Annotated in this window: 55 protein-coding genes (1 of these 55 running past the window's edge); 32 read left to right on the forward strand and 23 right to left on the reverse strand. The window is 70.8% G+C overall.

What is annotated here, in order from left to right; genetic code table 11:
- The first annotated feature begins 156 nt into the window (after positions 1-156).
- Positions 157-1185: an ATP-binding cassette domain-containing protein gene (locus FGD71_RS26830; protein ID WP_119103101.1), complete on the forward strand. Its 1029-nt coding sequence runs from the start codon at positions 157-159 to the stop codon at positions 1183-1185.
- Positions 1182-2015 (forward strand): ABC transporter permease, encoded by an 834-nt coding sequence (locus FGD71_RS26835; RefSeq protein ID WP_119103102.1) that lies wholly within the window; start codon positions 1182-1184, stop codon positions 2013-2015. The genes FGD71_RS26830 and FGD71_RS26835 overlap by 4 nt, the downstream gene beginning before the upstream one ends.
- Before the next feature lie 19 nt (positions 2016-2034).
- Here FGD71_RS26835 and FGD71_RS26840 read toward each other — a convergent pair whose 3' ends face one another.
- Entirely contained in the window at positions 2035-5604 is a 3570-nt protein-coding gene (locus FGD71_RS26840) for an AfsR/SARP family transcriptional regulator (protein ID WP_119103103.1), read from the reverse strand.
- 188 nt (positions 5605-5792) lie between these two features.
- Between FGD71_RS26840 and FGD71_RS26845 the strand changes: the two genes are divergently transcribed.
- Positions 5793-6593: a site-2 protease family protein gene (locus tag FGD71_RS26845; protein ID WP_119103104.1), complete on the forward strand. Its 801-nt coding sequence runs from the start codon at positions 5793-5795 to the stop codon at positions 6591-6593.
- On the opposite strand, the gene FGD71_RS26850 is transcribed toward FGD71_RS26845, so the two are convergent.
- The 3 genes from FGD71_RS26850 to FGD71_RS26860 all read right to left on the reverse strand — a co-directional run bounded on the left by FGD71_RS26850 (position 6583) and on the right by FGD71_RS26860 (position 8723).
- On the reverse strand, positions 6583-6777 hold the full coding sequence (locus tag FGD71_RS26850) for a hypothetical protein (RefSeq protein WP_119103105.1): 195 nt from the start codon (positions 6775-6777) through the stop codon (positions 6583-6585). The genes FGD71_RS26845 and FGD71_RS26850 overlap by 11 nt on opposite strands.
- A gap of 106 nt (positions 6778-6883) precedes the next feature.
- Positions 6884-7606: an NADPH-dependent F420 reductase gene (gene npdG / locus FGD71_RS26855; protein WP_119103106.1), complete on the reverse strand. Its 723-nt coding sequence runs from the start codon at positions 7604-7606 to the stop codon at positions 6884-6886.
- A gap of 34 nt (positions 7607-7640) precedes the next feature.
- A complete protein-coding gene (locus tag FGD71_RS26860; protein ID WP_119103107.1) occupies positions 7641-8723 on the reverse strand; it encodes a sialidase family protein in 1083 nt (360 codons plus the stop codon).
- A 169-nt stretch (positions 8724-8892) separates the two neighbouring features.
- On the opposite strand from FGD71_RS26860, the gene FGD71_RS26865 reads away from it, so the two are divergent.
- Entirely contained in the window at positions 8893-10209 is a 1317-nt protein-coding gene (locus FGD71_RS26865; RefSeq protein ID WP_119103108.1) for an MFS transporter, read from the forward strand.
- 129 nt (positions 10210-10338) lie between these two features.
- Here the strand turns inward: FGD71_RS26865 and FGD71_RS26870 are convergent, their stop codons facing one another.
- Positions 10339-10569 (reverse strand): hypothetical protein, encoded by a 231-nt coding sequence (locus tag FGD71_RS26870; protein WP_119103109.1) that lies wholly within the window; start codon positions 10567-10569, stop codon positions 10339-10341.
- 60 nt (positions 10570-10629) lie between these two features.
- On the opposite strand from FGD71_RS26870, the gene map reads away from it, so the two are divergent.
- Entirely contained in the window at positions 10630-11487 is an 858-nt protein-coding gene (map, locus tag FGD71_RS26875) for a type I methionyl aminopeptidase (protein WP_119103110.1), read from the forward strand.
- Between the two features lie 259 nt (positions 11488-11746).
- Positions 11747-12406: a biliverdin-producing heme oxygenase gene (locus FGD71_RS26880; RefSeq protein ID WP_119103111.1), complete on the forward strand. Its 660-nt coding sequence runs from the start codon at positions 11747-11749 to the stop codon at positions 12404-12406.
- Positions 12407-12412: 6 nt separating this feature from the next.
- Here the strand turns inward: FGD71_RS26880 and FGD71_RS26885 are convergent, their stop codons facing one another.
- Entirely contained in the window at positions 12413-13057 is a 645-nt protein-coding gene (locus tag FGD71_RS26885) for a PhzF family phenazine biosynthesis protein (protein ID WP_119103112.1), read from the reverse strand.
- Positions 13058-13368: 311 nt separating this feature from the next.
- On the opposite strand from FGD71_RS26885, the gene efeO reads away from it, so the two are divergent.
- From efeO to FGD71_RS26905, 4 genes are all read left to right on the forward strand, one after another.
- Positions 13369-14526, forward strand: a complete 1158-nt coding sequence (gene efeO, locus FGD71_RS26890) for an iron uptake system protein EfeO (RefSeq protein WP_119103113.1) — start codon at positions 13369-13371, stop codon at positions 14524-14526.
- Between the two features lie 11 nt (positions 14527-14537).
- On the forward strand, positions 14538-15893 hold the full coding sequence (efeB, locus tag FGD71_RS26895) for an iron uptake transporter deferrochelatase/peroxidase subunit (RefSeq protein ID WP_420878352.1): 1356 nt from the start codon (positions 14538-14540) through the stop codon (positions 15891-15893).
- A 3-nt stretch (positions 15894-15896) separates the two neighbouring features.
- On the forward strand, positions 15897-16748 hold the full coding sequence (gene efeU, locus FGD71_RS26900) for an iron uptake transporter permease EfeU (protein WP_119103114.1): 852 nt from the start codon (positions 15897-15899) through the stop codon (positions 16746-16748).
- Between the two features lie 183 nt (positions 16749-16931).
- Positions 16932-17927, forward strand: coding sequence for an SCO2278 family lipoprotein (locus tag FGD71_RS26905; RefSeq protein WP_119103115.1), 996 nt, complete (start codon positions 16932-16934; stop codon positions 17925-17927).
- A 59-nt stretch (positions 17928-17986) separates the two neighbouring features.
- Here FGD71_RS26905 and FGD71_RS26910 read toward each other — a convergent pair whose 3' ends face one another.
- Positions 17987-18715, reverse strand: a complete 729-nt coding sequence (locus FGD71_RS26910) for a bifunctional DNA primase/polymerase (RefSeq protein WP_119103116.1) — start codon at positions 18713-18715, stop codon at positions 17987-17989.
- Between the two features lie 167 nt (positions 18716-18882).
- On the opposite strand from FGD71_RS26910, the gene FGD71_RS26915 reads away from it, so the two are divergent.
- The gene (locus FGD71_RS26915) at positions 18883-19974 is read left to right on the forward strand and encodes a glycerophosphodiester phosphodiesterase (protein ID WP_338120083.1); all 1092 of its coding nucleotides are present in this window, start codon (positions 18883-18885) and stop codon (positions 19972-19974) included.
- Between the two features lie 72 nt (positions 19975-20046).
- Here the strand turns inward: FGD71_RS26915 and FGD71_RS26920 are convergent, their stop codons facing one another.
- Positions 20047-20673 (reverse strand): TetR/AcrR family transcriptional regulator, encoded by a 627-nt coding sequence (locus FGD71_RS26920; RefSeq protein WP_119103117.1) that lies wholly within the window; start codon positions 20671-20673, stop codon positions 20047-20049.
- Positions 20674-20783: 110 nt separating this feature from the next.
- Here FGD71_RS26920 and FGD71_RS26925 point away from each other — a divergent pair, with 110 nt between their 5' ends.
- Complete coding sequence (locus FGD71_RS26925; RefSeq protein WP_119103118.1) at positions 20784-20981, forward strand: DUF6243 family protein; 198 nt, start codon at positions 20784-20786, stop codon at positions 20979-20981.
- Positions 20982-21123: 142 nt separating this feature from the next.
- Here the strand turns inward: FGD71_RS26925 and FGD71_RS26930 are convergent, their stop codons facing one another.
- The 4 genes from FGD71_RS26930 to FGD71_RS26945 all read right to left on the reverse strand — a co-directional run bounded on the left by FGD71_RS26930 (position 21124) and on the right by FGD71_RS26945 (position 25328).
- Positions 21124-21465, reverse strand: a complete 342-nt coding sequence (locus tag FGD71_RS26930; protein ID WP_119103119.1) for a hypothetical protein — start codon at positions 21463-21465, stop codon at positions 21124-21126.
- A gap of 228 nt (positions 21466-21693) precedes the next feature.
- A complete protein-coding gene (locus FGD71_RS26935) occupies positions 21694-22686 on the reverse strand; it encodes a small ribosomal subunit Rsm22 family protein (protein ID WP_119103120.1) in 993 nt (330 codons plus the stop codon).
- 105 nt (positions 22687-22791) lie between these two features.
- Positions 22792-23970 carry a serine hydrolase domain-containing protein gene (locus FGD71_RS26940; RefSeq protein ID WP_119103121.1) on the reverse strand — a complete coding sequence of 393 codons (1179 nt, stop codon included), beginning with the start codon at positions 23968-23970 and terminating at the stop codon, positions 22792-22794.
- Positions 23922-25328, reverse strand: coding sequence for a Bcr/CflA family multidrug efflux MFS transporter (locus tag FGD71_RS26945; RefSeq protein WP_119103122.1), 1407 nt, complete (start codon positions 25326-25328; stop codon positions 23922-23924). Before FGD71_RS26945 ends, FGD71_RS26940 begins: the two co-directional genes overlap by 49 nt.
- A gap of 96 nt (positions 25329-25424) precedes the next feature.
- On the opposite strand from FGD71_RS26945, the gene FGD71_RS26950 reads away from it, so the two are divergent.
- Positions 25425-26531 carry a Gfo/Idh/MocA family protein gene (locus FGD71_RS26950; RefSeq protein WP_240436786.1) on the forward strand — a complete coding sequence of 369 codons (1107 nt, stop codon included), beginning with the start codon at positions 25425-25427 and terminating at the stop codon, positions 26529-26531.
- Here FGD71_RS26950 and FGD71_RS26955 read toward each other — a convergent pair.
- Complete coding sequence (locus FGD71_RS26955; RefSeq protein ID WP_119103123.1) at positions 26518-28227, reverse strand: alkaline phosphatase D family protein; 1710 nt, start codon at positions 28225-28227, stop codon at positions 26518-26520. The genes FGD71_RS26950 and FGD71_RS26955 overlap by 14 nt on opposite strands.
- Positions 28228-28360: 133 nt before the next feature.
- On the opposite strand from FGD71_RS26955, the gene FGD71_RS26960 reads away from it, so the two are divergent.
- A complete protein-coding gene (locus tag FGD71_RS26960; protein ID WP_119103175.1) occupies positions 28361-29119 on the forward strand; it encodes an SDR family oxidoreductase in 759 nt (252 codons plus the stop codon).
- 235 nt (positions 29120-29354) lie between these two features.
- Here the strand turns inward: FGD71_RS26960 and FGD71_RS26965 are convergent, their stop codons facing one another.
- Positions 29355-30347, reverse strand: a complete 993-nt coding sequence (locus FGD71_RS26965; RefSeq protein WP_119103124.1) for an aldo/keto reductase — start codon at positions 30345-30347, stop codon at positions 29355-29357.
- A gap of 204 nt (positions 30348-30551) precedes the next feature.
- On the opposite strand from FGD71_RS26965, the gene FGD71_RS26970 reads away from it, so the two are divergent.
- Both FGD71_RS26970 and FGD71_RS26975 read left to right on the forward strand, forming a co-directional pair.
- Entirely contained in the window at positions 30552-31121 is a 570-nt protein-coding gene (locus FGD71_RS26970; RefSeq protein WP_119103125.1) for a DoxX family protein, read from the forward strand.
- A gap of 62 nt (positions 31122-31183) precedes the next feature.
- Entirely contained in the window at positions 31184-31570 is a 387-nt protein-coding gene (locus FGD71_RS26975) for a MazG-like family protein (protein WP_119103126.1), read from the forward strand.
- Position 31571: 1 nt separating this feature from the next.
- Here the strand turns inward: FGD71_RS26975 and lpdA are convergent, their stop codons facing one another.
- The 4 genes from lpdA to FGD71_RS26995 all read right to left on the reverse strand — a co-directional run bounded on the left by lpdA (position 31572) and on the right by FGD71_RS26995 (position 35782).
- Positions 31572-32996, reverse strand: coding sequence for a dihydrolipoyl dehydrogenase (gene lpdA, locus FGD71_RS26980; protein WP_119103127.1), 1425 nt, complete (start codon positions 32994-32996; stop codon positions 31572-31574).
- A gap of 286 nt (positions 32997-33282) precedes the next feature.
- Positions 33283-33582 carry a hypothetical protein gene (locus FGD71_RS26985; protein ID WP_119103128.1) on the reverse strand — a complete coding sequence of 100 codons (300 nt, stop codon included), beginning with the start codon at positions 33580-33582 and terminating at the stop codon, positions 33283-33285.
- Positions 33579-34223, reverse strand: coding sequence for a SigE family RNA polymerase sigma factor (locus tag FGD71_RS26990; RefSeq protein ID WP_119103129.1), 645 nt, complete (start codon positions 34221-34223; stop codon positions 33579-33581). The genes FGD71_RS26985 and FGD71_RS26990 overlap by 4 nt, the downstream gene beginning before the upstream one ends.
- Positions 34220-35782, reverse strand: a complete 1563-nt coding sequence (locus FGD71_RS26995) for a sodium:solute symporter family protein (RefSeq protein WP_119103130.1) — start codon at positions 35780-35782, stop codon at positions 34220-34222. The genes FGD71_RS26990 and FGD71_RS26995 overlap by 4 nt, the downstream gene beginning before the upstream one ends.
- Before the next feature lie 177 nt (positions 35783-35959).
- Here FGD71_RS26995 and FGD71_RS27000 point away from each other — a divergent pair, with 177 nt between their 5' ends.
- The 4 genes from FGD71_RS27000 (at position 35960) to FGD71_RS27015 (ending at position 39834) form a co-directional block, all read left to right on the forward strand.
- On the forward strand, positions 35960-36181 hold the full coding sequence (locus FGD71_RS27000) for a DUF3311 domain-containing protein (RefSeq protein ID WP_119103131.1): 222 nt from the start codon (positions 35960-35962) through the stop codon (positions 36179-36181).
- A gap of 105 nt (positions 36182-36286) precedes the next feature.
- The gene (locus FGD71_RS27005; protein ID WP_119103132.1) at positions 36287-38455 is read left to right on the forward strand and encodes a carbon starvation CstA family protein; all 2169 of its coding nucleotides are present in this window, start codon (positions 36287-36289) and stop codon (positions 38453-38455) included.
- Positions 38452-38667, forward strand: coding sequence for a YbdD/YjiX family protein (locus tag FGD71_RS27010; protein WP_240436787.1), 216 nt, complete (start codon positions 38452-38454; stop codon positions 38665-38667). The genes FGD71_RS27005 and FGD71_RS27010 overlap by 4 nt, the downstream gene beginning before the upstream one ends.
- 213 nt (positions 38668-38880) lie before the next feature.
- Complete coding sequence (locus FGD71_RS27015) at positions 38881-39834, forward strand: hypothetical protein (protein ID WP_119103133.1); 954 nt, start codon at positions 38881-38883, stop codon at positions 39832-39834.
- On the opposite strand, the gene FGD71_RS27020 is transcribed toward FGD71_RS27015, so the two are convergent.
- A complete protein-coding gene (locus FGD71_RS27020; protein WP_119103134.1) occupies positions 39822-40751 on the reverse strand; it encodes an AraC family transcriptional regulator in 930 nt (309 codons plus the stop codon). The genes FGD71_RS27015 and FGD71_RS27020 overlap by 13 nt on opposite strands.
- 100 nt (positions 40752-40851) lie before the next feature.
- Between FGD71_RS27020 and FGD71_RS27025 the strand changes: the two genes are divergently transcribed.
- A complete protein-coding gene (locus tag FGD71_RS27025) occupies positions 40852-41820 on the forward strand; it encodes an MBL fold metallo-hydrolase (protein WP_119103135.1) in 969 nt (322 codons plus the stop codon).
- 3 nt (positions 41821-41823) lie between these two features.
- On the opposite strand, the gene FGD71_RS27030 is transcribed toward FGD71_RS27025, so the two are convergent.
- From FGD71_RS27030 to FGD71_RS27045, 4 genes are read right to left on the reverse strand one after another with little or no spacing between them, the layout of a single operon-like run.
- Positions 41824-42138 (reverse strand): hypothetical protein, encoded by a 315-nt coding sequence (locus tag FGD71_RS27030; RefSeq protein ID WP_119103136.1) that lies wholly within the window; start codon positions 42136-42138, stop codon positions 41824-41826.
- Entirely contained in the window at positions 42135-43460 is a 1326-nt protein-coding gene (locus FGD71_RS48015; RefSeq protein ID WP_119103137.1) for a dihydrolipoamide acetyltransferase family protein, read from the reverse strand. Before FGD71_RS48015 ends, FGD71_RS27030 begins: the two co-directional genes overlap by 4 nt.
- Positions 43461-43474: 14 nt before the next feature.
- On the reverse strand, positions 43475-44494 hold the full coding sequence (locus FGD71_RS27040) for an alpha-ketoacid dehydrogenase subunit beta (protein WP_119103138.1): 1020 nt from the start codon (positions 44492-44494) through the stop codon (positions 43475-43477).
- On the reverse strand, positions 44491-45489 hold the full coding sequence (locus FGD71_RS27045) for a thiamine pyrophosphate-dependent dehydrogenase E1 component subunit alpha (protein ID WP_181359282.1): 999 nt from the start codon (positions 45487-45489) through the stop codon (positions 44491-44493). Before FGD71_RS27045 ends, FGD71_RS27040 begins: the two co-directional genes overlap by 4 nt.
- Positions 45490-45716: 227 nt before the next feature.
- Here FGD71_RS27045 and FGD71_RS27050 point away from each other — a divergent pair, with 227 nt between their 5' ends.
- The 11 genes from FGD71_RS27050 to deoD all read left to right on the forward strand — a co-directional run.
- Complete coding sequence (locus FGD71_RS27050) at positions 45717-46667, forward strand: sugar-binding transcriptional regulator (protein WP_119103140.1); 951 nt, start codon at positions 45717-45719, stop codon at positions 46665-46667.
- Between the two features lie 504 nt (positions 46668-47171).
- Positions 47172-47837, forward strand: a complete 666-nt coding sequence (gene srlA / locus FGD71_RS27055; RefSeq protein WP_119103141.1) for a PTS glucitol/sorbitol transporter subunit IIC — start codon at positions 47172-47174, stop codon at positions 47835-47837.
- The gene (srlE, locus tag FGD71_RS27060; RefSeq protein WP_119103142.1) at positions 47834-48892 is read left to right on the forward strand and encodes a PTS glucitol/sorbitol transporter subunit IIB; all 1059 of its coding nucleotides are present in this window, start codon (positions 47834-47836) and stop codon (positions 48890-48892) included. Before srlA ends, srlE begins: the two co-directional genes overlap by 4 nt.
- Entirely contained in the window at positions 48892-49263 is a 372-nt protein-coding gene (locus FGD71_RS27065; protein WP_119103143.1) for a PTS glucitol/sorbitol transporter subunit IIA, read from the forward strand. The genes srlE and FGD71_RS27065 overlap by 1 nt, the downstream gene beginning before the upstream one ends.
- Positions 49264-49302: 39 nt before the next feature.
- Positions 49303-49593, forward strand: coding sequence for a hypothetical protein (locus FGD71_RS27070; protein WP_119103144.1), 291 nt, complete (start codon positions 49303-49305; stop codon positions 49591-49593).
- A 13-nt stretch (positions 49594-49606) separates the two neighbouring features.
- A complete protein-coding gene (locus FGD71_RS27075; protein WP_119103145.1) occupies positions 49607-50062 on the forward strand; it encodes a transcriptional regulator GutM in 456 nt (151 codons plus the stop codon).
- Positions 50063-50144: 82 nt separating this feature from the next.
- Complete coding sequence (locus FGD71_RS27080) at positions 50145-51524, forward strand: NAD(P)H-dependent oxidoreductase (protein WP_119103146.1); 1380 nt, start codon at positions 50145-50147, stop codon at positions 51522-51524.
- Positions 51525-51602: 78 nt separating this feature from the next.
- On the forward strand, positions 51603-53000 hold the full coding sequence (locus tag FGD71_RS27085; protein ID WP_119103147.1) for an amidohydrolase: 1398 nt from the start codon (positions 51603-51605) through the stop codon (positions 52998-53000).
- Positions 52990-54033, forward strand: coding sequence for a LacI family DNA-binding transcriptional regulator (locus tag FGD71_RS27090; RefSeq protein WP_119103148.1), 1044 nt, complete (start codon positions 52990-52992; stop codon positions 54031-54033). Before FGD71_RS27085 ends, FGD71_RS27090 begins: the two co-directional genes overlap by 11 nt.
- A gap of 115 nt (positions 54034-54148) precedes the next feature.
- Entirely contained in the window at positions 54149-54898 is a 750-nt protein-coding gene (locus FGD71_RS27095) for a glutamine amidotransferase (RefSeq protein ID WP_119103149.1), read from the forward strand.
- A 23-nt stretch (positions 54899-54921) separates the two neighbouring features.
- On the forward strand, positions 54922-55304 hold the 5' portion of the coding sequence (deoD, locus tag FGD71_RS27100) for a purine-nucleoside phosphorylase (protein ID WP_119103177.1). Its footprint extends 358 nt past the window's final position; the window shows 383 of its 741 coding nt (coding positions 1-383); it begins with the start codon at positions 54922-54924; the stop codon falls past the right edge of the window.

Below are 55304 nucleotides of genomic sequence, written 5' to 3' on the forward strand. Positions count from 1 at the left end.
ACGAGGCCGTTCAGGCCGATAGCGGGGGTCTGGGGGCGCAGCCCCCAGGAACGGGATGGGACGGGTAGGGGCGGCGGGGGCGAGGAAACCCGGCTGTCGGTGGCGTGTCGGTGGGCTGTAGGTGGTTTGTCGGTGGGGGCTGACACCTTGGTCGGCATGACGCGAATCAACAACAACCCCAGCGACCGCGCAGGAAGCGCGGTCACCGTGCGGGGGCTGGTCAAGCACTACGGCGAGACCAAGGCACTGGACGGCGTGGACCTGGACGTACGCGAGGGCACCGTCCGAGGCGTGCTCGGTCCGAACGGCGCCGGCAAGACCACCCTCGTACGCATCCTGTCGACCCTCCTCTCCCCCGACGCCGGCCAGGCGACCGTCGCCGGCTACGACGTCCTGCGCCAGCCCCGCCAACTCCGAAGAGTCATAGGCCTCACGGGCCAGTACGCCTCCGTCGACGAGAAGCTCCCCGGCTGGGAGAACCTCTATCTCATCGGCCGTCTTCTGGACCTGTCCCGCAAGGACGCCCGCGCCCGCGCCGACGAACTCCTCGAGCGCTTCTCCCTCACGGAAGCCGCCAAGCGGCCCGCGAGCACGTACTCCGGCGGCATGCGGCGGCGGCTCGACCTGGCCGCGTCGATGATCGGGCGGCCTGCGGTGCTCTACCTCGACGAGCCCACCACCGGGCTCGACCCGCGCACCCGCAACGAGGTGTGGGACGAGGTCAAGCGCATGGTCGGGGACGGGGTGACGGTCCTGCTGACCACCCAGTACATGGAGGAGGCCGAGCAGCTCGCCTCCGAAGTGACCGTGGTCGACCGCGGCAAGGTCATCGCGAACGGCGCCATCGACGAGCTGAAGGCCAAGGTGGGCGGGCGCACGCTGCGCGTCCGGCCGGCCGACCCGATGCAACTGCGCCCACTTGCCCGCGTGCTCGACGAGCTGGGCATCACCGGTCTGGCCACCACGACCGTGGACACCGACAGCGGGACGTTGCTCGTGCCGATCCTGAGCGACGAGCAGCTGACCGCCGTGGTCGGCGCGGTCAGCGCGCGCGGCATCACGATCGCCTCGATCAGCACCGAACTGCCCAGCCTGGACGAGGTGTTCCTGTCCTTCACCGGCCACCGCGCCAGTGCCCCGCAGGACGCCCGTCCCGCCGACACCCGCGAGGAGGTCGCCGTATGAGTGCGAGTGCCACCGCTGTCACCGCCACCACCGATGTCGGCAAGTCCGACGCCCGTATCCCGCTGCGCGCCCATCTCCGCCACACCGGCGCCCTGATCCGCCGCAACCTGCTGTGGATCCGCCAGGACCCGGAGTCGATGTTCGACGCGCTGCTGATGCCGATCGTCTTCACCCTGCTGTTCGTGTACGTCTTCGGCGGCTCCATCGGGCAGGCCCTCGGCGGCGGGCAGGACGGGTACGTGCAGTACGTCATCCCCGGCATGATCGCGATGATGAGCATGACGCTGTCCCAGGGCGTCGGCACCGGCTTCAGCCAGGACTTCAACAGCGGGGTCATGGACCGCTTCCGGTCCATGCCGATCGGGCGCGGCTCGGTGCTGTTCGCGAAGATCTCGGTGGAGCTGGCGCGGATGCTGTTCGCGACGACCGTGCTGATGATCGTCGCGGTCCTGGTCGGTTTCGACATCAACAACTGGCCTGGTCTGTTCGCGGCGGTGGGCCTGTCCGCGGTGTTCGCCTCGTCGATCATGTGGGTGTTCCTCACCCTGGGCGTGATCCTGAAGAACGCGCAGTCCGTGCAGGCGATGGGCTTCATGGTGCTGTTCCCACTGCAGTTCGGCTCGTCGATCTTCGCGCCGACACAGTCGATGCCGGGGTGGCTCCAGGCCTTCACCGACTACAACCCGCTGTCCACGCTGGCGGACGCCGCGCGCGGACTGATGGTGGGCGGTCCGGTCGCGCACGACCTGTGGGTGACCCTGGGCTGGTCGGTGGCCATCACCGCGGTGATGGGGCCGGTCGCGATCCACAAGTTCCGCACCAAGAGCTGACGTTCGCTCGGGAATCGCGTCAGACGAGGGCGGCGGCCTCCTCGAACGAGAGGCCGCCGCCCTCCGCGTACGCGGCCTCGTACGCCGCGTCGTCGAGGACGGCGCGTACCGCCGTCTCCGCCTGCGCCCGTGTCTCGCGCTCCGCCCCGGTCAGGTGGTGGGCGGGCGGCCGCAGCTTGTCGGCGGCGCCGAGGCAGCGGGCGGCGTCCCGGGCCTGGCGTCCGCCGCCGAGGCCGGCCAGGGCGAGGGCGGCGACGGTCAGCTGGATGGAGGGCATGTACGGCGCGATCATGCGGGAGATGTGGTCGTCCGCCTGCCTCAGGGCCCCCCGCGCCTTCACCACCGCCTCCTCGTGGCGCCCCTCGATGGAGTACAGCCACGACTCGACACCGAGGATGAACCCGTCGAAGACCACGAAGTGGACGGCGCCGAATTCGGCCCGCAGCCGGTCCATCTGCTCGCGTGCCTCCACGGTCCGGCCGCTGCGGCCCAGCCACATGGCGAGGAAGAGCCGGGCCGCGGGCATGGCTTCGTTGACCGTGCCGTGGCCCTGCTCGAGGACGCCGCGCAGCAGTTGTTCGCCCCGCTCCGCCTGGCCGTCCTCGATGAACACGGTGCCGAGACGGGTGCTGAGCACCGCCGTCTGGGAGCGCGCGCCCAGCCGTTCGGCGTGGGTGATGGCCTCGGTGTAGTCCTGGGCGGCGAGCACGTACTCGCCCTTGCGTTCGTGGGCCTCGCCGCGGGCGGAGAGTGCTTCGGCGGCGCCCCAGGCGTCTTCGATCCGGGTGAAGATCTCCAGCGCCTCGTCGGCGTCGCGGGTGGCGTCGCCCGCCCAGTCGGCGCGGTTGGCGAGGATGTTGGCGCGCATCTGCAGGGACACGGCCAGCTCCCAGGTGTATCCGAGCTCACGGCACGTGGTGACGGTCGCGTCGATGTTCGTGCGCAGCCGGTCCATGTCACCGGTGAGCATCACGGCGTAGAACCAGAGGTAGCCGGGGCCGCGGCAGGTCTGAGGGAGCCCGGGCCGGTAGACCTCGGTGATGGTGCGCAGCTTCGCCTCGGCCTGTGGGGTCTGCCAGGACTCCAAGTCCAGGTCCATGCAGGCGAGATGGATGAGGTGCGCCCCGCGCCGGGCCTCGGCGAGGACCTCCGGGCGCATCGGTGGCGGCTCGGCGATGCAGGGTTCGTACAGCGGGGCGGCTGGTTCCGCGGGCGCCCGGAAGGGGTCGGGGCCCAGGGACATGACCTCGCGGGACCAGTTGCGGGTGGCGAGGCGCAGGTCGCGGATCTGCCAGTACCAGAACAGGGAGTGGATGAGACAAAGCGCCTCCTGCTCGTCGCGTACGGCGACGGCGTGCTGGAGTGCGGCGCGCAGGTTCTCGCCCTCCAACTCGAGACGTTCGATCGCAGCGCGCTGTCCGGGGCCGCGCAGTTCGGGGTCGGTGGTGCGGGCGAGTTCGCGGTAGTACGTGAGGTGGGCGCGCTCGGCGTCGGGGCGGCCGCCCGCCTCGTCGAGCCGTTCGCCGGCGTATTCGGCGACGGTCTCCAGGAGCCGGTAGCGCATCTCGCCGTCCGCCGAAGGGACCGCCACGACAAGGGACTTGTCGACGAGCGAGCCGAGCGCCTCGAGCGCGGGCGGGCCGCAGACCGCCTCCGCGGCGGCGAGGTCACAGCCGCCCGCGAAGACGGACAGCCGTCGCAGGACGTCCCGTTCCTCCTCGTCGAGGAGGTCCCAGGACCAGTCGACGACGGCCCTGAGTGTCTGCTGGCGCGGCAGTACGGTGCGGCTTCCGGAGGTGAGGAGCCGGAAGCGGTCGTCGAGGCGGTCGGCGATCTGCCGGGGCGTGAGCATCCTCAGCCGGGCGGCGGCGAGTTCTATGGCGAGCGGGAGCCCGTCGAGGCGGCGGCAGATCTCGGCCGCCGCTTCCGGATCGTCGTCGATTCGGAAACCGGGCCGGGCGGCGGCGCCCCGGTCGGCGAGCAGCCGCAGCGCGGACGGTTCGGGCAGCGGTTCCACCGGGCGCAGCAACTCCCCCGGTACGCCCAGGGGTTCGCGGCTCGTGGCCAGCACCGTCAGTCCCGGGCAGCGCTCCAGCAGCGCCTCGACGAGATGGGCGGCCGCCTCGACGACGTGCTCGCAGTTGTCGAGGATGAGCAGCATGCGGCGCTTGGCGCAGTGCTCGGCGAGCCGCACGAGGGGGTCGTCGTGCCGTTCGGCGACGACCCGCATCTCCTCGGCCCCGGCACCGCGCAGCACGGTCTCGCGGGCGCCGACCGCGGTGAGTACGGCCTCGGGGACGGTGGCCGGGTCGTCGACGGGCGCCAGTTCGGCCAGCCACACCCCGTGGGGAACGGACTGCGCCACGCTCTCCCCCGCCTCCTGTGACAGCCGGGTCTTGCCGGCCCCGCCGGGCCCGAGCAGCGTGACGAGCCGCGCCGCGGCGAGGTCCTTCCGGATGGTCTCGAGGTCGCTGTGGCGGCCGACGAAGGAGGTGAGCCGGGCGCGGAGGTTACCCGGGGGCGAGGGCTGGGGCGGGGGCTGGGGCTGGGGCGAAAGTGCGCCGGGTCCGGCGGGAGTTCCGGTTCCGCGGAGGCCGTCCGGCCGCTCACCCTGCCGCCCGGCATCCGCGGACTCCCGCCCGGAACGGGCGAGTTCGGGGAAGCCACCGGGCCCGCGCAGCCCGACGCCCGGATCCCGCACACCAACTCCCGGGTCCCGCGAGCCGATGCCCGGGCCGGGCACCTCGAAGTCGCTGCCGCGTACGCCGGGCCGGGAACCGCCCCCGCCCTGGCCCTCATCCGTCCGTCCCTCATCCGTCCGTCCCTCGTCCGCGCGGCCCCCGTCCCCGCGTCCCTCGTCCCCCTGCCGCAGCAACTCCGCGTGCAGCGCCCGCAGTTCCGGCCCCGGGTCCGCCCCGAGACGGTCGGCCAGGAGCTGTCGTACGTCCTCGTAGGCGGCCAGCGCCTCCGCCGTCCGGCCGGCCTCGCGCAGGGAACGCAGACGCAGGAGCTGGAGGGCCTCGTCCAGGGGGTGGGCGTCGCAGAGGGCGGTGAGGTCGGGCAGGACTTGTTCGGCCTGGCCGAGGGCGAGGGCCGCGCCGAAGCGGGCACGGCGTGCGTCGAGGCGGCGGGTCTCCCAACGGGCCGGTTCGGCGGTGTGGTCCGGGAGGTCGGCGAGGGCGGGGCCGTGCCAGAGGGCGAGGGCGTCGTCGAGGATCACGGCGGCCTTGGCGGGGTCGCCGTCGCCCAGGGCGCGCGTGCCCTCCCCGGCGAGCCTTTCGAAGCGGTGCAGGTCGACGTCGTCGGCCGCCGCGCGCAGCCGGTAGCCGCCCTCCGTGGAGCCGATCGCGTCCGCGCCGAGCACCCTGCGCAGTCGGCCCACCAGTGCCTGCAGGGCCCCCGTGGCGTCGGCCGGCGGATCGGCGCCCCACACCTCGTCGACCAGGAGCGCCGCGGGCAGGGCACGGCCCGGCCGCAGGGCGAGCACGGTCAGCAGGGCACGCAGCCGCGCCCCGCCGACGGTGAGAGGGGTGCCGTCGCCGCGGAATGCCTGGGTGGTGCCGAGAATGCGATAGCGCACGGGGTCCATTGTCTCCGGTGTCGTCAGCGCCGGTCGCGGGGTTCCGGCGGTGTGGCGCCGGATGTCTCACGACGCCGTGTCCCCACCCTCTCCGGAACTCACAGCCGACCGCGAGACGTTTTCGGCATACGCCCAGGTACTGTCGGGCACGCCCTTCGCATGAACTCCGTCGCCCGTACCCCAGGGAGCCCGCCCCCATGACCACCGCCACCACCCGCCGAAGTGACCGGCGGATCAGCCCCGTTTTCGTCGGGATCGTGGCCGTCATGGCGGTCACCGGCTGGGCCACCTGGACCGGCTTCGCCGAGCAACCCGGCCTGGCCGTCTTCCTGTTCGTGACGGCGGCGTGGATCGTCTCGCTCTGTCTGCACGAGTACGCGCACGCGCGCACGGCCCTGCACAGCGGCGACATCTCCATAGGCGCGAAGGGCTATCTGACCCTCAACCCGCTGAAGTACACGCACGCGCTGCTGAGCATCGTCCTGCCGGTGCTCTTCGTGATCATGGGCGGAATCGGTCTGCCGGGCGGCGCGGTGTTCATCGAGCACGGCCGGATCAAGGGCCGCTGGAAGCACAGCCTGATCTCGGCGGCCGGACCGCTGACCAACGTCCTGTTCGCCGTGGTGTGTACGGCGCCGTTCTGGCTGGACGCACTGGACGGGGTGCCGGCGGAGTTCCAGTTCGCCCTCGCCTTCCTGGCCCTGCTCCAGGTCACGGCGGCCATTTTGAACTTCCTGCCCGTCCCGGGCCTGGACGGCTACGGCGTGATCGAACCCTGGCTGTCGCACAAGATCCGCCGCCAGGTGGAGCCGTTCGCGCCCTTCGGCCTGCTCGCCGTGTTCGGACTCCTGTGGATCCCGGAGGTGAACGGCGTGTTCTTCGACGCGGTCGACGCGATGCTGCGCGGCCTGGGCATCGACGAGATCCGGACGTACTGCGGCCAGAACCTCTACCGCTTCTGGACGGAGACCGACCAGTTCTGCTCCGTCAGCCAGTGACCGAGCCCGCGTCCGGGGCGCGCCGCGCCTTGTTGCGGCGCGCGTAGTACCAGGTCATGTTCGACGACAGCCCGGCCAGCAGCACCCATACGATCCCCAGCCAGCTGCCCCGGGCGAAGGAGACGACGGCCGCGGCCACGGACAGGACGCACACGGCGAGGGCGTAGAGGGCGAGGCGGGGCATCAGGTCGGCTCCTGTCGGGGGGGACACGTCTTTTGTCGGGGGGACACTGCTTTTCCAACAGTGTCCCCCACCCGGGGAGCGCCCCTGCACGTCCCCGGTACGTCGGTTACAGGTCGGTCAGGCGCAGGCCGGCATGGGCCTTGTAACGGCGGTTCACGGAGATCAGGTTCGCGACGAGCGACTCGACCTGGTGGGCATTGCGCAGCCGCCCGGAGAAAATGCCGCGCATCCCGGGGATGCGCCCGGCCAGCGCCTGCACGATCTCGACGTCCGCCCGGACCTCGCCGAGCACCATCACATCGGTGTCGATCTCCTCGATCTCCGGGTCCTGCAGCAGTACCGCCGACAGATGGTGGAACGCCGCGGTCACCCGCGAGTCCGGAAGCAGGGCCGCGGCCTGCTCGGCGGCGCTGCCCTCCTCCGGCTTCAGCGCGTAGGCGCCCTTCTTGTCGAAGCCGAGCGGATTGACGCAGTCGACGACGAGCTTCCCGCTCAGCTCCTCCCGCAACGACTCCAGGGTCTTGCCGTGCCCGTCCCACGGCACCGCCACGATCACGATGTCGCTGCGCCGTGCGCACTCGGCGTTGTCGGCGCCCTCGACGCCGTACCCGAGTTCGTCCGCGGCGGACTGGGCCCGCTCCGCGGCCCGCGACCCGATGATCACCTTCTGGCCGGCCCGGGCCAGCCGGTAGGCGAGGCCTTTGCCCTGCGGCCCGGTGCCGCCGAGCACGCCCACGACGAGCCCGGACACGTCGGGCAGGTCCCAGGGGTCCTTGGCCGGGGCCTTGGCGGGGGCGGCGGCCTGCTGTGCGTTGTCGGAAGAGGTCATGGGCCGACTTTACGTCCGGGCGGAGCCGCGGGTCTCAGGTGAGGTCCGTCACGGGCACCCTGCGGAAGGTGATCGTCTCGTAGGCGCTGAAGTCACCCGTTTCGTAGAGGAGCCCGACGGTCGACTCGTCGACGCGTACGAGATCGGAGTACGCGGCGGGCAGCCCGTCCACCGTGTGCGCGGGCCGCCAGGTGATGCCGTCGTCCGTGCTGGCGCGGATCGTCATCAGGGCCCGGAAGCCTGGGTCGGCAGGGCCCGAGAAGAGCAGGACGTCGGGGTCGCGGAGCTGGAGCAGACTGCCCTCGACGACGGGGGCGGTCAGGCCCGCCTGCGGCCGGAAGGGCTTGAGCAGGCTGTGGCCGCCGTCCTCGGAGCAGGCGTCGGCGCGCGTGCCGGGGGCGGGAGAGTCGTTGCGCGTGTTGAAGTAGAGGCGGCCGTCGGGGAGTTCGGCGGCGGTCGTCTCGTTCACGTTGATGTAGCCGTCGGTGTTGTCGTCGACGTACCCGATGCGCCAGGTCTCGCCCCGATCGTCGCTCAGCAGGCAGTGCCCGCCGTTGTACTTCCCCTCGGTGCCGTTGTCGCTGCCCGTCTGCGGGAGGGAGTGGTTGGCGGGAACGACCACACGGCCGGTGGTGAGCTGGACGGCATGGCCGGGCGTGGTGGCGTACCACCGCCAACTCGCCTTCTTCGTCTGCCCGGTGATGTCGCGCGGGTTCGACCAGGTCGCCCCGTCGTCGTCGCTGTGCTGGATCCAGACGCGACGCCCGTCGGCTGCGCTCACCTTGCCGCGGCGGATGGCGTCCTCGGTGGCGAGCGCCGCGTTGCGTACGTGGACGAGGAGGATGCGGCCGGTGTCGAGGACGACGGGGGCGGGGTTGCCCGCGAGGTGGTCGCCGTTCTTGGCGGCGACCTGGAGCGGGCCCCAGGTGCGGCCGCCGTCCGTGGACCGCTTCAGCACGATGTCGATGTTCCCGAAGTCGTCATGGGAGCCGACCCGTCCCTCGCAGAAGGCGAGCAGGGTCCGGCCGTCAAGGGTGCTGACGACGGCCGGGATGCGGAAGCTCGCGTAACCCTCCTGTCCCGCCCGGAACGGCACGGACGCCTCAATGCTCACCATGTAACCCTCCGTCGGCCGTCATTCCATCCCTTCCGTCTGGTCCGTCCATTTCGTCGATCAGGCCCCCCTTGCCCACCTCGGGCGAACATGCGGTGAACTTCCCCTGACAAGTGGCCGGTCGCGGAAATTCGTTTGTCTCGCGGGGAGCGGCATCGGAACATGTCCGGTCGTGACGACCCCCGAGGAAGCCCCCTCTCCCCCTCCCCCCGGGCGCTTACGCGCGCTGTTGCCGGACCTGGCCCCCTGGCGCACCTCGGCCGATTTCCGACGTCTCTGGGTGGCCGGAATCGTCACCAACTTCGGCAGCTTCCTGACCTTCGTGGCGCTCCCGGTGCAGATGAAGGAGCTCACGGGGTCCGCGGTGGCCGTGGGGGCGATCGGCGCCGCGGAACTCGTACCGCTGATCGTCTTCGGGCTGTACGGCGGTGCTCTGGCCGACGCCCTGGACAAACGGAAGCTGATCCTCTGGACGGAGGCGGGCCAGGGGCTGCTCTGCGCCGGCCTGCTGGTCAACGCGTCGCTGCCGCATCCGGTGGTGTGGCCGCTGTACGCCGTGGCAGCGCTGTCCGCCGCGCTCGGCGCGGTCCAGCGACCCGCGCTGGACGCGCTCGTGCCGCGCATCGTCGCGCATGAGCACCTGCCGGCGGCCGCCGCGCTCAACTCCCTGCGCTGGACGGTCGGCGGCGTAGCGGGCCCGGCCGTCGCGGGCCTGGTCGTGGCGTACGCGGGGCTCGGCTGGGCCTACGCCGTGGACCTGGTCACCTTCGCGATCTCGGTCGTCCTGGGCCTCGGCCTCGCCGCGTCACCGGCCGCGCACGAGGCGGCCCGGCCCTCTCTGCGGTCCATCGCGGAGGGCGCGCGCTACGCATGGAGCCGCAAGGAGCTCCTGGGCACGTACACGATCGACCTCGCCGCCATGTTCCTCGCCTTCCCCCTCGCCGTCCTCCCCTTCCTCGCGGACGACCTGGACGCCGAGTGGTCGCTCGGCCTCATGTACGCGTCCGTACCGGCCGGTGCGCTCCTGGTGAGCCTCACCAGCGGCTGGACCTCCCGGATCCACCGCCACGGCCGGATGGTGGTCCTGGCGGCAGCCTGCTGGGGCCTGGCCATGGTGGCCGCGGGCGCGGCCCACAACGTCTGGCTGATCCTCGTCTTCCTCACCCTGGCCGGCGGCTGCGACATGGTCAGCGGAATCTTCCGCGCGGCGATGTGGAACCAGACGATCCCGGACGAGCTGCGCGGACGGCTCGCGGGGATCGAGCTGCTGTCCTACTCGGTCGGCCCCCAGCTGGGCCAGGTCCGGGCCGGCACCATGGCCGCGTGGACGACCGTACGGACCTCCATCTGGTCCGGCGGCGTACTGTGCGTGGCCGCGGTGGGCGCCCTGGCCCTGTGCCTCCCGAAACTCATGTCCTACGACGTACGCACAAACGAGCACGCAAATAGGCTGAGGGAATCCAGAGAGGCAGCCGCGACACCGGGTTGAGTTCCCCGCGCCCCTTAGGGGCGCGGGGAACTGCGCGACCAGCCACAAACAGCCCGCAGCCTTCGCACACCCGCACACCCCACAGCGCACACCCCACAGCGCACTTGGCGAGCGCCCCCAGCGCGGAGCTCAGTCGTCCTCCGAGCCCCGCGCAGCGGAGTCGTGCCAGCGGGGGTCGTTCTCCCACTCCACGTTCCGCTCGCGGGCGATCTCCAGCGCGTGTTCCGCCTCACCCCGGGACGCGTACGGGCCGAAGCGGTCCTTCGCTGGGCACTCGGGGCCTTCCTCGACCTTCTTGTGCTCCAGGCAGTAGTACCACTCGCCCGGCTTCCCGACCGTCCGCTTCTTGAACAGCGCCATGGCTCAGGCTCCTTTCGCCAGGGACATCGTCCCCCACACCCGCTGGTTAAACTCGCTGGCATGTCTGGCCAGTCGCTGCTCGTACCAGGGGAGCTCTCTCCCGCCCGTTCCGTACCCGGAAGCATCCGGCGTCCCGAGTACGTGGGCAAGCCCGCTCCCACGCCCTACACCGGACCGGAGGTCCAGACCCCGGAGACGATCGAGGCCATGCGGGTCGCGGGGCGGATCGCCGCGCGGGCGTTGGCCGAGGCCGCGAAGCTGATCGCGCCCGGCGTCACGACGGACGAGCTGGACCGGGTCGCCCACGAGTACATGTGCGACCACGGGGCCTATCCCTCCACCCTCGGCTACCGCGGCTTCCCCAAGTCCCTGTGCACCTCCTTGAACGAGGTCATCTGCCACGGCATCCCGGACTCGACGGTCCTGCGGGACGGCGACATCATCAACCTCGACGTGACGGCGTACATCGGCGGGGTGCACGGCGACAACAACGCGACGTATCTCGTCGGGGACGTCGACGAAGAGAGCAAGCTGCTCGTCGAGCGCACCCGGGAAGCCCTCAACCGCGCCGTCAAGGCCGTCAAGCCCGGTCGGCAGATCAATGTCATCGGGCGGGTCATCGAGTCGTACGCGAAGAGGTTCGGGTACGGGGTGGTGCGGGACTTCACGGGACACGGGATCAACTCGTCGTTCCACTCCGGGCTGATCATTCCGCACTACGACAGCCCGCAGGCGACCACCGTCATCCAGCCCGGGATGACCTTCACCATCGAGCCGATGCTCACGCTCGGCACGCACGAGTACGACATGTGGGACGACGGCTGGACGGTCGTGACGAAGGACCGCAAGCGCACCGCGCAGTTCGAGCACACCCTGGTCGTCACGGACAGCGGGACCGAGGTCCTCACACTGCCGTAGCCCCTCCACAGCAGCCGCCCACCGCAGCAGCCGCCCACCGCAGCAGCCGCTCACCGCAGTGGCCGCTCACCGCGGCAGCCGTTCGCCACAGCCGCGCCTTTCAGCCGCCCCTTCTCGAACAGAGGGGGCGGCTGTTCCATGTGAACGTGATCGCGATTCGGGGTACGGTTTTACCGACAGGACGTCGGGAACTCATTGACTTAGGTAAGCCTAACCAAAGAAGATGGCTCCCGTCTTCCCCTCAGCGCCGGAGGCCCACATGACCTCGTCGAACACCCCGTTCTCGACGCTCGTCCGCACCGCTTCACACGAGCAGCACATGGAGGCGGAGACGTCGACGTTCATGAGCGACCTGCTCGGCGGCAGGCTCGGCGTGGACGCGTACGCGCGTTACACCGAGCAGCTGTGGTTCGTCTACCGGGCGCTGGAGGAGAGCGCGGAGCGCCTGTCGGACGACGCCGTGGCGGGCCCCTTCATCCAGCCCGAGCTCCTGCGACTCGCTTCGCTCGAGCAGGACCTCGCGCATCTGCGCGGCGCCGACTGGCGAGCCGGACTCACCGCGCTGCCCGCGACGACGACCTACGCGCAGCGCGTGACGGAGTGCGCGCTCACCTGGCCCGCCGGCTACATCGCCCACCACTACACCCGCTACCTCGGCGACCTCTCCGGCGGACAGATCATCCGCGACAAGGCGGAGAAGACGTGGGGCTTCACCCGCAAGGGCGACGGCGTGCGGTTCTACGTCTTCGAGGAGATCGCCAACCCGGCCGCGTTCAAGCGGCGTTATCGCGAACTGCTCGACGGAATCCGGGCCGACGACCTGGAGAAGCAGCGGATCGTCGCGGAGTGCAAGCGGGCGTTCGCACTGAACACCGCGGTGTTCCAGGCACTCGGCGAAGAGTTCCGGCTGAGCGCCTAGAAACCCCTAACGCTCCAGGAACACCCGTCCCCCCACCTCCACCCACCCCTCCGGCTGCGGTGCCGTGAGGATCTGCGAGCCCGCGCCCTGGGTGATGTTCAGGGCGCGGCCGAGCTGATGGGTGAGCAGCAGGGCCGCCGCCCCGGTGGCCTCGTCCTCGGCGATGCCGTCGTCGCGGCCGGGAAAGGCACGCGCACGGACCCGGCCGGCGGCCTCGTCCTCCCAGGCCCAGGCGTACACCCATTCCCCAGGTGTCGGCACCGCCAGCGAGTCGACCTCGGCGGCGGTGCCGTACTGACGCAGCGTGCGCGGCGGAACCCATTCGGGCCGCGCCTCGATCCAGCTGAACTCCCCGTCGAGCCGGGCCCCCACCACCCCCGCGGGCGTGACGAGTTCGGGCACGTCCAGCAGCCAGGCCGTACCGACGCAGGGATGCCCGGCGAAAGGCAGTCGCAGCGTGGGTGTGTAGATGTCGATGATCCCGCGCTCGGGGTCGTCCACGAACACGGTCTCGCTGAACCCGAGTTTGCCCGCGAACATCTGCCGCTCGTCCGCCTCCGGCATCACCGAGCCGTCCCGCACGACCCCCAACTCGTTCCCGCATCGCCCACCGGGCCCGCAGAAGACACGCAGCACGTCGTAATCAGTCACCGGGGCATTCAAGCATCACGCGGCGCAACCGCACGTCCACGGCCGCGGATTCGCGGACAGCGGTCGGCGTCTTCCCACCTCCGCCGGCGGTGACGCGTCGTTACGCATCTCCGGGGTTCTTGACCCGCGTTTGACCGTTTCGTGGGGTGTGGATTGAGCCACCGTGATCCGGCCGTGCTCATACACCGTCAATGAGAGCTGAATCACTGGACTACCGGGTGGCTCTGAGGTAAGGCTCAGTTAAGTTAGGCACGCCTCACCTCGGGGTTTGTGTCTCCTCCTGTGCACCTGTGAACCTTCTTGGAGCCCGCATGCGAGCCGTCCGCCTCTCCGTCGTCACCGCAGCCGCCACCGCGGCGACGCTGGCCGCCGTCACAGGCTGCACCGAGAAAAGCACCGCTGAGACTGACGATCACGTCGTCGCGGTGACGGCCACCGACACCAAGTGCGAGGTGTCCAAAAAGGAGTTCCCGGCCGGGCACGTCGAACTCGCCGTGGAGAACAAGGGCTCGAAGGTCACCGAGGTCTATCTGCTCTTCCCGGACGACCGGATCGTCACCGAGCGCGAGAACATCGGTCCGGGCACCAGCCAGAAGGTCACCGCCGAGGTGAAGGCGGGCGACTACCGCATCGCCTGCAAGCCCGGCATGAAGGGCAAGGGCATACGTCAGGACGTCACGGCCACCGGGAGCGGCAAGGTCGCCAAGCGCGACCCGCGCCTGGACAAGGCCGTCGCCGACTACCGCGCCTACGCGCAAGCGCAGGCCGACGAGACGCTGCCCAAGGCGAAGGTCTTCGCGGCGGCGGTCAAGGACGGCGACATCGAGGCCGCGAAGAAGGCGTACGCCGACTCGCGCATCGGCTGGGAGCGCACCGAGCCGGTCGCCGAGTCCTTCGGTGACATCGACCCGAAGGTCGACCTGCGCGAGGACGGACTCGAGGACGGCCAGGACCCGGAGAAGGACTGGACCGGCTGGCACCGCCTGGAGCGGTCCCTGTGGCAGGACAAGAAGCTCACCGACCGCGACTCCGAACTCGCCGACCAGCTGATCACGGACCTCACCGACTGGCAGAAGCGCGTCGGCAAGGCCGAGATCACCCCGACCTCAATGGCCAACGGGGCCAAGGAACTTCTCGACGAGGTCGCCACCGGCAAGGTCACCGGCGAGGAGGAGCGCTACTCGCACACCGACCTGGTCGACTTCAAGGCGAACGTCGAGGGCGCCGAGAAGTCGTACGAGCTGCTGAAGACGGTCGCCTCGGAGAACGACGCGGCGCTCACCAAGGAACTCGACAAGCAGTTCGCCGCGCTCAACACGTTGCTCGACAAGTACCGCCCGAACAAGGACTCCTACGAGTTCACCTCGTACGACAAGGTCGGCAAGGCCGACCGCAAGGAGCTCTCGGACGCGGTGAACGCGCTCGCCGAACCGCTGTCCAAGCTCGCCGCCGCCGTCGTCGTGAAGTAAGAGGTACCGCCATGACGGACACCACGGACTCGACAGACACCACTGGCTCGACAGACACCACGGAGTCCACGGACATCACCGGGGCCGCGGACTCCACGGACACCACTGAGCCCGCCACCGGCACCTCCCGTACTCCGTCGAGGCGTTCGCTGATCGGCTGGGGCGGTGCCGGGCTCGCGCTCGGCGCCGCCGCGGCCGGCGGCGCCGTGGCGATGACCCGTACGGGCGACGACGTCGAGCCGACGGCTGCCGAGTCGGGCGCCGCGGTCGCCTTCCACGGAGTGCACCAGGCGGGCATCTCGACGCCGGTGCAGGACCGGCTGCACTTCGCCGCGTTCGACGTGAAGACCGAGGACCGGGCCGAGTTCGTCCAGCTGCTGAAGGACTGGACGACCGCCGCGCGGCGGATGACCGCCGGGCACGCGGTGGGTGAGGGCGCGTACGGCGGGCTGGCCGAGGCGCCGCCGGACGACACCGGGGAGGCGCTGGGCCTCAAGCCCTCACGGCTGACCCTGACGGTCGGCTTCGGGCCCTCCCTGTTCGAGAAGTTCGGGCTGGCCGACCGGCGCCCCGAAGCCCTCGTGGATCTGCCGCAGTTCGCGGGCGACAACCTCGACAAGAACCGCAGCGGCGGCGACCTGTGCGTACAGGCGTGCGCGGACGACCCGCAGGTCGCGGTGCACGCGATCCGCAACCTCGCCCGGATCGGCTTCGGCAAGGTCGTCATCCGCTGGTCCCAGCTGGGCTTCGGCAAGACGTCGTCGACGACTCCGGAGGCGCAGACCCCTCGTAACCTCATGGGGTTCAAGGACGGCACCCGCAACATCGCGGGAACGGAGAGCGGTCGCCTCAAGAAGTTCGTGTGGGTGGACGAGAAGGACGGCCCCGGCTGGATGGCCGGCGGTTCGTATCTCGTGGCGCGCCGGATCCGGATGAACATCGAGACCTGGGACCGGACTTCGCTCCAGGAGCAGGAGGACATCTTCGGCCGCGACAAGGGCGAAGGCGCTCCGGTCGGCAAGGCGAAGGAGCGGGACAAGCCGTTCCTGAAGGCGATGAAGCCCGACGCGCATGTCCGGCTCGCCCACCCCGACTCCAACCACGGGGCGACGCTCCTGCGCCGCGGCTACTCCTTCACCGACGGCACGGACGGGCTCGGCCGCCTGGACGCGGGCCTGTTCTTCCTCGCGTACCAGCGCGACGTGCGCGAGGGCTTCATCCCGGTGCAGCGCAGTCTGGCCACCGACGCGCTCAACGAGTACATCCAGCACGTGGGTTCGGCGATCTTCGCGATCCCGCCGGGCGTCCGGGACAAGGACGACTGGTGGGGCCGGGCGCTGTTCTCCAAGGATTCCAAGGAGGCGTAGGCCGTGTTCGGCAACTATCTGATCGGCCTGCGCGAGGGCCTCGAAGCGAGCCTGGTCGTCTGCATCCTCATCGCCTACCTGGTGAAGACGGAACGCCGGGACGCGCTGAAGCCCATCTGGATCGGCATCGGTGTCGCGATCGCGCTGGCCCTCGGCTTCGGCTGCGCGCTCGAATTCGGCTCCCAGGAGCTGACGTTCGAGGCACAGGAGGCACTCGGCGGTTCGCTGTCCATCGTCGCGGTCGGCCTGGTGACGTGGATGGTCTTCTGGATGCGGCGTACGGCCCGTCATCTGAAGGCCGATCTGCACGGAAAGCTGGACGCGGCCCTGCAGATGGGCACGGGCGCCCTGGTCGCCACCGCGTTCCTGGCCGTCGGCCGGGAGGGCCTGGAGACCGCGCTGTTCGTGTGGGCCTCGGTGCGCGCGTCCAGCGACGGCACCCAAGGACCGCTGATCGGCGTCCTGTTGGGCATCGCGACCGCGGTCGTGCTCGGCTATCTCTTCTACCGGGGCGCGGTCCGCATCAACCTCGCCAAGTTCTTCACCTGGACCGGCGGCATGCTGGTGATCGTGGCCGCGGGCGTTCTCGCGTACGGCTTCCACGACCTTCAGGAGGCCAGGTTCCTGCCCGGCCTGGCGGACAAGGCCTTCGACATCAGCACCACCATTCCCCCGGACACCTGGTACGGCACGCTGCTGAAGGGCGTCTTCAACTTCCAGCCGGACCCGACCGTGCTCCAAGTCGTCGTGTGGACCCTGTACTTGGTGCCGACGCTGGCCTTCTTCCTGGCACCGGCACGGTCCGGCGGCAGCGGCAAGGTGAAGGCTGACCCGCCGGTCCGCGAGGAGGTCTGAGGATCTGGAGGTCTGAGGATCTGGGGGTCTGAGGGCCTGAGGGTCCGCCCTCCGACCCGCCCGCGTGACGTGGCCGCCTCACGGAAAGATCACGGTGCGGGCGCGGTACGTGATCCCGGCGACGGCGCGTTTCCCGGTCCCGGTAGGGTTCGCCTCCGGGAAGGGGAAGGTGAAGACGATCCGATGAAGACGCCGCAGACACTTCGCAGGCTGAGCAGGCTGACCACGTCGGCGGCAGCGGTCACCGTGCTGTCGGTGACGGCGAGCGGGTGCATGGTGGTGCACGGCGAGCGGGAGGTACTCCCCGGGTCCACGAAGTCCGAGGCCGCGCGCGCCCTCAAGGACTTCACGACCGCGTACAACAAGGCCAACAAGGCCTACGACCAGTCGCTGGACGCGGACCGGGTCGCCGGCCCCCTCGCCGACATCGACGGCGCGAAGCTCAGGGCGGGCAAGAAGACCCAGCCGGGCGGCGATCCCGACTACGTGCCGCTGAAGCTGACCGACACCGAGTTCACCATCCCCAAGAAGGCGGGCTGGCCACGCTGGTTCGTCGCCGACTCCCGGGCCAACAAGGGCTCCACCGAGGCCCATTGGCTGCTGGTGTTCACCCGGGGCGGCCCGGACGAGGTGTGGGAGGTCTCGTATCTGACGATCCTCGGCGCCGACGACGTACCGGAGTTCAAGAAGGACAAGGACGGCTGGGCGGAGCCGGTCACCGCGGACGCCGCGGACCTGGCCGTCCGGCCGAAGGACCTCGCCGAGTCGTACACGACGTATCTGCGCGACGGCGGCGACACCTTCGCGCCGGGAACGAACACCTCCGCGTGGCGGGAGAGCCGCAAGAAGAACGCGAAGCGGCCGGGGCTGGCCCGGCAGTACATCGACGAGCCGCTGACGTCCGGCGACTACGCCGCGGTCGGGCTGCGTACCACGGACGGTGGCGCGCTGGTGTTCTTCTCCACCCGCCACTACGAGAAGCAGACGGGGTGGCAGGGTGTCCCGCTCAACGTCACCGACCCCAACGTGAAGGCCCTGATGACGGGCGAGGCCAAGCAGTCCATCACCCTGGAGTCGGTCTCCAACCAGGCGGTACTGGACCCGGCGAAGAGCGCCCCGGACCAGAAGGTCACGTTCCTCAGCCGGATCCAGGGGCTGACGGGGGCCAAGGGCGAGTAGGCAGGGCAGGGCGGCGGGGCCGGGCCGTGACGCCCTGCGAGGCTCAGCCCCCGTGGGGGTCAGCGCCGGTGAGGCCAGGCCGCCACGTGGTCCCGCCCCTCGCCGGCGTACCGCGCGCACTCGTCCGTGAGGATCTCGAGCAGCGACAGCGGATCCGGGAGCGGGTGTTCGGGTCCGCGCACCCACTCGACCGTCAGATCGCCGGGCAGTTGGGCGGGCGGGACGAGGACGTACGAGCCGCGGCAGTGCCAGCGCAGGCCGGGGTGCTCATCCATCGTCTCGGGGTGGCAGTCCAACTCGCAGGGCCACCACTCGTCCTCGTCCTCGGGCGTACCGCGGGTGGCCGTGAAGAAGAGCATCCGGTCACCGCCGGACTCGGCGACGGGACCGACCTCGATACCCGAGGCGAGCAGCCGCTCCAGCGCCTCACGGCCGGCGTCCAGCGGTACGTCGAGGACGTCGTGGACCATGCCGGTCGCGGTGATGAAGTTGGCCTGCGGCTGATGCCGGGCCCAGCGCTCGATCTGCGCGCGGTCGGTCGTGGACTGGGTCTGCCAGGCGAAGGACACGGGGTGCCGGGCAGGAGTGGGACAGCCGACGCGGTCGCACGAACACCGGTAGCCGGAGGGATGGGCGGCGGGCGCGAGCGGCAACCCCGCGCCGGCGGCGGCGAGCAGCAGATCCTCACGTCCCGCGCCATCGTCGGGCTCCGTTCGGGGACGGCGGCCACGCAGCCACTGGGACATCCTGCCCTGCCTACCCGAGCGGCGGCCGAACTCTGCGCTCATCGATCCCCTCGCCTCGCTGTTGTGCGGACAGCATGCTCCATGGTCCCACCCTCCTGCGCCCCGTCGGACAGGGGGCCCCATCCGGGGTAGGTGGGGCGATGCGCGCGCGGATAGAGATCGAGTGTCATTACGTACTTTGACATGATGTGCCTGGCTACGGTGTCGCCATGGTCACGATGATCACAAGGACCGTGTTGACGGGTGTCGCAGGTCTCATCTCGCTCGTCCTGGCGGTCCAGAGCGGGGCGCTCGCGGAAGCGGGCGGGGCCCTGGCGGGACCGGACGCGGCCGTCGCGGGACCGGCCGGAGCCCTGGTCAAACAGGGCGAGGCCCTCGCCGGACCGGTCGGAGCCCTCGCGCACCCGAACGGGGCCTTCACCCAACAGGCCAAGGCCCTCGTGCAACAGGCCGAGGCGCTCGCACGGCAGATCGGAGCGCTCGCCGGACCGGGCAGGGCGCCGACCCCACTCGAATGGGGCGCGGGCCCGGTGACGGTGGCCTCACTCCCCCGCATCGTGCGCACCGCGCACCGCGGCGGCGCCCTCGAGGTTCCCGAGAACAGCATGTCGGGGCTGATGGCCGCCTATGAGAGCGGTACGGCCCACGTGATCGACTTCGACACCCGGATACTGCGTGACGGCACCATGGTCGTCATGCATGACCCGACGCTGGACCGCACCACCTTCACGGGCGGCCCGGTGCGCGGACTCGGCCTTCGGGACTGGCAGGGCGTACGGCTGCGGCCCGAAGCCTCTTTGCCGGGGAACTGGCGCGCGGAGAGGCCGCCGACGGTCGCCGAGGTGCTGGATCGTTTCGGCGGACGGATCGTGCTGATGCTGGAGGCGAAGGACCCGAAGAGCCTGCGGGCGCTCGCCGCGATGATCAAGGAGCGCGGGCTGGCTCGCTCGGTGCTGGTCAACTCCAACCGTCCGGCGGTGGCGCTGCACGCCCACCGCATGGGCCTCACCGCCCAGTTGTGGCGCTCGGCACGGCAGATGCGCACCGACCGGCCCGAGCGGTGGGCGCGGTTCGTGGATGTCCTGGACGTGGACTACAAGGCCCGCGCCTCCGATCTCGTACGGGCCGTCAGATCCGGCATTCCGCGGGTGTGGGCGCACACGGTGGTGACCCCGGCGCAGCGCGACCGGGCGCTCGCGCTCGGCTGCGACGGGATCATCACGGACGCGCCGGCCCTGATGGCTCGCCACCCGGTGGAGCCACAGGTGGAGGCTCAGCTCCGCGCGGCTCGGCTCCAGTGACGGCTCGGCCTCGGTGACGGCTCGGCTTCAGTGACGGCTCGACTTCGGTGACGGCTCTGTCGGGCGGGAGGCTCAGCGCGGGGCGAGGCCGTGGAGGGCGTACTCGACGAGGGTGTCGGCATAGGCGTGGTCGAGCGGGCCGGTGCCCTGGAGCCAGCGCTGCGCGAGCGGCGAGACGAACAGGTCGCGGGCGATGTACGGGTCGATGTCGGCGCGCAGTTGGCCGGCGTCCTGGGCGGCGCGCAGGCGGCGTACGTACATCTCCAGCGCCGGCATGAGGAGTTCGCCGACGAACTGCTCGCCGAACGCGGGGTTGGCCACGCCCTCCGCGGCGAGCGCGCGGGCCGGGGCGTCGTAGCTCGGGTCGTTGAGCTCGTCGACGGTGGCGCGCAGCACCGCCTTCAGGTCCGCTTCGAGGTCTCCGGTGTCGGGGATGCCGTCGGCCTGCTCCCACTCCGCCTGACCGGCGGCCTCCGCGGTACGGGCGCCGAGATCGACGAAGGCCTCCATCAGCACCTCGGCCTTCGAGGACCACCAGCGGTAGATCGTCTGCTTGCCGACGCCGGCGCGGGCGGCGATGCCTTCGATCGTGGTCTTGGTGTAGCCGATCTCGCCGACGAGGGCGAGGGCGGCGTCGTAGATCGCACGGCGGGACTTCTCGCTGCGGCGGGTGGAGTCGGGGGCGGATTTCTGGGTCATGGTTCGAACTTTATCAGGTTGACAAGACGGATCGTCTCGTCTCAAACTGTGGGAACACGTTCGAGACGATACGTCTCGTGCCACCTATGGAACGCGGAAGGAGACCGGCGATGACCCGAGGCGGAGCCGGAAACATGCTGGGAGTCGGCGGTGCGCGAAAGCACCTCGGCCGCAAGGCCCTGCGCGGCGGTGACAAGGGCGGCCGCATCGGCGGCGGCCTGGACCCCCAGGCCCAGAAACGGGAGCTGCTGCGCAAGCTCCAACAGAAACGCCAGGAGGAAGGGCGTACGACCAGCGAGTCGTCGTGAACAGCAGCAGAGCCCGCCCCGTCGTGTCCCTTGTGGGATACGACGGGGCGGGCTCATTCATCCAGCCGCCGGCGTCAGGCGGGCTTCACGCAAGCGTTGGGGACATAGCCCTTGTAGCCACGCCACGTGACGTAGCCNGGCGTCAGGCGGGCTTCACGCAAGCGTTGGGGACATAGCCCTTGTAGCCACGCCACGTGACGTAGCCCCAGCCGTCCCAGTTGCGCCCGCACTTGTTGTACTTACCGCCCGTGAGGCCCCTGTGCCAGCAGCCCTTGGTGTTCTTGAGCCACAGAGCCACCGCCGTCGAACTGGCCTTGGGCTTCTTGCGGATCTTCACGTTCCCCAAGTGGGCCGTGATGGTCTCACACGCCGCCGCGGAGCTCTGGACCGACTTGGTGGACACAGGAGCGGCGGAGGCGGACGGCAGCGCTCCGCAGAGCGCCAGGGCAGCCACAGCCGCAGGCAGTACGAGGCGTTTCTTCATGTGTGTGCTCCCCCATGGAGTCGATGTACGACCACCGCGCAGGATGAGATGAAATCAGCCAGGGTCGATCGCGGCAGTCCGAGAGCCTCTATATGTACCGGACGAGATCACGAACACCAAATAGGCGCTCCCCTAAGGGACTTGGCCCGGAATCCGGTCGTCCGGGAGGCCCGTCGACGTATCGGACCATCGGCGCATTCCAGCCAGCAGGACCGCTTCGACTCGCTTCTAGTCGTCCACGGCCGGGGGCCAGGCATTCCCCCAGTCGGCATCCCGCGCCGCCCTGTAGAGCACCCCGTGACGCTTGGTCACCGTTTCACGGCGCAGGCGCTCCTCGGCCTCGCAGAGTTCGAGAAGTACCTGCCCCTTACGGATCTGCGGCCGCCGGACCACACGGGCGGGGGCCGGAGTCACCGGGAAGCGCGCGGCGGCGACATAGCTGAACTTCTCGTCCTCGTACGCCAGTGAGCCGCCCTTGACCTGCCGATGCAGCGAGGAACGGCTGACTCGGGCGGAGAAGTGGCACCAGTCCTCGCCGGGCACGATGGGGCAGGCGGCGCTGTGCGGGCAGGGGGCAGCGACGCGGAAACCGGCGTCGATCAGGCGGTCGCGGGCGGCGATGACACGCGCGTAGCCGTCGGGGGTGCCGGGCTCGACGACCACGACAGCCTGGGCGGCGGCCGCGGCGGCGTCGACCACGGAGACACGGTCGGCCTCGGCCAGCTCGCCGAGTACGTACGACACCGTCACCAGATCAGCGCTCTCAAGCGTGAGCGCTGATCCGATACGAGAGCGGCGCCACTCGGCGGACTTCAACAGCGGGTTCTGCGCGGCGAGTTCACGCCCGAGGGCCAGCGCGGGCTCCGCCCAGTCGAGTACGGTCACCGCCCGCTCTTCGCCCCAGGTCGCGGCCACCGCCCAGGTCGCCGCCCCCGTCCCACCGCCCACGTCGACGTGGCTGCCGGGCGCCCAGTCCGGCACGGCGTCCGCGAAGGCGTCCAGCGCGGAGCACACCGCTTCGAAGGTCGCCGGCATCCGGTACGCGGCATACGCGGCCACGTCCGCGCGGTCACGGAGGATCGGGGCGTCGGTCGGGGTGGTGCCGCGGTAGTGGGAGATCAGCCGCTCGACGGCCTGGGCGGCCGCCTTCGGCGGCACCCCGTCCAGCAGCCCCGCCAGGGCCGCCCGCAGGGTCTCGGCTGGGGAAACAGGGGCGTTCACGCGAGGAGTCTACGGGCCACCGAACGCCACCAGAGGCCACCAGACACCTCGGGACTGAGCGTCGATCTCGGCCGAGAGCACCGCTCACACACGGCCCCGGACCGCTCACGCACCGCGAACCGCCCGGGACAATCGCGTCCCCGCAGCCGCCCGCGGGCCGCTGTCCGGCCCCCGGCGCCGCGGATGCACGGCGTTCGCCAGCAGCACCAGGAACGTGTCCGTCGCCGGGTCGAGGACCAGCGACGTACCCGTGAAGCCGGCATGGCCCGCCGCACCGTGACCGGCCAGACCTCCCATGAACCACGGCTGGTCGACCATGAAACCGAGGCCGGGTGGGGCGAGGAGGAGTTCGACGATCTCGGGGCCGAGGATGCGAGCGGTGCCGTAGGAGCCGCCCGCGAGCAGGGTGCGGCAGAAGACGGCCAGGTCACGGGCGGTGGAGAAGAGTCCGGCGTGGCCCGCGACGCCGCCGAGCGCCCACGCGTTCTCGTCGTGGACCTCGCCCCGCAGCATCCCGCGGTCCGCCTTGGCCCAGGGTGTGCGCTGGTCCTCCGTGGCGGCCGCGCCCGGCCTCGGTCCGAACCCGGTGGCCGCCATCCCGAGCGGCCGGGTGATCCCGTCCCGTACGAGGACGTCGAGCGGCCGCCCGGTGATCCGCTCCAGGATGTGCTGGAGGAGCAGCATGTTGAGGTCCGAGTACCCGTACGCCCCGCCCGGCTCCGTCACGGGCTCCTCCGCCCGCAGCAGGGCGAGCCGTGCCGCGCCGCTCGGGCAGTCGTACAGCGGGAGTTCGGGCCGCAGCCCGGAGGTGTGGGTGAGCAGCTGCCGTACGGTGATGCCGTGGTCTGCCGCCGCGGTGAAGTCCGGCAGATACGCCGCCACGCGCGCGTCGATGCCGAGCGTGCCGCGCTCCAGCTGCTGCACGGCGGCGACGCTCGTGAAGAGTTTCGTCAGGGACGCCAGGTCGAAGGGCGTGTGCACGCTCATCGGCACCCAGGCCTTGAGCGGCAGTTCCACGCCGCGGTCCGTCTCCTCGTCGTACGCGGAGTACCGCACCGCCCAGCCCGCCGCCTCCTCGGCGGCGATCACGGGGCCGCGCCCCGCGACCACTACGGTTCCCGCGGCCCAGGGCCGGTCCCCGTCGGTGAGCTCGTGGACCTCCTGTACGAGATGTGCCAGTTCGTCGGGGTCGAGCCCGGCACGTTCCGGTGTGCCGGGGCGCAGTCTCGGCGCACTCAGCTCTCTGCTCCCTTCTCGTCCGCCTGCCTCTGCCACGGACGGCACAGTCCCATGAAGCAGCCGACGGCCACCAGTGCGCACGCCAGTTGGACGACGGCCATCGGGACGGCCGTGTGCTCCCCGGCGATACCCACGAGGGGGGAGGCGATCGCGCCGACGAGGAAGGAGGAGGTGCCGAGCAGGGCGGAGGCGCTTCCCGCGGCGTGCGGGGCGCGGGTGAGGGCGAGGGCGTTGGTGTTGGGCATGCACAGGCTCATCGCGGACATCAGGACGAACAGGCCGGCGGCGATGGGGACGAGGCCCACCTCCCCGAAGACGCCGGTGGCCATCAGGAGCAGCGCGGCCGACGCACAGGTGATCACGGCGAGGCCGACGGAGAGCGTCTTGTCGAGGCTGACCCGGCCGACGAGGATCTTGCCGTTTACCTGGCTGACGGCCACCAGGCCGATCGAGTTGACGCCGAAGAGGATGCCGTACGTCTGCGGGGAGGCGCCGTAGATCTCCTGGATCACGAACGGCGAGGCGGAGATGTACGCGAAGAGCGCGGCGAAGGCGAAGCCGCCGGTGAGCATGTAGCCGGTGAAGGGGCGGTCCGAGAGCAGGCCGCGCATGGTGCGCAGGGCCTGGGCCACGCCGCCGCTGTGCCGGCGCTCGGGCGCGAGCGTCTCCGGCAGCAGCCGCCAGACGACGGCGGTCAGCACGATCCCGACGCCCGTCAGGATGTAGAAGACGCCCCGCCAGTCGGTGACTTGCAGCACCTGCCCGCCGATGAGCGGCGCCACGATCGGCGCGACCCCGGCGATCAGCATGAGCGTGGAGAAGAACCGCGCCATGTCCGTACCGTCGTACAGGTCGCGGACGACGGCCCGCGAGATGACGATCCCGGCCGAGCCGGCGAGCCCCTGGAGCAGCCGGAACGCGATGAGCAGCTCGATGGTGGGCGCGATCGCGCAGACGGCGGTGGCGACGATGTAGACGAGCAGACCGGCGATCAACGGTCGTCTTCGCCCCCATTTGTCGCTCATCGGCCCGACGACCAACTGACCGAGCGCCATCCCCGCTAGGCACGCGGTGAGCGTCAACTGCACGGTGGCGGCGCCCGCGTGCAGCGAGTCGGTGACCTCCGGGAGCGCCGGGAGGTACATGTCCATGGACAGCGGGGGTACCGCGGTGAGCCCGCCGAGGACGAGGGTGACGAGCAGCCCCACCGAACGGCGGGTGCCGCCGGGTGGATTCGCGCCCGGCGAAGGGTCCCGTGCGGCCGCGGGAGCCGTCGGCCCCACCACCGCCGCGCCGCCCGACAGACGTCCCGACAGGCGGCCCGACAGGCGGCCCGATGTATGACCCGATATGTGACCTTCCAGGCCGTCCTGGTCCCGCCTGGTGCTGCCCTGCTCGGGCATGTGCCCCTCCCTGTCCGTTGAATCCGCCACCTATGCTCTCAGCTCGGACACGGTGGTCGGGCGGATGGACCGCCTGGACAGGGAGCGAGGGTCGGGATGGCGGAGATGGGGGTGCCCCCTGTCGAGCGGCGCCGAGACGGTGGAAGCGTGCGCTGGGGTGTGCTGGCGACCGGCGGTATCGCGGCGGCGTTCACGGCGGATCTGGTGGATCTTCCGGACGCCGAGGTCGTCGCGGTGGCCTCGCGGACCGAGGAGTCGGCGAAGAGCTTCGCGGACCGCTTCGGGATACCCAGGGCGTACGGCGAGTGGGACGCCCTCGCGCGGGACGAGGACGTCGATGTCGTGTACGTCGCGACACCGCACTCGGCGCACCGGGCCGCGGCCGGCCTGTGCCTGGAGGCGGGGCGCAACGTGCTGTGCGAGAAGGCGTTCACGCTCAACACGCGCGAGGCGAGGGAACTGGTCGCCCTCGCGAAGGAGCGCGACAGCTTCCTGATGGAGGCCATGTGGATGTACTGCAACCCGCTGATCCGGCGGTTGAAGGATCTGATCGACGACGGGGCGATCGGTGAAGTCCGTTCGGTGCAGGCCGACTTCGGGCTGTCCGGGCCCTTCCCTCCCACGCACCGGCTGCGCGACCGGGCGCAGGGCGGCGGCGCGCTGCTCGACCTCGGCGTCTATCCGGTGTCGTTCGCGCAGCTGCTGCTCGGGGAGCCCTCGGAGATCATGGCGCGTGCGGTGCTCTCCGAGGAGAGCGTCGATCTCCAGACGGGAATGCTGCTCTCCTGGGAGAGCGGCGCTCTTGCTTCGTTGCACTGCTCACTCGTCGGCGGCACCTCCGTCTCCGCCTCGGTCACCGGGTCCGGGGGCCGCATCGACGTTCCGTCCGGCTTCTTCTACCCCGACCGCTTCGTGCTGCACCGCGACGGCCGCGACGCGGAGGAGTTCGCGGCCGACCCGGCGCACGGCCCGCGCTCCAGCCTCAAGCACGAGGCCAGTGAGGTCATGCGCTGTCTGCGCGCAGGCGAGACCGAGTCGCCGCTCGTCCCGCTGGACGGCACCCTCGCCGTGATGCGGACGCTCGACGCGGTACGGGACCGCATCGGCGTCCGCTATCCCGCGGACGAATACGCGACGGACGAGCACCCGGCAGACGAACACCCGACAGACGAGGCCGGCCGGGCGGACCTCACGCCGGCTTGAGCCCCTGCTCCCCCACCTCGGTCACGAAGGACGCGGCCGTGGTGATCGACGCCCCGGGCGTCGTCACCGCGCCCACCGTCTTGAAGTCCACGTTCGCCGCGCTCTGCCCCAGGGCGACCGTCACATAGCCGCGCTGCCCGTTGTAGTGCTTCATGTGCGGGTTGGCTGCCAGATAGCCCGCCCAGTTGGCCGGTCGCGCGGCACCGTCCTTGCCGCTGCTGATCGACGTGGTGACGATCTCGGTGCCCATCGTGCGGGAGTTCTGGTCGGCGAAGTCGCGCTTGATGTCGAAGCCGTACGACACGTGGACATCGCCGGTGAGCACCATCAGGTTCTCCACACCGGCGGCCTCGGCGCCCGCGAGGAGACGCTCACGGGAGGCGGGGTAGCCGTCCCAGGAGTCCATGCTGAGGGTGGTGTTGCCGGCGGTGGCGTTGTTGCGGCGGGCGAAGACGACCTGCTGCGGGATGACGTTCCACAGCGCGGTCGACTGCTGCCAGCCGTCGGTCAGCCAGCGCTCCTGGGTGAGTCCGGGCAGCGTCTGCGACTCGGCCTCGGACTCGGGCGTGGGCGTCTTCCAGCCGTCGCCGTTCGCCTGATCGGTGCGGTACTGCCGGGTGTCGAGGATGTCGAACTGCGCGAGCCGGCCCCAGCGCAGCCGCCGGTAGAGCTGCATGTCGGGACCCTGGGGCCGCTGGGGGCGGCGCAGCGGCTGGTTCTCCCAGTACGCGCGGTACGCGGCGGCGCGGCGCAGCAGGAACTCCTCCGGCGGCACGTCGTTCTCGGGAATGTCGTCCGCGTAGTTGTTCTCGGTCTCGTGGTCGTCCCAGGTGACGACGAAGGGGTGCGCGGCGTGCGCGGCCCGCAGATCGGGGTCGGACTTGTAGAGGGCGTACCGCAGGCGGTACTCCTCCAGGGTCACGGTCTCGCGGTTGAACAGGTCGGGCAGCGTGCGGTCGGTGTAGTTGCGGGCGCCGCCGACGGAGTTGACCGCGTACTCGTAGAGGTAGTCGCCGAGGTGGAAGACCACGTCGACGTCGTCCTCGGCGAGATGGCCGTACGCGGTGAAATACCCGTCGTGGTAGGCCTGGCAGGAGACCGCGGCCAGCGTCAGGTCGGCGACGCCGGCGGCGGTCGCGGGCGCGGTGCGGGTGCGGCCGGTCTCGCTGATCCAACTGCCCGTGCGGAAGCGGTAGTAGTAGACGCGGTCGGGGGCGAGGTCGCCCACCTCGACGTGCACGGTGTGGTGGAACTCGGGGTGCGCGTCGGTGGCGCCTCGTCTGGCGATCCGGCGGAACTTGGCGTCGTGGGCCAGTTCCCACTGGACGGTGACGCGTTGCTGGGGCAGGCCGGAGTCGGCCTGGAACGGGGCGGGCGCGAGGCGCGTCCACAGCAGCACTGAGCCGGGCAGCGGGTCGCCGGAACCGACGCCGAGGGTGAAGGGGTTTTCGGTGATCTTCGCCGCGTCGAGTTCGGCGGCGGCGGCCACGCCCGCGGTCGGCAGGTTGGTGGCGAAGGCGAGGGCGGCGGCCGCGCCGGTGACCGTGAAGAAGCGGCGGCGACCGAGGTGACGGGCGGCGGCGCGGAGTTCGGGGGCGTGGCGCGAAGGGGTGTACTGCGACGGGATGAGTCGCGAAGGCGCGGCTTGCGAAGGGGCGTGCTGCGGCGACGGTGTCGGATGAGCTGCGGGTGTCATCTGGCCCTCCCCTGGCGGTTGTTGTATATGGCATTGGAGTGCCAGGCGTCGACGGCAGCCCGTCGTGTACACAACAGCAAGATGTCGGATGGATGAGTTCCGCGTGGCAGGCCCTCACGTACGCTGCGAGGCCATGAACGACAAGGAAACGAAGATCGCGGTGGTCACCGGGGCGGGGTCCGGCATCGGCCGCGCCGTGGCCGTGGAACTCCTGCGCGGCGGCTGGTCCGTGGCGCTCGCGGGCCGGCGCGCGGAACGGCTGGAGGAGACGGCGGCCCTGGCGGACGAGGGGGCCTCCCTCTGCGTACGCGCCGACGTCTCAGACCCCGATGACGTGGCCGGACTCTTCGCCGCCGTGCGCGAGCGCTTCGGCCGACTCGATCTGCTCTTCAACAACGCGGGTACGTTCGGGCCGGGCGGCGTCCCGTTCGAGGAGCTGCCCTACGACGCCTGGCGCCATGTGGTCGGCACGAACCTCGACGGCGCGTTCCTGTGCGCGCAGGCGGCGTTCCGGCAGATGAAGGAGCAGGATCCGCAGGGCGGCCGGATCATCAACAACGGCTCGATCTCGGCCCATACGCCCCGCCCGAGGTCGGCCGCGTACACGGCGACCAAGCACGCGCTGACGGGCCTCACCAAGTCACTGTCCCTCGACGGCCGCCCCTACCGGATCGCCTGCGGTCAGATCGACATCGGCAACGCGGCGACCGATATGACCGAGCGCATGGGGACGGGAGCCCTGCAAGCGAACGGCGAGGTGGTTCCGGAACCCGTGATGGACGTCGCCGACGTGGCCCGTACCGTGCGGCACATGGCGGAACTCCCGCTGGAGGCGAACGTGCAGTTCGCGACGGTGCTCGCGACCACGATGCCGTTCATCGGCCGGGGTTGACCTCCGTCAACCTGCACAAGCGGATCGTCTGCTTCCGCTCCATTCCGGCCGGTGGGGCGCATATGCTCGACCTCTCTCCACGAGAACTTCACACTTGGAGCACAGCGCTTCCTTGGCCACACTCGAGGGGGGAAGGCGGCAGCCGTTCCGGGCCGTACGGGTGGGAGGGAACCCGCGTGGGACCGCGGGATGACCCGGGCCCGGAACGGCTGCCCCACAACGAGGGACGGGCGGATCAGCGCCCCAGGATGTCCTCGATCTCGTTCAACTGCCCAGCGGTGAGCGGACCTTGGATGAGCGCCCCGGCGTTCTCCTCCGCCTGGGCGACCGAGCGGAAGCCCGGGATGGGGATCGTGCGCGGGCTGCGGGCCCACAGCCAGGCGAGGGCACCCTGGGTGAGCGTGCGGCCCTCGCTGGTGAGGACGGAGCGCAAGTCCTCGACGCGCCCCAGCCACTCGGGGTCGGCGCCCTCACCCCGTGAGAACCCCGGCAGCCAGGCGGGCGGGGCGTTGCGGATGTCCCCGGCCTCCAGCGGCTGACCGGCGGCGCGCCTGCCGGTCAGCAGCCCCATCGCGAGCGGGCTGCGGTTGATGCTCGCGAGTCCCGACTCCTCGCAGAGCGCGAGCATTTCGGGTGCGCCCTGGAGCACGTTGAGGCGGTGCTGTACGGCCGTACAGTGCGGCCCCTGCGCGAAGACGGCGGCCCGCTCCGGGTCGTCGGTGCTCCAGGCGTACGCGCGGATGAGTCCCTCGCGCACGAACTCCTCGCAGGAGTCGCGCAGTCGGGCGGCACGCTCCACGTCGGCGTCGGAGATGTGCAGCTGGTAGAGGTCGACGTAGTCGGTGCCGAGGCGTTTCAGCGATGCGGTCAGCGCCCGGCGGGCATGCGCGGGCGTGTCGTCCTGGCCCACCCGCGTGCGGGTCGCCTCGTCGAAGACGTTGCCCCACTTCGTGGCGACGACGACGTCCGTACGCCGCTTGCCGAGAGCTCGGCCGAGCAGGCGCTCGCTGTGCCCCGTGCCGTAGACGTCCGCCGTGTCGAAGAAGGTCACACCGAGGTCGAGCGCGCGCTGGATCGCCCGTACGGACTCCTCGTCGTCGACCTTGCCCCAGCCCAGGGGCTGCCCGTCGTCGGACTGCCACTCACCCCCGATGGCCCAGCAGCCGAAACCCAGAGCGCTGATCTCGATGCGGCTGCGGCCCAGTGTCCTGTGCTCGAAGTTCTCCATGCCGGTGGAGGCTATGAGCTGGAGCGCACACGAAGGCAAGAGCGGGCACGGAAACAGTTGAGCTCCCCTCGCCACTCGAACGGCGGCGGGCAGAGGCTCGGGCGACTGTTCGGTGCGACCGTGGGCACACGGGGACGTACGAGATGTGTGCGAGTGCGTGCGATGTGTGCGACGTACAGGACCGTTCGAGGAGTGACGAGAACCGTGACGGCTTTCGACCGACGTGATCTGGGACTGCTGCTGCTCCGACTCGGCGTGGGCGGGGTGCTGGCGGCGCACGGGACGCAGAAGCTCTTCGGCTGGTTCGGCGGGGGCGGGATCTCGGGCACCGGCGAGTTCATGGAGTCTGTCGGGTACAGGCCCGGCAGGGCGAGCGCGGTCGCGTCGGGCCTGGCGGAGACGGGCGGCGGCACGCTCCTCGCCCTGGGCCTGGCGACACCGGCTGCCGGAGCGGCCGCGACCGGCGCGATGGCGGGCGCCTCCGCGGTACACGTGCCCAACGGGTTCTTCGCCCAGAGCGGCGGCTACGAGCACGCGGCCAGCCTGGGCCTGACGGCGGCGGGCCTCGCCGTCGCGGGCCCCGGCCGCCTCTCCCTGGACCACGCCCTCGGTCACACGGCCAACCGCGGCTGGATGGTGCCGGCGGCGTTCGCCACCACGGCGGCCGCGACACTGGCGGTGGTGGGGATGCGCAACAAGCGGCTTCAGCGGCAGCAGGAAGGTGAGCAGGGAGAGTTGTTCGACGAGCAGGGGACGCCGACGTACGGCGATTAGGAGAAGCCGTACGGCGGTTGGAGCGCCCTCCCGGGGCCTGGGCGCATGGCAGGCTGGCGGCCATGAGCGATCACGACGCGGCGGCGGCCTCCACCACGGACGACGGCCTGTGGGAGGCGGTCGGCCACCTCCAGGAGTGGCTCGTACGGGCGCAACCGGCCCGTCCCCCTCAAGAGACGCTGCTCCTGCGGATGCTGAAGCTCTCGGAGGAGGTCGGCGAGGTGGCCGAGGCGGTCATCGGCGCCACCGGCCAGAACCCCCGCAAGGGCACGAGCCACACCTGGGACGACGTCCAGTCGGAACTGTGCGACGTGATCATCACCGCGGCGGTCGCCCTGCGTACGCTCACGCCCGACGCCCGCGAGGTCTTCACGGCACACCTCGACCGCGTACGGGAGCGCTCGCTGGGGCCGGGCCGGCCTCCTCAGCAAGGGCGGCACCCGGTGTAGCTCACATGTTGATCATGTGCCCGGCGAGTCCGTGCACCGCCTCCTTGACCGCCTCGCCGAGGGTCGGGTGGGCGTGGACGTTGCGGGCCACCTCGTGGACGGTCAGGTCCCATTGCTGGGCCAGGGTCAGCTCGGGCAGGAGTTCCGTGACCTCGGGGCCGATGAGGTGGCCGCCGATGAGCTCGCCGTACTTGGCGTCGCTGATCAGCTTCACGAAGCCGGTCGGATCGCCCAGGCCGTGCGCCTTGCCGTTCGCGGTGAACGGGAACTTGGCCACCTTCACATCGAAGCCCTGCTCACGGGCCTGCTCCTCGGTCCAGCCGAAGCTGGCGATCTGCGGCTGGCAGTAGGTGGCGCGCGGGATCATCACATAGTCGAGTTCCATGGTCTCGGCGTCCGCGATCGTCTCGGCCGCGATGACGCCCATCGCCTCGGCGGCATGCGCCAGCATCAGCTTCGCGGTGACGTCGCCGATGGCGTAGATGTGCGGGACGGACGTGCGGCAGCGGCCGTCGACGTCGATGGCGCCGCGCTCGGTGACGGTCACGCCGGTGTTCTCCAGGCCGTAGCCGGTGACGTTCGGCGCGAAGCCGATCGCCTGCAGAACCTTGTCGGCCTCCAGGACCTGCTGGGCGCCGTCCTTGCCGGTGACCGTCACGCGGACCTGCGGGCCGGACTCGTCGATCGAGTCGACCCGGGTGGAGGTGAGCACGTCGATGCCCAACTTGCGGTACTGCTTGGCCAGTTCGGCGGAGACCTCCGCGTCCTCCAGCGGGGCCACGCGGTCCAGGAACTCCACCACGGTGACCTTCACTCCGTAGTTGTGCAGTACATACGCGAACTCGATGCCGATGGCGCCGGCGCCCGCGATCACGATGGAGCGCGGCAGGTCCTCGGCGAGGATCTGCTCCTCGTACGTCACCACGCGCGAGGTGCGGCGGGTGCCGGGCAGCAGCTTCGGGGTGGCGCCGGTGGCGATGACGCAGTGGTCGAAGCCGATCGTCTGCGTGGAGCCGTCGGGCAGGGTCACGTCGAGCGTGTGCGGGTCGCGGAACGTGCCGCGCCCGCTGAACTCCGTGATCTTGTTCTTCTTCATCAGGTAGTGGACGCCCTTGACGCGGCCGTCCGCCACCCGCCGGCTGCGCCGGAACGCCTCTCCGTAGTCGAAGGAGACCTGCCCCTCGACCTTGATGCCGAAGGTCTTGGCCTCACGGGTGACGAGGTGCGCCAGCTCGGCGTTGCGCAGCAGGGCCTTGCTGGGGATGCAGCCGACATTCAGGCAGACGCCGCCCCAGTACTTCTCCTCTACGACCGCCACGCGCATGCCCAGCTGGGCGGCGCGGACGGCGGCGACGTAGCCGCCGGGGCCCGCTCCGAGTACGACCACGTCGAAACGCTCGCCCTGCTCGCTGCCCTGCTCACCCATGGAGGCTTCCTTTCCGATGAGGGGTGGCGATTCGGCGTCACCGGACCGCCCTTGGCCTCAACACAGCATGCTCCATCAGTCGGGCCGGTCCGGCACGCCGGGGGGCTGTCCAGGGTTTTCGCCCCCGCCGCCCCTACCCGTCCCATCCCTGGGGCTCCGCCCCAGACCCCGCTCCTCAAACGCCGGAGGGGCTGATTTTCAGCCCGTCCGGCGTTTGAGGACGAGGCCGTTCAGGCCGATAGCGGGGGTCTGGGGGCGCAGCCCCCAGGGAAGGGCCAGTTGCCGGTCACGGCACCCAGGAGCCCGGTCCTCCGCCGGAGGCGACCGTGTTCGAGAAGATGACGCTGGGGTCGGACGGGGTCTGGTTGAGGACCCAGAGGCCGATCAGCGTGGCGAGGGTGAAGACGACGGCGATCAGGACGGCGAGGACGAGGCGGCGGCGGCGCTCGCGGCGCAACCAGTCGCCCCGGGCCGTGCGGTAGGCGTCCGGCGCGGCACGCACCCCGCCCGCCAGCGTCCCCAGCGCTTCACGCAGCGCCTGTTCCGTTCGGTCCTGTTCCGTCCGGTCCGGAGAGGTGTCGTTCATCGCCGGGCCTCCATCGCCTGGGTCAGGGCGGCGATGCCGCGTGCGGTGTGTGTCTTGACCGATCCGCAGGAGATCCCCATCGCGGCGGCTATCTCGCTCTCCTTCAGCCCCAGCCAGTGCCGCAGGACCAGCGCCTCGCGCTGCCGGGCGGGCAGTTGCTGCAGGGCGTCGATCAGTACGCGCTGGTCGTCGTGGAGCAGCGCCGTGCTCTCGGCGGAGGCGACGACCTCGCTCGGCGGGTTCTCGACGTGCTTGCGCGCGACCTGGAGGTGGCGGATGCGCATCCGGGTCAGGTTGCACACCGTGGAGCGCAGATACGCCTCGGCCGCCGCCTCGTCCCGCAGGCGCCGCCACTTCCGGTAGATCTGGTAGTACGCCTCGGCCACCACGTTCTCCGGATCGTCCGCGCCGAGCAGGACGGCCAGGCGCAGCATCGAGGCGTAGTGCATCTCGAAGAGGCGGGCCAGGGCGGCCTCCCGTTCGAGGTCGGCCGGATCGCTCACCGAGGGGGAGAGCACCTCGCCGTCGGCGGACGGCGGCATCGCCGTGTCGCCGGTGACCTGCTGCGGGATGAGGGGCTCGGTGACAGCGGCCGGAGCAGCCTGCGCCACCGTCACTGGGGTGTGGTGTCTGCGTCTCACGGGTTGCTCGCTCCCGTCTCGGGGCGCCGCCTGGCGGTCAGGCGGGACGGTAGGTCGGTGAGGTCGGCGCCGCGCGGGACGCCGAAGCGTTCGAGGGCCACGGTGCCGGCCACCGCGACGGTCAGGTTGAGCAGCAGGGCCACGAGTCCGGCGTAGATCTCCAGCGGCTGGTCGCCGCTCCCGAAGGGCACGATGGACGAGAACCCCTCGCGGACCACCAGGAAGGTGCCGGCCGCCATGCCCACGGCCCACCCGGCAAGCAGCGCCCGGGGGTGCAGCCGGCCGGTGAACAGTCCGAGGGCCACGGCGGGGAAGGTCTGCAGGATCCATACGCCGCCCAGCAGTTGGAGGTTGATGGCGTCCTGGTCGCGCAGCCCGAACACGAACGCGACCGCCCCCACCTTCGCGGTGAGCGAGACCGCCTTGGCGATGCGCACCTGACGTTTGGGCGTGGCCGTGGGGTGGACGTACTCGACGTACACATTGCGTACGAAGCAGGTCGCGGCCGCGATCGACATCACGGCCGCCGGAACCAGCGCCCCCACGGTGATCGCCCCGAACACCAGCCCGGCCAGCGGCCCCGGCATCAGCCGGTCGACCAGCATCGGTACGGCCGTCTCGGCGCCGCCCTCGGGGGCCCGTACCCCCGTCGCGAGTGCCGCGATGCCGAGGAAGCCGAAGAGGGCGAGCAGCCCGGTCCAGGCGGGCAGGGCCACGGAGACCTTGCGCAGGGTGCGCGGACCGTCGGCGGCGAACCCGGCGGTGAGCACATGCGGATACATCAGCAGGGCCAGCGCCGAGCCCAGCGCCAGAGTGGCGTACGCGGGCCGCTGCTCGGGAGCCAGGAGCAGGGCGGAGTCCGCCACGCCGGTCCCGCCGAGCCGTCGCGCCGCGCCGTCGAAGACCGCGCCGGGGCCGCCGAGCCGTGCGAGAACCAGCCAGCACACGGCGGTGAGCGAGACGAAGACGGCCACGGCCTTGAACGCGGAGATGACGGTCGGGGCGCGCAGCCCGTGCCGGTACGTCGCCACCGCGAGCCCCGTGAAGAGCGCGACCATCACCAGATCGCCGCCCGCGCCGCGTGTGTAGACGCCGCCGGCGGTGAGGACCGCGCGGATGCCCAGCAGCTGCAGTGCCAGATAGGGCATCGTCGCGAGGATCCCGGTCAGCGCCACCACCAGGGCGAGCGGCGGCGAACCGTACCGTCCGCGCACGAAGTCGGCGACGGTGACATAGCCGTGGCGTCGGGCCACCGCCCACAGGCGCGTCAGCAGGACGAAGGCGAGCGGGCAGACGATCACCGTGTACGGCACCGCGAAGAAGGCGGGCGCCCCGTTCGCGTACGCCAGTCCCGGTACGGCCGTGAAGGTGTACGCGGTGAAGATCGTGCCGCCGAGCAGCATCCAGGTCCAGACGGGGCCCAGGCTCCGGTCGGCCAGCGCCCAGCCCTCCAGGGACGGCAGGCGGTCGGTGGGACGCAGACGGCGTGCCGTGACGGCGAGCAGCGACGCTCCGCCTGTCACGGCGAGGAACGTCGCGGTCATGGCGCCATCGGCCATGGGTCACCGTCCTTGGTGTGCCTGAGCCCTCGCCGGAGAGTTGCGCGGCTGGGCCGTCCGGATGACAAGGACGACGGAAAACCGGCGGGAAATCTTCTGGAAATTCGTTGTCAACCGGTTCCGGCCGGCGGGCAACTCTTGCACAGACCGACAGCAAGCGGGAGAGGAGAGCTGGGCATGGCACCCATGGGTCATCACCGGCTACGGCGCGTCGCGATCGCCGTACTCCTCCTCGCGCCCGCCGCCGGACTGCTGTGGGTCCCCTGGTACGCCGGTGCGTCCCCGCGGCTCGCGGGGACGCCGTTCTTCTACTGGTACCAGCTCGCCTGGGTGCCGGGGTGCGGCCTCTGCCTGCTCGCCGCGTATGCGCTCAGCAGGCACGACCGCCACGATCCCTGATCCGCGCGCCCGCCCACCTGAACTCACCCGAACTCAACCGACCCCGCACGCGGACGCGCGTACCGCTCGACACCACCAACACCACCGCCACGGTGAGGAGCCGCCATGTCTACGTCAGCCCTGCCCGAATCCGCTCCCCCGACACCGGAGGGCCCGCCCTCCGCCTCGTCCCGTATGACTCCGCGGTCGATCCTGCTGTGGACCGCCGTCGCCCTGGTGGGAGCTCTCGCCTGGGGTGTTCTCGCGCTCGCCCGGGGCGAGGAGATCTCCGCCGTCTGGCTGGTGATGGCCGCCCTCGGCTCGTACGCCATCGCGTACCGCTTCTACGCCCGCTTCGTCGCCCGCCGGGTGCTGAAGCCGGACGACCGCCGGGCCACCCCGGCCGAACGGCTCGAGGACGGCGTCGACTTCCAGCCCACCGACCGCCGGGTGCTGCTCGGACACCACTTCGCCGCGATCGCCGGAGCCGGACCGCTGGTGGGGCCCGTGCTGGCGGCGCAGATGGGTTATCTGCCCGGCACGTTGTGGATCGTGGCCGGGGTGATCTTCGCCGGGGCGGTGCAGGACATGGTGGTGCTGTTCCTGTCGATGCGGCGGGACGGCACCTCGCTCGGGCAGATGGCCCGCGACGAGATCGGCCGGGCGGGCGGCGCCGCTGCCCTGATCGCGGTCTTCGCCATCATGATCATTCTGCTCGGTGTGCTGGCCCTGGTCGTCGTCAACGCCCTCGCCCACTCCCCGTGGGGCACCTTCTCGGTCGCCATGACCATCCCCATCGCCCTGTTCATGGGCTTCTGGCTGCACCGGATCCGGCCGGGCCGGGTCGTGGAGACCAGCCTGATCGGTGTGGCACTGCTGCTGCTGGCGATCGTCGGCGGCAGCTGGGTCCAGGAGTCCTCGCTGGCCGACACCTTCACCCTCAGCCCCACGACCCTGGTCTTCTGCCTGGTCGGGTACGGCTTCGTCGCCTCCGTCCTGCCGGTGTGGATGCTGCTCGCGCCGCGCGACTACCTCTCCACCTTCATGAAGATCGGCACCATCGCGCTGCTCGCGGTCGGCGTCGTCGTGGCCGCCCCCGTCATGCGCGCGGACGCGGTCAGCGACTTCGCCTCCTCGGGAGCGGGACCCGTCTTCGCCGGATCCCTCTTCCCCTTCCTCTTCATCACCATCGCCTGCGGCGCGCTCTCCGGCTTCCACGCGCTGGTCGCCTCCGGGACCACTCCGAAGCTGATCCAGAAGGAGTCCCAGGTCCGGATGATCGGCTACGGCGCCATGCTGATGGAATCGTTCGTCGCGATCATGGCCCTGATCGCCGCGGCCACCCTCGAACCGGGCCTGTACTACGCGATGAACGCGCCCGCCGGACTGCTCGGGACCACGGCCGAGTCCGCCTCGCACGCGGTGGCGGGCCTCGGCTTCACCATCAGCCCCGACCAGCTGACGCAGGCGGCCAAGGCCGTGGAGGAGCAGACACTCGTCGCCCGCACCGGCGGGGCGCCGACCCTGGCCGTCGGCATGTCGGAGATCTTCTCCGGGGTCTTCGGCGGCACGGCGATGAAGGCCTTCTGGTACCACTTCGCGATCATGTTCGAGGCGCTGTTCATCCTGACCACGGTCGACGCGGGCACCCGGGTGGGACGCTTCATGCTCCAGGACATGCTCGGCAACGTCTGGAAGCCGATCGGCCGGGTCAACTGGAAGCCGGGCATCTGGCTGTGCAGCGGACTCGTCGTGGCCGCCTGGGGCTACTTCCTCTACACCGGCGCCACCGACCCGCTCGGCGGAATCAACCAGCTCTTCCCGCTCTTCGGCATCGCCAACCAGCTCCTCGCCGCCGTCGCCCTCACCGTCTGCACCACCGTCCTCATCAAGTCCGGCCGGCTGCGCTGGGCCTGGGTCACCGGGATCCCGCTGACCTGGGTGGTCGCGATCACCTTCACCGCCGGCTGGCAGAAGCTCTTCTCCGACGACCCGCGCGTCGGCTTCTTCGCCCAGCGGGAGCGGTACGCCGACGGTATCGACGCCGGCCAGGTCCTGCCGCCCGCCAAGACCCTCGACGACATGCACACGGTCGTCACCAACTCCACGGTCGACGGCGTGCTGATCGCCCTGTTCCTGCTGCTGGTCGCCGTGGTGATCGTGAACGCGGCGGTGGTGTGCGTACGAGCCGTGCGGTCCCCCGTCCCGCTGCCGACGACCGAGGCACCGTTCGTCGAGTCCCGCATCGACCTCCCGGAGCAGGCCGCCGAACCGCTGGTGGGAGCCCGTTCGTGAACGCCCGGCACGGGAGCCTGCTCAGCACCGCCCGGCAGTGGGCGCGGACGGTGCGCTGGTATCTGCGCGAGCTGACCGGCGAGGCGGAGTACGACCGCTACTGCGACCGGCACCGGCGCCACCACCCGCACGCTCCCGTGCCCAGCCGTCGGGAGTACGAGGTCCTGCGGACGCACCACCGGGAGAACCACCCACAGAGCCGCTGCTGCTGAGGAACGGCACGCACCCCCTTTTTTTTGGGGCTCGGTTCGCCTCCGGGGCGCTTGTGTCGGTGTCGAGACGCCGATCGTGCTCGATCCCTCCTTCGTCGGGACCTCCGCGCGTTCGGCGTCTCGACACCGACGCGCCCCTTCGGCTCACTCGCCGGGCTTTCTGGTGTGACCCGATCAAGGCGACCCTTCGCCCGCCCTCCTGCCGAGACCGAGATGCTGAGACGCCGACCCTCCCTGCTGATCCGGCCCGAACTCGACGACCGCGCCCTGCACGTCACCCTGACCGAACTGCGCCCCGCCCAGCAGCTCCACGGCCTCGGAGCGGGCCGCACCCGACCCCTCTGGGAGCCGGTCGCCGCACTGCTGCGCGCCACCGGGCGCGACTGGGACCGTCGGGTCCACCGGATCTCCGTACTGGCGGGGAGCCTGCCCCCGGCGGTCCCTCAGCGGTGGATCGCCGACCGGCCCGACGACGCGGACGCCCTGGTCCTGCAGGCGTTCGCCCTGTCGGAACGCGCCCCGGCCGAAGGGCGGGCGGCCGCTCACCGAGCCGAACAGGCATGTCTGCGGGCCGCGCGGGCGTGCCCCGAGGACCCCACTCCCTGGCTGGCGCTGCTGTCGCTGCTGGACGCGTTCGCGGCTCCCGCCCGGTACGCCGTGCCGGTGTGGACCGAGGCCGTCGACCGCGCCCCGTGGAACCGGACCGCCTATCACCGGCTGCTGCGCTATCTGTCCCCGCGCGGACACGGAACGGTCCCCGACATGATGGACTTCGCCGAACAGGGCGCCGCCCGCGCACCGTACGGGTCGCCCCTGGTCCTGTTGCCCGTCGCGGCCCGCGTGGAACTCGTCGCCCACCGACTGCGGCAAGACCCCCTCGCCGCGGTCGGAGCGGGCGGCCACTGGCACGAGCCGCGGGCGGCCGTGGAGGTCGACGCGGCCCTGACCGGCTGGTTCCACACCCCCGCGGCACCGCACGCGGAAGCGGTCGCCGACCTCAACGTGCTCGCCTTCGCCCTGACACGAATCCGCCGCCCGGCCGAGGCCGCCGCCGTCTTCCACCGCATCGGCCGCCATATGACGCACCATCCGTGGGACCTGCTGCCGGATCCGGAGGGCACGTTCCGCTACTGGCGGGACCGGTCGGACGACCGTCACCCGACGTGAGAGGCAGTCTCCGCCCGGTACCGCCCCGGCGGGGTCCCGAACTCCCGGCTGAACGCGTGCGAGAAGGCATACGGGGTGCCATAGCCGACGCGGCGCGCGACAGTGGGCAAGGGGTCCGTGGTGTCGCGGAGCAGGGTGGCTGCGTAGGTCAGGCGCCACCAGGTCAGGTATGCCATCGGCGAGCGCCCGACCAGGGCCGTGAACCGGCGGGCCAGGGTGGGACGGGAGACTCCCGCCTCGGCGGCCAGCCGGTCGTTGGTCCACGGGGCGGCCGGGTCCGCGTGCAGCGCTCGCAGGGCGGCGGCCGCCACCGGGTCGCCCAGTGCGGCCGGCCAGGCTCCGGTCGTGCGCTCCTCCATCCAGGAACGGATCATGTAGACGAGGAGCAGGTCGAGCAGACCGGTGAGCGCGATGCCGGAGCCGGCCTGTCGCTCACTCAGCTCGCGGCCCAACAGATCGATGGCGGCGCGGAGTTCGGGGTGGCTGCCCGCGCGGTTCGGCAGGTGGACGACCTCCGGGAGCTCGGCCAGGAGCGGATGTACCCGGCTGCGGTCGAGCCGGTACTTGCCGCACAGCATCTCCACCTCGCCGGAGCCGGAGCCGACAGGGAATCGGCTCTGCCCCGTCCCGTCGAGCCAGCGCTCGAACGGCATCGCCCGCTCCACCGCCACCGCGTCGGCGGGGGAATCGGCGATCACATGTCCAGTCCCATGCGGCAGCAGCACCGCGTCCCCCGCGCCGAGGGTGACCGGTGTGCCGCCGTCGGACAGCAGCCAGCAGCCGCCCTCCAGTACGACATGGAATCCCGCCCCGTCGTACGGAGCGAACCGCGCGCACCCACTCCCGCGCATCCGGACCCGGTTGGAGGAGGGGCGCCCGATGCGCACGGTCGAGATCGCGTCGCTCACCACATCCACCGGGTCAGCGTAGCCAGGACGTCAGGCGTGAGAGGAACGCGTATGCAGATGAGCCGGGCAGGCATTGGGGGCTCATCCGCGTCTTCCTAGGGTCGAGGGCATGAAGAGCGAGGGCGTACAGAGCAGCGGGAACGAACAGAACGGAGAGGACGTACAGAACGGCGACAGCGCGCAGCGGATCGTGCTCGGAGACATCGAGGTCATCCGGGTCGTCGAGTTCCAGGGGCCGTTCGCGCCGGCCCGTGACTTCGTCCCGGAGGCCGGGGCCGAGGTGTGGAAGGACAACGAGGACTGGCTGGTGCCGGATCACTGGGAGCCGGACACCGACAGCGCGGGGGTGGCGCTCCAGACCTGGGTGCTGCGCAGTGGCGGACGGACCGTCCTGGTCGACACCGGGGTGGGCAACGGGCGCGAGCGGCCCGGCTCGCCGGATTTCCACCACTGGCAGGGCGACTTCCTCGGCCACCTGGCGCGAGCGGGCGTGCATCCGCAGGACGTCGACGTCGTCGTCAACACCCACATCCACGGCGATCACGTCGGCTGGAACACCGTCGACGCCGAGGGAGAGTGGGTGCCGACCTTCCCCAACGCCCAGTACCTCGTGCCGGCCGCCGACGACTTCCACTTCGGCCCGGACAACGCGTACGGGAACGGCCTGCGGGAGGACGACCGGCTGATCTACGAGGACAGCGTGGCGCCCGTCCACCGGGCCGGACAGGCCGTGTTGTGGGACGGCGTCCACCGGATCGACGAGCATCTCTCCCTGGAGAGCACGCCCGGCCACACACCCGGTTCGTCCGTGCTGAGGCTCGCCTCGGGGAGCGACCGTGCGGTCTTCGTCGGTGATCTCCTGCACAGCCCGGTGCAGATCCTCCACCCCGCCTGCAACAGCTGCTTCTGCCTGGACGCGGAACAAGCGGTGGCCAGTCGCCGCCGGGTCCTCCAACGGGCCGCCGACGAAAGCGAGTTGGTCATACCGGCGCACTTCGCCGGGGCGGGTGCCGTGGAGGTCCGCCGACAGGGGGACGGGTTCCAGCTCGGCCCATGGGCGGCGTACGGAGCGGCATAGGGGTCACGAGCGGGAGATCAGCTTGACCTCCCTCAGTGTCTGGTCGACCTTGCCGACCATTTTCAGGGGCAGGGTGAGCAGGAAGTGCACCGGCTGGTCGGACACCCCCGAACGCACCTTGGCCGGCAGCCGCCACAGGCGGCACCGGAAGTCCCGGGCGTACTGCCCCAGCACCAGCTCCCTGGGCATCGCGGTGGTCTTGCCGCACTGTTCGCATGTGATGGTCAGCAGACAGCCGTGGACATACGTCAGGCGATGGAGCTGCTCCCCGCCGCACGAGCAGACCAGATAGGACGTCTCGGTTTCCGTGTCGATCATTCGTTGCTCCTTTTCGGCGAGGCCCGTTCGCTGTCCGGCAACGGCCGCAACAGCCGTTCCGGATCGGCCCCGGCGGAGGCCAGCGATCCGAGCAGCCTGGCTCCGGCCGCCCCGTCGGCCACCCGGTGGTCGACGGTGAGACCCGCGGTGCACCCCGTCCGGATGTGGATGCCGCCGCCGGACACGACGGCTCGCGCCGCGATCGCGCCCACGGTGAGGACCGCCACCTGAGGCGGGGTGACCAGAGCCGTGAACCGTTCGGCGCCGAGGGGGCCGAGATTGGACAGGACGACCGAGCCGGGGACGAGGTGGGGCGGGTCGATCCGGCCTCGCCGGGCGCGGTCCACGGTCTGCTGGACCTCCGCGTCGAGTTCGTCCGCGGTGCTTCGGTCCGGGTCGGTGAACGACGGGGTCAGCAGGCCGTGGACGCTGTCCACGGCAAGGGAGAGCACCACGTGGGGGCGGGCGGTGGTGTCGTACGTGTGCTGGGCGAAGACCGGGTTGTCCCGTACCGCGGTGGCCAGTGCGCGCAGGAGGAGCGTCGTCCAGGACAGCCCCCACCCTTCTCTCAGCCGCGCGAGCCGGTCGAGGTCCAGGTCTCGCCAGACGGTGAACTGCGGTATCGCGGCGCCGTCCAGCAACCGCTCGGTGAGTTTGGCCCGGGCGGCCCGCCTCCTGCGTGCCACCTCGCCCTCGTCCCGGGAGGAGTCCTCAGGACTCCGGGTCTGACTCCGGTTCTGGCTCCGGGTCTGGCTCCGGCTCTGGCTCCGGATCTGGCTCCGGCTCTCGGCCACCTTGACGTCGCGCAGGGTGACCACGCCGCCGGGGCCGGACCCGGTGATCGAGTCAAGCCTCAGGCCACGCTCGGCGGCGCGGCGGCGCGCGCCGGGGAGGGCCAGGACCCGCGCGGGGTGGGACGGGGCCTCCGGCTCGCGCGGCGGGTCCCCGGATACGGGGCGGTGCGCGGACGGTCCGTTCTCCGGGGGCAGTCCGTTCTCCGGGGGGAGTCCGTTTTCGGGGGGCAGTCCGTTTTCGGGGGGCAGTCCGTTCAGCGGGAGCAGTCCCGCGAGCAGGTCCTCGGACTCCCCGGTGATGTGTGCCAGTGGCTCACCGACGGGGACGACGGTGCCGGGCCCGGCGACCAGCCGGGAGATGATGCCGCCGCCGGGTGCCTCGACCTCCATGTCGACCTTGTCGGTGGCGACGACACAGACGACCTGTCCGGCCGCCACCGTGTCGCCTTCCTCCACCTGCCAGGCCACGAGTTCACCCTCGGTCATCGTCATGGACATCTTCGGCATGACGAGAGGTATGTCGTGCATCGGCGTTCCCTCCCTCAGTACTTCATCAGTTCGAGGGAGGCGGCGGTGATGTCCTCGGTCTGAGGGACCGCCGCACGTTCCAGCTGCGGTGCGTACGGAATCGGTACGTCGAGGCCGCCGAGTCGCGCGATCGGCGCGAGCAGGGTGTACAGAGCGTCGGAGCCGGCGATGAGCGCCGCCACCTCGGCCATGAACCCGCAGGTGCTCGGGGCTTCTTGGACCAGGAGCACACGGCCGGTGGCCTTCACCGCCGCCAGGACGGTGTCGCTGTCCAGGGGCTTGAGCGTCCGCGGATCGACCACTGTGGCCGTCACACCCTGGGCCGCGAGTCGGTCCGCCGCCGCCAGGGCCCGGGACACCATGACACCGGTGGCGACGATGGTCAGGTCCTTGCCCTCGCGGTGTACCGCGGCCTGGCTCAGCGGGACGCGGTACGGCCCTTCCGGAACGGGCCCGGACCGCTTGTAGAGCAGTTTGTGTTCGAGTACGACGACCGGGTTGGGGTCGTCAACGGCTGCGAGCAGAAGTCCTTTGGCGTCCGCGGGAGTTGCGGGCATCACGACCTTCAGTCCCGGGACATGGGCGAACCACGCCTCCAGGCTCTGCGAATGCTGGGCGGCGGCACCGGTGCCGGATCCGCCCGGGGCACGCAGCACCATCGGTACCTGCGCGGCGCCTCCCAGCATGAAGTGGATCTTCGCTGCCTGGTTGACGATCTGGTCCATCGCCTGGCACGTGAAGTCCGAGAACTGGATCTCGACGACCGGGCGCATGCCCACCAGCGCGGCACCGACCGCCGCGCCGACGATGCCCAGTTCGGAGATCGGCGTGTCCCGCACCCGGTCCGTGCCGTAGCGGTGCACGAGGTCCCCGGTCACGCCGAAGGCCCCGCCGTACACGCCGATGTCCTCGCCGAGCAGAAAGACGTCCGGGTCGTCGTCCATCGCCTGGGCCAGTGCCTCGCGTACTGCTTCGGCGTAGGTGAGATCGCGGGTGGCGGGCGGTGCGGCGCCCGTTGTCGGTGCGAGGGTCATGACGCTCTCCCCGCCGGAGTGGCGTACACGGCGTCGAGGAGGGAGCCGGGCCGGGCATCGGGAGCGGCCAGCCCGGTCTCGACGGCGGCGCGGACCGCGTCCCGTGCGTGGCCGCGTATCTCCTCCACGTCCCGCTCGGTGAGTGCCCCGGACGCGGTCGCCGCCCGCTCGAAGCGGCTGATCGGGTCGCGGGCGCGCCACTCCTCGATCTCGTCCCTGGTGCGGTAGAGGTTCTGGTCGCTCTTGCTGTGGCCCTTCCAGCGATAGGTGACCGCCTCGATGAAGGTGGGGCCCTCACCGGAGCGGGCACGTGCGACGGCGTCGCGGGTCGCCGCGTACACCGCGTCGACGTCGTTGCCGTCGATGGTCACTCCGGGCATGCCGTAGCCGGCGGCGCGTTCGCTGATCTCCTTGACCGCGAAGGCCCGTTCGGTGGAGAAGGACATGCCGTAGCGGTTGTTCTCGCAGAAGAACACGACCGGCAGGCTCCAGATGGCGGCCATGTTCATGGCCTCGTGGCAGGCGCCTTCGTTGGCCGCGCCGTCACCGAAGAAGCTGACGGCGACCCGGTCGGTGCCGCGCAGCCGCTGGGCGAGCGCGGCGCCGACGGCGATGGGGATGCCGCCTGCCACGATGCCGTTGGCACCGAGGTTGCCCGTGGTCACATCGGCGATGTGCATGGAGCCGCCGCGTCCCGCGCAGTAGCCGGTCTCCTTCGCCAGCAGTTCGGCCATCATCCGGTTCAGGTCCGCGCCCTTGGCGATGCAGTGGCCGTGGCCTCGGTGCGTGGAGGAGATCAGGTCGTCCGGTCGCAGGGCGAGACATGCTCCCGTCGCGGTGGCCTCCTGGCCGACGGACAGATGCATCGTGCCGTGCATGAGCCCGCGGGCGAAGAGTTCGTCCACGGCTTCCTCGAAGCGGCGGATTCTCCACAGCGTGTTGAGGGTGCGCGCGGCCAGATCCTCGTCGTCGGTGGGTGCCGTGCTCTCGGCCACGAGCCCTCCAGATCTGAGATCTGCACAAAAGTGCGTATCAATTTCACCTACGTGAGGATGTTTGCACGGTCGGCCACCTCTGTCCAGACGCTCGGCGCGGAAGCGTCATCGCACCGGAGGGTTGGGTAGTTGCCGGAGGCCGTCTGCAGGTGCGGCGTCGCTCACTGGGCGGCTGTGCAAGAATTTGGGCAGATGTGACGAAGCCGTTGTGCGAGAGGGGTCGGGGAATGCCAGCGTCCCGCGAGCGCGACCTGTTGGTGAAGGCCGCACGGCTCTACTACCAGGACAACTGCTCGCAGCAGGAAGTCGCCAGCGCGCTCGGCGTGAGCCGGTCCAATGTCTCACGCATCCTGGCCGCCGCCCGGGAGCAGGGAATCGTCGAGATCCGGATCAACGATCCCGCCGGACGCGAGGTGGACCTGGAGGAGGAGGTGCTCCGCACCTTCAAGCTCACCGCGTGCCGGGTGGCCGCTGTCCGCTCGGACGAGGAAGTGCTGCCCAAGGTGGGCGAACTCGCCGCGGACTGGCTGCTGGACATGGCGCGACCCGGCGACGGCATCTCGCTGTCCTGGGGGCGGACCCTGCAGGCGATGGTGCGGGCCGTTCACTCCGACCGCGCCATCCCCGTCGAGGTACTCCCGCTGGTCGGCGGGCTGTCCTCGGTGGCCTCGGAGATCATGGGCGAGGAACTGGTACGCGACCTCGCGGACCGCCTCGGCGCGACCTTCCGGCGTCTGCACGCACCCGCTCTGCTGGAGGCGAAGGCCTCCCGGGACACGCTGATGGCCGAGCCCTCCATCAGCTCCGTACTGGAGGCGGGCCGCAAGTCGTCCCTGGCGTTCGTGGGCGTGGGAGCGGCGGGCGTGGGCTCGTCGGAGGCACTCATCGACTCACTGCGGCTGAGTCGCCGTGACCGTGCGGCATTCGAGAAGGCGAAGCCGGTGGGCGATGTCTGCGCCCGCTACTTCGACGAGGACGGCAACCCGGTACGCGGCGCCGTCGAGGACCGGGTACTGGCCGTGTCGCTCGACGACCTCCGACGGATCCGCACGGTCGTCGGGCTGGCCGCGGGAGCGGAAAAGGCCCGAGGCGTACTCGGCGCACTGCGCGGCCGCTACCTGGACGCCCTGGTCTGCGACGAGCCCCTGGCCGAGGCCCTGCTGGCCCAGTCCGCCTGACAAAGGCCCCTTTCCGTCGCGGCGACTTGGCGCCCCGAGCGGCCTTCCCGCCCGCGACAACCCGGCCTGCGCTCACGTAGGCCGACCGACGGCGCTCCCGTACGCCCGTGGATCCGTACGCCCCAACCACCCTCCACCTGCGGTTCTTCGTGCTGGACGCGCTCCCGGCCGGGTCCGCCCGCCGCGGCGCGTACGAGCTTCCGCGCGCCCATGGCCGACGCCCTCGAATCGAAACCGTTTCGCAAGGCGACCGATCCGATGTCTTGTCGTGCCTGCCCGGGGGTGCTACACCTCTACCGAACAGACGTGAGGAGCCTTGAACAGGCGTGCAAACGTACGTCGCTTCGGATCCCTTTGGCGCCCCTTCTGCCACACCAGTCTCACCGTCCCCCTTTCGTCCGCGCTCCTCACCGCCGCACGGGCTGCCCCCCAACGAGGCTCCAGCACGAGCCCTGGGCCCATTCACGCCTCCCAACCCGCTCAGAAAGAGAGAGGAGGACCGAGATGATCGCCCTCGCTGCAGTCACCCTGGCCGCATCGACGCCGGAAGACGAGAAGAATCCCGTTGTTCGCGCCGCGGTCTGGATCGGCTCCCACTTCATAGGCCTGTTCAACGAGGCCGGCAAGCAGTTCACCGGGCTGGTCACAGGGATTCTCCCCACCCTGATCGTGCTGCTCACCTTCATGTACGCGCTCGTCGCGTTCATCGGCGAGAAGCGGGTGACCAGGGCTGTCCAGTGGTCCTCACGCTGGTGGATCACCCGCTACAGCGTGATGCCCGTCCTCGCGGTGCTGATGCTCACCAACCCGATGTGCTACTCGTTCGGCCGGTTCCTTCCCGAACGGTACAAGCCGGCCTTCTACGACTCCGCGGTCTCCTTCGTCCACCCCGTGACCACGTTCTTCCCCTACGCCAACGCCGGTGAGCTGTTCGTCTGGCTGGGCATCGCCAGCGGTGTGCAGAAGCTGGGCCTGTCCACCGTGCCGCTTGCGCTGTACTACCTCGCCATCGGTGTCGTGGTCATCTTCATCAGAGGAGTGGTCACCGAGCGGATCACACAGATCCTGATCAAACGGACCGGGCGCACCGAGATCTTCCGCACCTTCGACGAGGAGTTCACCACCGGCAGCGGCGGCAGCGCCTTCGCGGGGACGGGAGGCACACGATGACGACCATCGACCACGACCCGCGCACCTACCCGTCCGTCTTCGTCCGCAGGGGATCCGGCGGCTGGGGCGAGGGACTCACCCTGCGCCGTACCGATACGCGCACCAAGGTCCTCTCCGTCACGGGAGGAGGCATCCATCCGGTCGCCGCACGGATCGCCGAGCTGATCGGCGGCGAGGCCGTCGACGGTTTCCGCACCACCGTCCCCGACGAGGAGGTCGTCTGCGCCGTCATCAACTGCGGAGGGACCGCCCGGATCGGTGTGTACCCGCGCAAGCGCATCCCGACGATCGACGTCTATCCAGGCGCTCCGGGCGGGCCGCTCGCGCAGTTCATCACCGAGGACATCTTCGTCTCCGCCGTGTCCCCGGACGACGTACTGGCGCAGGAGGACGGCGAAGCCGAAGCCGGCACGACACCCTCCGCCGATGCGGCAGCCGCCGCCGATTCGGCTGCCGTCGACGCGGACGCCGAGGCTTCGCCGTCCCGGCCCGCCCCACCGGAGGAGAGCGGCGGTCGGTTCGCCAAGGTGTCCGATGCCTTCATCAAGTTCAGCTCCGGCATCGGCTACGCGGTGAACACCCTGCTGTCGTCCGGCCGTCAGGCCATCACCCTCACCATCAGCACGATCCTGCCGTTCATGGCGTACGTCAGCCTGCTGCTGGGCTTCGTCATCTACACCGGCGTCGCGGAGAAGATGGGTGAGGGCCTCAAGCCGCTGGCCAGCAATCCCTTCGGCCTGATCGCCCTGGGCGCCGTGGTGGCCCTGCCCTTCCTGTCCCCGATCCTGGGGCCGGGAGCGGCGATCGCCCAGATCATCGGCGTACTGATGGGAACTCAGATCGCCGCGGGAACGATCCCCGTCGAGTACGCCCTGCCCACCCTGTTCGCCATCAACGGCCAGGTCGGCTGCGACTTCATCCCCGTCGGCCTCGCCCTCGGCGAGGCGAAACCCGAAACGGTGGCGGTGGGAACCCCGGCGGTGCTGCTCAGCCGCCTGATCACCTCGCCCCTCGCGGTGATCCTCGCCTGGCTCGCAAGCTTCGGGATGTACTGATGAGCGAGCCCTACTACCAGAGCACGGTCCTGCGTATAGGTGACGAGGCCGAGGAACTCATCCGCGGCGGTGTCCTCATCCTCTTCGGCGAGCCGTTGCCCGGCGATCTGGAGAGCCTGAGCGTCGTGCATCGGCCCTCCGACGATCCCGTGCTGCAGATGCGGCCGGGTGACGAACTCTGGCTCGGCGAGACCCGGATGACCCTGACCGCCGTGGGCGAGCGGGCCCACGAGAACCTGCTCCAGCTCGGTCACCTGGTCGTCTACACCGATCCCGATCCGGCCGCCGGGCTGCTGCCCGGGGCCCTGCACGCGAAAGGTCCGCTCGACGTCCCGGAGCCGGGAGCCGAGCTCAAGCTCGTACGAGCCTGACGACGACACACGACGGCGGAGCCGTGGAGGGGCAGAACGATGCACAGCCAGGAACACGAAGACCAGGGCCAGGACCTCTGCGGTGACTGCGGCGGAACACTGGTCGAGGGATCGATGGCGCTGCCCCTTCTCGGCTCCCCCCGTTTCGCGTACCGCCTCGGGACCACCGAGGTGACCACGGAAGTGACGGCCTCGATGTGCCCTGACTGCGGGGCCGTCCGGCTGCGCGGCCGGAACCCGGAACGCATACGCAACGCGGCCGCCGCCCGTGCGGTCCGCTCCCGCCGCTCACCGGGCCCTGACAACTCCCAGGATCACCGGAGCCGTTGAGAAGAGGAAAGACATGGAATTCCTTCCCCTGGCACTGCTGCTGCTCGGCGCCTTCGTCCTGACGACGCTGACCAGCATCGCGCAGCACCGCTACTACATGCGGACGGTCAACCGGCTTGCGGGCGAGGAGCACCGGACCGGTGTCGTCCTCGTCTCCGGCCGCGCCACCGGCGGACTGCGCGGAGCCGTGGTGCTGCTGCTCGTGCGTACGTCCGACGAGGTGGTCGAGCGGGCCCTGGTGATGGAGGGGGCTTCGGTCCTCGCCCGGTTCCGCGAGCGGCCTCGGCTGGCCGGAGACCTGCGCACCGCACCGTCCCGGGCCACCTCCACCGCCACGGCCCGCGCACTCGAGGACGCCCGCGACCGCTACCGCCGGATGCGGTCAGGAGGCACCGAGGCGCCGGTCACGTCCGGCCTGCGGACGCCGGGCCTCTTCCGTTTCGTACAGCGGGCCCGGCCGGGCGCATAGGGCACACAGGGCACCGCCCGTGCACGCTCGGCCGCCCGACCCGCCGCGCACACCCCACATCTCTTGAGGAGCACACACAGCCATGGCATATCTCCCGCAGATCATCGAGAGGCAGCGGCAGTTGGGACGGCCCATCAGGGTCGGACTCGTCGGTGCGGGGCAGATGGGCATCGGCCTTGTCGCTCAGACCAACCGCATCCCCGGCATGGAGGTGGCGGCGATCGCCGACATCGCCCCGGGCCGGGCGGACGCCGCGTTCCGTCGCACCGGACGCGAGAACGTGGTGTCCACCCCGGACGTCGACAAGCTCAATGCCGCCCTCGTCGAAGGCCGGCCGGTGGCCCTCGAAGACGCCGGACTCCTGGTCAGGCTCGACCTCGACATCATCGTCGAGGCCAGCGGGGTCCCCGAGGTCGGTGCGGCCGTGGCTCTGAACGGTCTGCTGAGCGGCAAGGACATCGCCCTGCTCAACGTGGAGACCGATGTGACCGTCGGCCTGCTCCTGTCCGCGCTGGCCCGCAGAATGGGCCGCGTCTACACCGTCTGCCGCGGCGACGAACCGGTCGAGTGCAAGCGGCTGGTGGACTACGCACTCGATCTCGGCCTCACGGTCACCTGTGCCGGCAAGGGCAAGAACAACCCGCTCGACCCGACTGCCACACCGGACGGCCTTGCCGCGCAGGCGGCGGCCAAGCACATGAACCCGAAGATGCTGACGAGCTTCGTCGACGGCTCGAAGACCATGATCGAGATGGCCGCCCTCGCCAACGCCACCGGGTTGGGGGTGAGCCGCCGCGGCTTCCACGGTCCGAGGACGACGGTGCCCGAACTCGCCGAGGTGTTCCGGCCGAAGGCCGACGGCGGCATCCTCGACGCCGCCGGGGTCGTCGACTACTGCACCGGCCCGGTGGCACCAGGAGTGTTCGTCGTGGCGAAGTGCGACGACCCGGTGGTGGTGGCGGAGATGGACTACCTGAGCATGGGCTCCGGCCCCTACTACACCTTCTACCGGCCGTACCACCTCGCAAGCGTCGAAGCGCCGCTGACCATCGCCGAAGCCGTCCTGACCAGGCGGCCGAGCCTCGCCCCGACGACCTGGACCGCGGAGGTCGTCGCCTGCGCCAAGCGCGATCTGCGCGCCGGTGAACTCCTCGACGGCATCGGCGGCAGCTCGGTGTACGGCGTGACGGACCACGCCGCGACGGCGGCCGCCGAGGGCATGGTCCCCCTGGGCCTGGCCGCGGGCGCGCGAGTGCTCCGCGACATACCCGCCGGCTCCTCGCTCACCACGCGGGACGTCGACATCAAGCAGGACACGGTCATCGCCGCGCTGCGCCGTCTCCAGGACCTCCTGCTGGCGGGCAACACCCTGGACGCGCTCCTGCCCCTGCCCCTGCCGACCACGACACCGGACACGGCCCCGGCCCCGCAGTCGGCGTTCGCGGCTCCACTGGGGACCTGACCCGCCCCGTGGGGCCGCTTCAGGGGCCATACGGGGAAACTGTTGTGCAAAACGTTTTGGATATCTAGCTTGTGCGCCATGAGCGACAGAGCGCCCGCGTCGGCGGGCCGCCTCCTGGTGACCGGCTGCGATGTGCTGCGCGTTCCGCCGGAGGGCGAGTGCGAGATCCTGCAGGCGCGGGACATCGTGGTGGCGGACGGCGTCATCCAGGACGTACGGCCGACCCAGGACGTACGGCCGACCGGGACCGTGGCTCACGTCCGGCCGGACGTGATCGACCGGTCGGACGTGATCGACGGGCGCGGCTTGCTCGCCGTTCCGGGCCTGATCAACGCACACACGCACAGTCCGATGGTGCTCATGCGCGGCGCGGCCGAGGACGTGACGGTCGAAGGCTGGTTCAACGACCGCGTCTGGCCGATGGAGAGCAACCTCACCGCTGCCGACGTACGGACCGGCGCCCGGCTGGCCTGCGCCGAGATGATCCGCTCCGGTGTCACGACCTTCGCCGACCACTACTTCTTCCCCGAGCAGATCGCCGAGGCGGTCGCCGAGACCGGCCTGCGCGCCGACATCGCGCCCACGTACTTCAGTAGCCGGGGCCAGGAGGCCCTGGAGTCCACCGTGCGGTTCGCGGAGGAGTGGCACGGCGGTGCCGAGGGCCGGGTGACCGTCTCACTCGGCCCGCACGCCCCGTACACCGTCGACGACACCGATCTGCGGACCCTGGCCGGGCACGCCCGCAGGCTCGGGGTGCGGACGCACATCCACGCCGCCGAGCACCTTGAGCAGACGCGGTCCAGCCTGGAGCGGCGCGGCATCACCCCGATCCGGGTGCTGCACGAGACCGGGGTGCTGGACGCGGGCGCACTGATCGCGCACGGCTGCGGAATCGTCGAGGACGACCTTCCGCTGCTCGCCGGGCACGCGGACACGACCGCCGTGGCCTACTGCCCGAAGGTGTACCTCAAACACGCGCTGTCCCCGCTGACTCCCGTCCGCGACCTGCTCGCCGCGGGCGTCACCGTGGCGGTCGGCACGGACGGCGCTGCCGGGCACAACACCCTCGACGTGTGGGAGGCGCTCCGGCTCGTCGCCCTCACCCAGAAGCAGGCCGTGCGGGACGCCACCTGGATGACCGTCTCCGACACCCTGCGGCTGGCCCTGCGCGGCGGGGCGCGCGCACTCGGCCTCCAGGACCGGATCGGTGCGCTGGAGCCGGGGATGCGGGCCGACATCGTCCTCACCGATCTGTCCGGCGCGCACTGCCGTCCCCTGCACGACCCGCGCGCCGCACTCGTCTACAGCGCTCGCGCCGGCGACGTACGGACGGTCGTCGTGGACGGCCGGGTCCTGATGTGCGACGGACGGCTGCTGACCGTGGACGAGCCCACGCTGCTGGACGAGGCCGACGCCCGGGTGGCGCGGATCCTCGACACCTCCCACGGAAGGGCGGTGCAGCACTATGACCCCTGAGCCGTACACCGCCGACCGCCAGTCGCCCGTCCGCAGGCCCGCCTCCATCAAGGACGTGGCCGCCGCCGCGGGCGTCAGCCCCACCACCGTCTCCCACGTCCTCAGCGGCAACCGGCCGGTCAGCGAGGAGACCGCCGCGCGGGTGCGCGGTGTCGTCAACCGCCTCGGCTACGTCCCGGCATCGCTCGCCCGCAGCCTGCAGGCCGGCTCCACCTCGGTGATCGGTCTGCTGATCCCCGACATCAGCAACACCTTCTTCGCCGAACTCGCCAAGGGCGCCGAGGACGCCGCCCACGATCTGGGCTACGGGCTGATCCTGTGCAACACCGAGTTCGACGCCGACCGCGAGGACCGCTACCTCGGCATGATCCGCAGCCGGTTCATCGACGGCATGGTGTACGCCTCGGGGTCGCCGCCATCCCGGCGAAGACTGGAGGCGCTGATGGGCAAGTTCCCCATCGCGCTCGCCGACGAGGAGGTCGAGGGCCTGGAGGGCGCGCTCATCGCCACCGCCGACCACGAGGCGGGCGGGCGGCTGGTCGGCGAGCACCTGCGGGCGCTCGGCCACCGCCGGGCGCTGATGCTGACCGGTCCCCGCGCCCTGATGAGCGGCACGGCGCGGGCGAACGGTTTTGTACGGGCCTTCCAGGGCGAGGTCGTCGAACGCGTCGGCGACTTCAAGGAGGCCTCCGGATACCGCCTCGTCACCAAACTCCTCGAGAAGGGCGGCCTCGACTGCACGGCCGTGTTCGCAGCCAACGACCTCATGGCGTTCGGCGCCCTCACCGCCCTGCGGGAGGCGGGCCTGTCGGTGCCGGAGGACATCTCCGTGGTCGGCTTCGACGACATCCGCGCGGCCTCGCTGGCCCACCCGCCCCTGACCACCGTCCACCAGCCCGCGTACGACGTGGGCCGCACCGCCACCGCGCAACTGCTCCAGTACGTCTCGCGGGGCGAGGTCCCGCCCGCGTCCCGGCACACCCTGCCCGTCGAACTCAAGGTGCGCGGCAGCACGGCACCGGCCGACCGCTGACCCGAACCCCACCCCTTCCCTCCGCTCTCCGCCGCGCGTACGAAGGACGCCGTGCCGACCGGCTGTGTCCCCGTCCCCGCGGCCCCAACCTGCCCTGTCCGAAAGGCGGTTCGCCATGCCCAGAGTCCTCGTCGTCGGCGAGTCCTGGTTCACGTACACGGTCCATCAGAAGGGCTTCGACGCCTTCCACACCGCGGAGTACACCGAGGGCGGAGGCGTCTTTCTCGACGCGCTGCGCTCACGCGGCCACGAGGTGACGTACGTCCCCGCGCACGAGATCTCCCGCCGGGTGCCGGACTCCGCCAAGGGCTTCGGCGCGTACGACGTCGTGGTCATCAGCGATGTGGGCGCCAACAGCTTCCAGCTCCCGCCCGAGACCTTCAGCCGCTCCGTTCCCGCCCCGGACCGGTCGGAGCTGATGCGCGGGTTCGTCGAGAGCGGCGGCGGAGTGCTGATGGTGGGCGGCTACCTGAGCTTCAGCGGCATCGACGCCCGTGCCCGATGGGGGCAGTCGCCGCTCGCCGTGGCCCTGCCGGTGTCGATGGCCGACCGGGACGACCGGGTGGAGCTCCCGTCCGGTGCCGTGCCCAAGGTGGTCGCCGACCACGGGATCGTACGGGGGCTGGAGCGGTCCTGGCCCGCACTGCTCGGCCTCAACGAGGTCTGGCCGCGACACGGGGCGACGCTGCTGGCCGAGTGCGCCGGGCACCCGCTGCTCGTCGTCGGCGGTCACGGCGCCGGCAGGACCGCTGCCTTCACCTCCGACGTGGCCCCGCACTGGGCACCGCCGCCGTTCCTCGCCTGGGACGGATACGCCGAGCTGTGGGACCGACTGGTGCGCTGGCTCGCGGGAGCGGACCTGTGACGGCCGGGGAGCCCCGCGTCCCCATGACCGGCACACCCCACATCGCCGCCGCGCCCGGCGAGTTCGCCCCGCTCGTCCTCATGCCCGGAGACCCACGCCGGGCCCGGCGCATCGCCGAGACGTTCCTGGCGGACGCCCGGCTGGTCACCGACGTCCGGGGCGTCCTCGGCTACACCGGCACCCATCGGGGCGAACCCATGTCGGTCCTCGCCTCCGGCATGGGCATCCCGTCCGTGTCGATCTACGCGACGGAGCTGTTCCGGCACTACGGCGTGCGCAGGATCGTACGGGTCGGCACGGCCGGGGCGATCCCGCTGACGGTGTCCGTGCGGGACGTGGTGATCGCCTCGGCCGCGCACACCGACTCCAGCATCAGCCGCGTCCTCGTGGACGGCGTGACCCTCTC

It is taken from the genome of Streptomyces sporangiiformans (genome assembly GCF_005768555.2).
Classification (GTDB): Bacteria; Actinomycetota; Actinomycetes; order Streptomycetales; family Streptomycetaceae; genus Streptomyces; species Streptomyces sporangiiformans.

Excerpts from the sequence above, each read along its gene's own strand:
- FGD71_RS26830 (WP_119103101.1), top strand. The coding sequence starts at position 157 with ATGACGCGAATCAACAACAACCCCAGCGACCGCGCAGGAAGCGCGGTC.
- FGD71_RS26835 (WP_119103102.1), top strand. The coding sequence starts at position 1,182 with ATGAGTGCGAGTGCCACCGCTGTCACCGCCACCACCGATGTCGGCAAG.
- FGD71_RS26840 (WP_119103103.1), bottom strand. The coding sequence starts at position 5,604 with ATGGACCCCGTGCGCTATCGCATTCTCGGCACCACCCAGGCATTCCGC.
- FGD71_RS26845 (WP_119103104.1), top strand. The coding sequence starts at position 5,793 with ATGACCACCGCCACCACCCGCCGAAGTGACCGGCGGATCAGCCCCGTT.
- FGD71_RS26850 (WP_119103105.1), bottom strand. The coding sequence starts at position 6,777 with ATGCCCCGCCTCGCCCTCTACGCCCTCGCCGTGTGCGTCCTGTCCGTG.
- npdG (WP_119103106.1), bottom strand. The coding sequence starts at position 7,606 with ATGACCTCTTCCGACAACGCACAGCAGGCCGCCGCCCCCGCCAAGGCC.
- FGD71_RS26860 (WP_119103107.1), bottom strand. The coding sequence starts at position 8,723 with ATGGTGAGCATTGAGGCGTCCGTGCCGTTCCGGGCGGGACAGGAGGGT.
- FGD71_RS26870 (WP_119103109.1), bottom strand. The coding sequence starts at position 10,569 with ATGGCGCTGTTCAAGAAGCGGACGGTCGGGAAGCCGGGCGAGTGGTAC.
- map (WP_119103110.1), top strand. The coding sequence starts at position 10,630 with ATGTCTGGCCAGTCGCTGCTCGTACCAGGGGAGCTCTCTCCCGCCCGT.
- FGD71_RS26880 (WP_119103111.1), top strand. The coding sequence starts at position 11,747 with ATGACCTCGTCGAACACCCCGTTCTCGACGCTCGTCCGCACCGCTTCA.
- efeO (WP_119103113.1), top strand. The coding sequence starts at position 13,369 with ATGCGAGCCGTCCGCCTCTCCGTCGTCACCGCAGCCGCCACCGCGGCG.
- efeB (WP_420878352.1), top strand. The coding sequence starts at position 14,538 with ATGACGGACACCACGGACTCGACAGACACCACTGGCTCGACAGACACC.
- FGD71_RS26905 (WP_119103115.1), top strand. The coding sequence starts at position 16,932 with ATGAAGACGCCGCAGACACTTCGCAGGCTGAGCAGGCTGACCACGTCG.
- FGD71_RS26910 (WP_119103116.1), bottom strand. The coding sequence starts at position 18,715 with ATGAGCGCAGAGTTCGGCCGCCGCTCGGGTAGGCAGGGCAGGATGTCC.
- FGD71_RS26915 (WP_338120083.1), top strand. The coding sequence starts at position 18,883 with ATGGTCACGATGATCACAAGGACCGTGTTGACGGGTGTCGCAGGTCTC.
- FGD71_RS26920 (WP_119103117.1), bottom strand. The coding sequence starts at position 20,673 with ATGACCCAGAAATCCGCCCCCGACTCCACCCGCCGCAGCGAGAAGTCC.
- FGD71_RS26925 (WP_119103118.1), top strand. The coding sequence starts at position 20,784 with ATGACCCGAGGCGGAGCCGGAAACATGCTGGGAGTCGGCGGTGCGCGA.
- FGD71_RS26930 (WP_119103119.1), bottom strand. The coding sequence starts at position 21,465 with ATGAAGAAACGCCTCGTACTGCCTGCGGCTGTGGCTGCCCTGGCGCTC.
- FGD71_RS26945 (WP_119103122.1), bottom strand. The coding sequence starts at position 25,328 with ATGCCCGAGCAGGGCAGCACCAGGCGGGACCAGGACGGCCTGGAAGGT.
- FGD71_RS26950 (WP_240436786.1), top strand. The coding sequence starts at position 25,425 with ATGGCGGAGATGGGGGTGCCCCCTGTCGAGCGGCGCCGAGACGGTGGA.
- FGD71_RS26955 (WP_119103123.1), bottom strand. The coding sequence starts at position 28,227 with ATGACACCCGCAGCTCATCCGACACCGTCGCCGCAGCACGCCCCTTCG.
- FGD71_RS26960 (WP_119103175.1), top strand. The coding sequence starts at position 28,361 with ATGAACGACAAGGAAACGAAGATCGCGGTGGTCACCGGGGCGGGGTCC.
- FGD71_RS26965 (WP_119103124.1), bottom strand. The coding sequence starts at position 30,347 with ATGGAGAACTTCGAGCACAGGACACTGGGCCGCAGCCGCATCGAGATC.
- FGD71_RS26975 (WP_119103126.1), top strand. The coding sequence starts at position 31,184 with ATGAGCGATCACGACGCGGCGGCGGCCTCCACCACGGACGACGGCCTG.
- lpdA (WP_119103127.1), bottom strand. The coding sequence starts at position 32,996 with ATGGGTGAGCAGGGCAGCGAGCAGGGCGAGCGTTTCGACGTGGTCGTA.
- FGD71_RS26985 (WP_119103128.1), bottom strand. The coding sequence starts at position 33,582 with ATGAACGACACCTCTCCGGACCGGACGGAACAGGACCGAACGGAACAG.
- FGD71_RS26995 (WP_119103130.1), bottom strand. The coding sequence starts at position 35,782 with ATGGCCGATGGCGCCATGACCGCGACGTTCCTCGCCGTGACAGGCGGA.
- FGD71_RS27000 (WP_119103131.1), top strand. The coding sequence starts at position 35,960 with ATGGCACCCATGGGTCATCACCGGCTACGGCGCGTCGCGATCGCCGTA.
- FGD71_RS27005 (WP_119103132.1), top strand. The coding sequence starts at position 36,287 with ATGTCTACGTCAGCCCTGCCCGAATCCGCTCCCCCGACACCGGAGGGC.
- FGD71_RS27015 (WP_119103133.1), top strand. The coding sequence starts at position 38,881 with ATGCTGAGACGCCGACCCTCCCTGCTGATCCGGCCCGAACTCGACGAC.
- FGD71_RS27025 (WP_119103135.1), top strand. The coding sequence starts at position 40,852 with ATGAAGAGCGAGGGCGTACAGAGCAGCGGGAACGAACAGAACGGAGAG.
- FGD71_RS27030 (WP_119103136.1), bottom strand. The coding sequence starts at position 42,138 with ATGATCGACACGGAAACCGAGACGTCCTATCTGGTCTGCTCGTGCGGC.
- FGD71_RS48015 (WP_119103137.1), bottom strand. The coding sequence starts at position 43,460 with ATGCACGACATACCTCTCGTCATGCCGAAGATGTCCATGACGATGACC.
- FGD71_RS27040 (WP_119103138.1), bottom strand. The coding sequence starts at position 44,494 with ATGACCCTCGCACCGACAACGGGCGCCGCACCGCCCGCCACCCGCGAT.
- FGD71_RS27050 (WP_119103140.1), top strand. The coding sequence starts at position 45,717 with ATGCCAGCGTCCCGCGAGCGCGACCTGTTGGTGAAGGCCGCACGGCTC.
- srlA (WP_119103141.1), top strand. The coding sequence starts at position 47,172 with ATGATCGCCCTCGCTGCAGTCACCCTGGCCGCATCGACGCCGGAAGAC.
- srlE (WP_119103142.1), top strand. The coding sequence starts at position 47,834 with ATGACGACCATCGACCACGACCCGCGCACCTACCCGTCCGTCTTCGTC.
- FGD71_RS27065 (WP_119103143.1), top strand. The coding sequence starts at position 48,892 with ATGAGCGAGCCCTACTACCAGAGCACGGTCCTGCGTATAGGTGACGAG.
- FGD71_RS27070 (WP_119103144.1), top strand. The coding sequence starts at position 49,303 with ATGCACAGCCAGGAACACGAAGACCAGGGCCAGGACCTCTGCGGTGAC.
- FGD71_RS27075 (WP_119103145.1), top strand. The coding sequence starts at position 49,607 with ATGGAATTCCTTCCCCTGGCACTGCTGCTGCTCGGCGCCTTCGTCCTG.
- FGD71_RS27080 (WP_119103146.1), top strand. The coding sequence starts at position 50,145 with ATGGCATATCTCCCGCAGATCATCGAGAGGCAGCGGCAGTTGGGACGG.
- FGD71_RS27085 (WP_119103147.1), top strand. The coding sequence starts at position 51,603 with ATGAGCGACAGAGCGCCCGCGTCGGCGGGCCGCCTCCTGGTGACCGGC.
- FGD71_RS27090 (WP_119103148.1), top strand. The coding sequence starts at position 52,990 with ATGACCCCTGAGCCGTACACCGCCGACCGCCAGTCGCCCGTCCGCAGG.
- FGD71_RS27095 (WP_119103149.1), top strand. The coding sequence starts at position 54,149 with ATGCCCAGAGTCCTCGTCGTCGGCGAGTCCTGGTTCACGTACACGGTC.